Genomic DNA, 57,671 nt, shown 5'->3' with positions numbered 1-57,671 from the left:
CTCAGGTTCGCTGAATTGTCAAATTTCTGGTTCTTCCGGGAAGCAAAAGCGATATATATGGGATGTAGCAGAAGAAGGCGCTGCCATATTCATGTCCGAAACCGGTTGGGTAAGGTTTCAACTGCGCGAACGTACGCGTGCATTGAAATAAGTAGGGCAACTTCGAAATGCAAAAGAGGAGGACGAAGATGTTTAAAAGAGGTAAAGTCTTAAGCTTGTTCATGCTGTTCACATTATTAATCGCACTGGTCCCTGCAGGGAGCGCAAGCGCAGCAACCTGGAATCTGGCCTGGAGCGACGAGTTCGACGGATCTTCCCTCAATACGGGGAACTGGACAGCCGAGATTGGCACAGGCACCGGAGGCTGGGGCAACAATGAATTGCAATACTATACCAACCGTTCACAGAATCTGAAGGTGACCGGCGGCAATCTGGTTATTACTGCGCAGAAAGAATCCTATGAAGGCATGAACTATACCTCGGCGCGGATCAAGACGCAGGGGCTTAAGAATTTCACATACGGCAAAATCGAAGCCAGAATCAAGCTGCCGTCCGGCCAAGGCTTATGGCCTGCGTTCTGGATGCTCGGCTCCAATATCAACACCCCGCCCGGCTGGCCGGCCTGCGGTGAGATCGATATTATGGAGCGGGTAAACAATAACGCTGCCGTTAACGGCACGGTACACTGGGATGCAGGCGGCCACGCCGAATTCGGAAGGGTATCCGGTAATCTGGACTTCTCCCAATACCATATATACAGTGTGGAATGGGATTCGAAGTACATCAGATGGTTCGTGGACGGCAACCAGTTCAATGAATTCTATATTGAGAACGGAACCGGCAATACAGAGGAATTCCAGAAACCGTTCTTCCTGCTCTTGAACCTCGCGGTGGGCGGCAACTGGCCGGGCGCTCCGAATGCGTCCACCAGCTTCCCGGCACAGATGCTCGTGGATTATGTGCGGGTGTACCAGGAGGGCGCTCCTACAAGCGGCATTGTCAGCGGCGGGATCTACACTTTGATGAACAAGGCGAGCGGCAAGGTGCTGGATGTGACAGATGTCTCTACAGCAGACGGTGCCAAAATGCATCAGTGGACCAATTACACCGCCGCCAATCAGCAATTCAGAGTGGAGAGCACGGGAGACGGCTTCTACAAGCTTACGGCGATGCATAGCGGAAAATTGCTCGATGTGCCGAACGCTTCCACGGCCAGCGGAGTCCAGCTCCAGCAGGCGAATGACAACGGCAGCAACGCCCAGCGGTGGAAGATCGTCGATGTCGGCGGCGGGTATTACAAAGTGATCTCCAAGGCCAGCGGGCTGGCGATGGATGTATCGAATTCCTCGACAGCAGACGGTGCGGTCGTGCAGCAATGGACGGACAACGGTACCGATGCGCAAAAGTGGCAGTTCATCAAAATTAATTAGGGAGTGAGCTGGCGAAGCAGCGCTTAAGAAAAGGAGAAGCCCCGCAAGCCTGTCGGCTGGGCGGGGCTTCTTGCTGTATTCTATTTCTTTGAGAACAGCTCGATACTTTGCGTCTCCATAATTGGATTCCAAACTCGCGTTACCGGTAGGGTAAGCGGCTGCGGGTAATCTGCAGCTTGACTGTCAAAAGATAAACTCATCTCACCGGTTCCCGTACCATCTCTAGAGATCGAGGTGCCGCCAAAATTGACAAGTGGCGTTTCCCGATTGGTTCTATCATGCACCTGGCCGTCCGCATCGGTGAATTTGTCGGCCAGTCCTACGCCGATGTATTCCGCCTGTACTGCCCCTTGCGAATCAGTATAATAAAACAGTTCGGTCACTTTGCGCCGGAGCAGAATCTCTTCTGCTGTTGCATTATGCTCTTGTTTGGAGGTGACTATTTCCCAATCGTTGGTCGGTGCTTCAATCACTTGTTGTTTGTTCAGATCGACCACAAATTTCATACGGTCCGGCTCCAGAGCCGAGATGCCGGCAATCTTCAGCGTGGCAGAGTCCGGCTGGTTAAGCCCGGTATGCTTGAATACAAGCGTTGCCTGCGAGTGGTCTTTGTGCACTTCAGAATTATCGGCCGTGATTCTGCCCGGATAAACCAATTTCTCGGATTGACTCCCGGTTGTTGTAATCAGAACAGGATTCAGCAGGCTGAAAATCTGTTTGGTGTTCGCCTTGTCATACTCCAGATCGACATAAGTATTGAACGGAGTATACTGTACTTGGCGTACTTTGATCTGTTGACCGTCCACTGTAAGCGTGCGATTCACAGGGAGTGTGCGCACCTGGTCTTTGAATCCGTCCGGGTCAAGCTCAAACGATACCTCCAGGCTGGTCCGGTACTTGTTGCTGCTGGAAGTGAGCGCCTGGTCGGATGTTCCGGTGAGAATTAGAGTGAACTTCACCTCCTTGGAATCAGTGATGGCAGCCGGATAGTTAGTGGAATAAATAAAACGCTTGTCTTCACCGGGCTGAATTCTGGATTCGCCACTGTATACTAACTCCAGGGCTGCGCCCCGATGCGGATATGGAACCTCATAATCACCGAATTGAATTTTCGTATCCGCAGGAGTAACTTCTTTATCCGTACCGTTGTGTACATTGAAGAGGATATACACTTTACGGCCATCCGTGACAGCGCCATCCACATCCATGCGGTATCCATTGTTTGTTGCGCTTTGACGCACCGGCTTTACCAGATTTCGTTCCAGGATGCCGCCAACCAGCCGGTTTGTTAATGGCTGTTTGCGATAGTCTGCAAAATCATTCCAGCTTGTGGTGCTGGCCGTCTGCACTGAACCGCCGAGGACGGAACCGTCCGTACCTCCGGCTGGCAAGCCGAAGGATGAGACAATCACAAAAATGACTGCGGCCGCAGCTAATACGGCGCCGGCCCCATAGGAATAGAAACGCCGTTTGCTGCGTTTGTTCCCTTGCGCCATTCCACTGCGCATGGCTTTATAAATTTTCATTTCCTGAATCTCCTCTGCATGAAGCTGGACCTCCTGGGCGTCCTGTTTCAGGACACGCTCTTCTTTTTCTAACATTTCTGTCACCTCCTGTTTACTCACAGATATTTCCGCAACTGCATGAGTCCTTGACGCATCCAGGTTTTGATCGTGCCTTCGGGCTTATTCAGTACCTTGGCAATCTCGCCGGTCGTCATATCCTGGTAATATTTGAGCATCACTGCATGCCGGTATTTCGGCTTTAGCCGGCTCATGGCCCGCTCCAGATCGAGACGGTCGCTGCTCCTCATCTCCTGGGGCTCCTCCTCCAGCTTCTCTGTCAGCACCACACGTTTTTTACGCCTTAGCTCATCCATGCAGCAGTTGATGGTAATCCGGAGCAGCCATGGTGTGAAGGCCTGCTCATTCTTGAGCTGTTTGCGCTTCATCCAGGCCCGGCACGAGGCTTCTTGCACCGCTTCCAGGGCATCTGCTTCTGAGCGCAGATAGCTGTACGCGAGCGCATACAGTTTGCGGTGCTCACTTGCCAGCCGCTCATAGAACATCTCTTCATCCATCAGCGCCAGATCTGCTGTATTGGCTTTGTTCATTGTCTTCCCCCCATTCACCATCCCCTCTTCCTTGTGTGTTGGTCTATGGAAGAAGTCGTCCTCGAAATATGTTTTCATAAGTAAGACGGAGCAGACCGCAAAAACGATTGATTTTTATTAAAACATATATAAGTTAGGCCAACCAGTAGGAGGGAACAGCCAAGCGGCATAATTGTACTACTATAAATATCCAGATGTGTGTTACTGTTAATTGTAAGCGCTACGATTGTGGCGGAGAAGGGGAGGCGGTCGGTATGAGGGGTTCTCAAGGCTTCAGGCTGTATCTGTTTCTTATCATACTGTGTATAGTGCTGGGAGGTTGTTCACAGAACTCAGGCAAAGCGCCTGAAGAGGCGGCAGACAAGGTTGGGACGGTACCGCTGCAAAGCCCAGGCGTTCAGAATCTGGTTTTTCACAGTAAGGCCCTGGACCGGGAGATGCGGCTCAGTGTCTATCTTCCTACAGGGTACAATGCGTCTAAGCGTTATCCGGTGCTCTATTTCATCCATGGCTATGGCAGCAAAGAAACAGATATGTGGGGCGGGCTGGATATTCAGCAGAATGCAGAACGACTGATTGAGGCTGGTCAGATCGAGCCGCTCATTATCGTCGCTCCACAGATGGACAACAGCTATGGGCTGAATGCTGTAGCTAATCCGGGTAATCCCGCATCGCCAAGCGGTGAACGGTATGAGGATTATTTGGTCGAAGATGTTGTGAAGTATACAGATACGCATTTCAACACTCTGGCTGAGCGCGGTTCCCGCTATATTGGCGGCATCTCGATGGGCGGTTTTATCGGTCTGCATTCGGCGTTCTTGCATAGTGATGTCTACAGCAGGGTTGGCGGGCATAGCCCGGCGCTGTTCCTGGATGACTGGTCTCTTGCCGGAGGCGAGAACGGTCTGGTCCAGTTTCTCTATCCGACGGAGGCGCTGCGGCAGGAGCGTGATCCGCTTCTTTTGGCGCAGAACAGAGACTTATCGAACTTGAGTATCTACCTGGACTGCGGGGCGGAGGACAGCTACCGGTTCTATGAAGGCACGGAGCGGCTGTATACTCTGCTTAAGGGGAAGGGCGTGCCGGTGGAATATCATCTCAGAGCAGGGCAGCATGACGGGGACTATTGGAAGAGCCATATGGACGAATATTTGAGGTTCTATGCCGGGAGGACGAAGGAATCATGACGCTTACGCATTACAATTTGAATTTTGAAAAGCTGTGTGCTACATATAAGTTGGGCTTAGCTAACTACGCCTATGAACCAGCCCAAGGGAGATGAAGCCGAAGTGGACAAGAGTAAAGTAACCTATGAATCGGTTGACCAGTATATTGCGGACTTTGCGCCGGAGGTTCAGGAGCTTCTGCAGAGCTTGCGTAAGGTTATTTCGGAAGCTGCGCCGGAGGCAGTGGAGAAGATCAGCTACCAGATGCCGACCTGGTTCCTGCATAAGAATCTGGTGCATTTTGCCGCCTACAAGACGCACATCGGTTTCTATCCGGCACCCAGCGGGATCGAAGCCTTCAAGGAGGAGCTGGCGCAGTATAAAGGGGCTAAAGGGTCGGTACAGTTCCCCATCAAGGAGCCGCTCCCATACGATCTCATTACCAGAATCGTCAAATTCAGAGTGGAGGAGAATCAGCAGCAGGCCGCAGAGAAAGGGAAGAAGAAGTAAGCGGTTAGCCAGCAGCACGCAAACAAGCCCCGATCAGACATTAGGGCTTGGTGCGAAAAGAATTTAGTTGTATTTGGAACAGTTAAAAACCGGAGAAAAGGCGGATTTGCAGGGATAGCTGCAGTCTGTACAACTAAAAACATGGCTGAGCTACATTTTTCAATAAAACTGAATTTATAAGTGCAGAGAATACAACTAAGGCTTCCGTAGCTCAAATGAAGCTCGCTTTAGTTGTACAAACTACACTTAGCAAGTCGCAGCCTAGTCGCAAATCCTGTTACCGGAAGCATGAAGTGAATGCTGGACTACTCCCAGGGGCCTACAGCGCCTTATCATCTATGCTGTTCAGCCAGCCCTCAATCTCACCGATCACGGAGCCGATGCAGCCATCCTCGAACGGGGAGGTTAATCCGGCAAGCTTCACCAGCTCCGTGAAGGAGCGGCTGCCTCCGGCCTGGCAGAGCTTCAGATAATCCGGCCAGGCCGAGGTGAAGTCCTCGTTCGAGCGTTTCCAGAACTGGAAGGCGCAGAGCTGGGCCAGGGTATAGTCGATATAGTAGAACGGGGAGCGGAAGATATGGGCCTGCTTGTGCCAGAAGCCGCCTTGTTCCAGATAAGCATTGCCGTCATAATCACGGTGCGGCAGGTATTTCCGTTCAATGTCCCGCCAAGCCTGTTTGCGCTGCTGCGGCGTAGCTTCCGGATGCTCGTACACAAAATGCTGGAATTCATCGACTGATACGCCGTAAGGAATGAACTCCAGACTGTCCGCCAGATGGTTGAAGCGGTACTTGTCCGCCTCCTCCTTGAAGAACAGATCCATCCATGGCCAGGCGAAGAACTCCATACTCATCGAATGAATCTCAGCGGCTTCAGAGGTCGGGAACGCATATTCAGGGACCTCCATATTCCGGCTGGAATACACCTGGAACGCATGCCCTACCTCATGGGTCAGCACATCGATATCCCCGGCGGTTCCATTGAAATTGGAGAAAATAAACGGAGCACGGTAGTCGCTGAAGAAGGTGCAGTAGCCGCCGAATTCCTTGCCTTTTTTGCTGACCAGATCCATCAGCCCGTTCTCCTGCATGAAGGTGAAGAATTCACCCGTCTGCGGGGACATCTCCTGATACATCTTAGCACCATTCGCCACGATCCAGTCCGGGTCTCCCTTAGGGGTAGCGTTGCCGGAATTAAATTTAATGCCTTCATCATAAAATTTCAGGCCGTCCAGCTGAAGGCGTTCGCGCTGACGCTGCTTCAGCTTCCCCGCAACCGGCACGATATGCTCATGCACCTGCTTGCGGAAGCCCGCCACCATCTCAGCATTGTAATCGGTACGTCCCATCCGGTCATACCCGAGCTCCACGAAGCTCTTGTAGCCCAGCTTGGCAGCAATTCCTGCCCGGACCTTCACCAGCTCGTCATAGATCCGGTCGAATTCGGGTTCATGCTCTGCCATGAAGGCATTACGGGCCTCGAACACACCTTTGCGGACTTCACGGTCCGTGGAAGAATCGAACGGAATCAGCTGTGCCAGGGTGCGTTCTTCGCCCTGGAACATGATTTTGGCGGACGCGATCAATTGGGAATATTCGGAAGACAGCTTATTCTCCAGCTGCAGATCTTCAATGACTTCAGGGCTGAAGGTACGCAGTGAGATCTCGGCCAGGCTTAGGAGCTGTGTTCCCCATTCCTGCTCGAACTCGGCTCTGTACTTGGAGTTGACAAGGGCTCTGTAATAATCCGTGATGTACTCCTGGATCACCGGTCCGGTCTCGTCCATATAATCCTGCTCTGCCTTGTAGAATGCATCCTCCGTATTGATGGAGTGGCGGACACTCACGAGGGTCTCCATCGTATCGAAGCGGCTGCGCAGCTTATTGATGGCTGCCACGGCAGCCTTTTGCTCCTCCAGATTGCCTGTCTCCAGGTCCTTCAGCAGAGTGGTGAACTCTTGCTTGAATTGCTCCACATCCGGGCGTTTGTATACATATTCTGAGAATTTCATTTGCTGCATCGCATCCTTTCTTTACCATATAAATTCTATTATATAATCGGCGCGCGCAAAAAACTAATGTTCTTCCGGTAATATTTGATTATAGCTAAACGCTATACTCCTGGTACCGCGCACATCCGTTGTTGAACCGGTATGGAAATTATTTTAAGATAGAGTTAATCTGCACCAATTATTGAATCCCGGGAGGTGATGGCCATGTTTCGGATGAGTCAGTATGTGAACGGCACGCTCCATGCAAAGCCTGTGGAATAACTAAGGCGAAAGCTTGGCATGGAGCGGATGTATTCGCCTGAAGTATGTTTTAAGTGATACAGTTATTTACACAGGCTTTGCCCTTAAAAGATTAATATATTTTAAGGAGCGAGCCAGATATGCAATGTGTAAATGCAGCAAAGCTGTTGCCAGACCACCTGCTGAAGGAGATTCAGCAATATATTCAAGGGGAAGCCCTGTATATCCCGACCTGCAAGAGCAAGCGCAGAAAATGGGGCGAAAGCTCAGGGGCAGCCGATTACTATAAAGTCCGCAATGCTGAGATCCGTAGCCGCTTCCAAGAAGGTGCAGAGTTGGACCAATTGTGCGAGCAATACGGGTTATCTATCGACAGCATCCGTAAAATTGTATATTCCAAGAACCCGCAGAGCTGATCTGCGGGTTTTTCAGGCTTGGGGAGGCGGGGCTGATCTGACCGGAAAAGGGCGGGGCGGATGCAGTATATGGTCAAGTGTGCATCGGCAAAAATACAGCGTGTGATCAAGGGCATCGGCTAAACTGCTATGGCCAAGTGTTCAAAGCGGCTGCGGACTGAGATTCCGCTATTGTGGATTTACAGCGCCATAGTGACTTTTGGCGGATGACAATCCGCTATTGCTGCTCGAATCTCGACAATGAAGCTTCCCCTTTACAGTAGATTGGCCGTGAACCCGCAGTGAACCCGAAGCCGAACACAAGAAAAGCCGCCCCGATACAACGTATCCAGAGTCAGCACCAGATAAACGTTCTAATGAGGCGGCGTGTTCTTCACGACCTATACGGGTTATTATACCGTGCTTCACATTATAACCGTTACCTTATATTGCAGAAGAGCCAACGAAGGAATTGGACTTGGTTGGACCAGGTTGCACCTCCCAAACCTGCAGCTTGAACCCGCTAGAGTGCAGCTTGCGCAAAGGCTATTGTATAAGTCTTTTTACAAAAATATACTGTAGCTGTAGGGAGAGAAGGCAGGAGGCGGTGGCGGTGAAAATCACGATTGAGCAGGTTCCGGAGGGCGGTGAGCCTGAAATTATTCTCAGGTGCAATGACCCGGATGAAGGCTTGCTGGCGCTGATCTACTCGGTGAACGCAGGCGTAAAGAAGCTGATTGGTATGACCGGGCTACAGATGCACATCATCCATCCGCGTGACGTCTATTACTTCGAGGCGGTAGATCATAAGGTGTTCATCTACTGCCAGGAGAAGGTGTATGAGTCGAGGCTGAAGCTGTATGAGCTGGAGACGGAGTATGAGTCTGGTGATTTTTTCAGGGCCTCCAAATCCAGTATCCTGAATGTGGCCAAGATTGAGTCGCTCCGCCCGGTGCTCTACGGAAGATATGAGGCGCTGCTGCACAACGGTGAGAGGGTCTGCATCTCCCGACAATATGTCCCGGTACTCAAACGGAAGTTAGGGTTATAGCTATGCGGTCAAGACTCAAATAGGAGGGAAGCTCATGATTACAACCAGAAAGTATGTGTCTTTGTTCGTGAAGGATCTGCTGGTGGCTTGCGGGGGGCTGATGGTGCTTGCGGCGGTTGTGCTGGCTCTGAATGCTACGGAGATGATCCGGGGCTCGCTGCTGGTGCAGCTGTTCCTGGGGGCGGCGGCCTTTACCTGCTTCCGGTATGCGCTGGTGAATACGTATGAGGTAGATCCCAGAGTGCAGACGGTCAGCTTCTATCTCTGCTTCATTCTCGCTGATCTGCTGGTGATTCTCTGGCTGTGGCTGTTCGCGGACGGCCCGCTGATGGATAAGGGAGTGCTGGTGCCGTTCGTCATTGTCATTCTGGTGGTCAAAAGTATGGTGTACGCGATGATGCATATCGACGGGAGACGAGAAGCCAGGCAGCTTAATCGGAAGCTGAATGAGTATAAGCAGGGCGGGGATCAAGGAGACGAAGAGCTTTAGGAAGCGCTGGAGCTAGGGAGCATGAAAGCCATCTTGGAGGGGAAGCAGGCCGGGTGGCTTTTTGAGCATGAGAATATGAAAACTTAGGGATTTCTGTTACCTTTTGCAGGCTGGACCGTAATAAGCCAAATGCTATACATAATATTCCATGGAGATGATCTAATGCTGCTTCACAAGGTATCCCTGACAGAAATGATGAGCCGTATTCACGAACCCGGATATTCACCCGGAACTGTGCTTGACCCGTACCTTAAGCGTTACAGACAGCTTGAGCCGCATATCCATGCGTTTGTTCCTGAGGACCAGGTTGAAGGGCGTCTGGATTCGGAAAAAGCTTTGCTGCAAAGGATGTACAGCGCAGAAGAACGAAAACCAGGCCTCTTCGGCATTCCTGTAGCCATTAAGGACCTGCTGCATGTAGACGGCTTGCCGACCAGGGCGGGATCACAGCTATCCGCTGAATTGTTAACCGGTCCCCAGGGGTCTCTGGTCACTAAGCTGCGTGCCCTCGGGGCCGTGATTGGAGGCAAGACGGTGACCGAGGAATTTGCCTACAACGGGCCGATTGCTACGCGTAATCCGCATAACACCGCGCATACTCCCGGCGGTTCCAGTGCAGGCTCCGCCGCAGCGGTGGCTGCGGGGCTCTGTCCGCTGGCTGTGGGCACACAGACGCTGCGTTCGGTGATCGCTCCGGCGTCCTTTTGCGGAGTGGTCGGGTTCAAGCCCAGCTATGGCCGGGTTCCACTGGATGGGGTGCTGCTGTTCTCGCCGTCTTTTGACACGGTAGGGTTCTTCACGCAGAACTTGCCTGACATGGAGGCTGCGGCAGCCTTGCTTGTCCCAAATTGGCAGACCCGTCCCGCCGAAGTCTCCCGCAAGCCGGTTCTGGGTATCCCTAAGGGAGTCTATATGGAGCTGATGAGTGCGGAAGTCAAAGGGGTGTTCCAGGCTCAGATCTCAGGGCTTGAACAGCTTGGATATGAAGTCCATTATGTCCAAATGCCGTGGGAGGATGAACTTATCTACGGAAATGCCATGCTGCGCTTCATTGAGGGGGAGCTGGCACGGGAGCATGAACATAGATTCGCAGAGCATAGAGTAGAATACGGCGTTCCCGTGCAGGAAGCGATCCTCAGAGGACAGCAGATTCCCGAGGAGGAGCTGGAGCAGTACCGCGCCCGGCAACGGGAGCTGCGGCGTGAGCTGATGGAGCTTATGGAGCAGGAGGGAATCGACCTGTGGGTCTCTCCGGCCCAAGGGGGGACTGCACCGAAGATCGAGGAGCGGAATACGGGCTGGGCAGGGATGCCTGCGGTCTGGGGCTTCGCGGGAGTGCCCACGGTCAGTCTGCCTGCGGCAACGCTTGAAGGCATGCCGCTCGGCTTCCAGTGCATAGGAAAATATGGAGAAGACGAGCTGCTCTTAGCTTGGGCGCGCCAGCTATGGCCGCAGCTGGCTGAGGAGTAACCGCTCCCCGTCGGATAAGGAGCGGTTACCGTGCCGGTTATTTTGGGGTCTCCGCAAAGTAGCTGAATATCCTTCGAAGCTAAAGTCTCACTTGTGGGGTTTCTTGGGCGGGCAGCGCCGCTTCAGGAACCGTACGTCGATCTCCCCGCTGCCGGCGGTATTCGGCTTCAGGCGGAGAGGGAAGGCATTCCGCTTCAGCAGGAGCTTCACCTGGCGCGGTGTAAGGCAAGGACGGAGCTGTAGCAGCTGCGCGGCGGCACCGGACACGATGGGCGTGGAGATGCTGGTGCCAGACAGCTTGAAATACCGCTTGCCGACCTTATTGCGCGGCAATTCACGGACAAGCTGGGAGCCGGGGGCGCGCAGCGAGATCACTGAATCGCCGGGGGCGACCAGATCCGGCTTCACCCTGCCGCCGGGAGCGGGCCCGCGGCTGGAATAGACGGCGATCCGGTCATCCTTCTGCGTCAGCGTCCGCCGGTCATTGACGGCTCCGACGGTGATTGCGGAGGGGCTGATCCCGGGGGATTCAATGGTCCGGTGCCTGGGGCCGGCATTACCGGCGGCGATGACTACGGTGAGGCCGGCTTTGACGGCTTTTTCAACGGCCTGGACGAGAAGGTCATCCTTGATATGCGGGGCCACCGGTCCGCCGAAGGACATGGACAGGATACGCAGCTTCAGCTTTTTACGGTGGGTGATGCAGTATTCAATGGCCTTGATAATGGTGGAGTCATAGCCGTCCCCATACTTATCGAGCACCTTGATCCCGACAATTCCCGCTTCCGGCGCAGGTCCCCGGTACTTGCCCCGGCTGGACCAGCCGTTACCGGCGGCATCCCCGGTGATATGCGTGCCGTGTCCGTTGTCATCATACGGGCATTTCCGGTGATTGATATAGTCCTTGAACGCCAGAATGCGGTTCACCGGCCGGGTCAGATCGGGATGCGGATAGACTCCGGTATCGAGCACAGCGATGTTGATGCCTTTGCCGGTAAGCCCTCTTGAGCGTTTAACCGCTGTAGCGCCTATGGATGGAGTTGCAATGTTGAGCGTAGCCTTCTTAATGCCGTCCAGATAGACTTTATGGACTCCATTCCAGCGGCATACATGCTCCAGACATTTCAGGGATACCTGTGAAGCCACGGCCTGGTGCAGCCGCAGATGATGCTTGACCGGGAAGACATGCCGTCCCAGATGCTTCCTTAGTTCGCGGAGTCCCGCATGAGTAACCGGTTGTCTGAACTGTATGATCACCGGAATAGCAGCAGTTGAGGCAGCGGTGGAATAGGCTCTGCGGATCTTATGCTTCAGGGGACGGTTGAGCTTGGCAGCATGACGCCTGACCCATGATGGTTCACTCTTCATAATGTAATCACCTCTATGAAGCAGTGTATGCGGCCAGCTGCCTCGTGGGTACGAAACCATGAATGAGTACAGCGATACATTTATGTAAATAACAGGCAATAGCGCGTTTCGTCTGATCCTTCTCTTGCATTTACTACTGTATTCCAAGTAGAAAGTGGTGAAGTAAATGAAAGAATCAGAGAAGAAGGCATTGCTGGCAAAACGTCAACTGATGGCTAAAAAAGCAAGAGCAGCGGCGGTAGTAAGACCCAAGAGACGGCGGATCAGACAGGTGCTTAATAATTTCATCGTGCTTGCCGTGAACAATAACAATGTCCCTTACGAAACACAGGGCTGGACGGCTACACTGACCCGGAGCTCCGGCACTGTAATCACGGCACAATTCGATGAATTCGGCGTCGCTCAGTTTAATACGATCAGCACACTGACAACAGTCAGCTACACGCTCCGGATTATCGACGCGGATAATGTGCAGCGCACACAGAAGTTCGTCCCGTCGAACCGCGAGTTTTTTGTAGCACGCTTCTAAGTCACAACAGCGCGCCCGGATTCATTGAGGGCGCGCTGCTTTATGAGCATGTCTGAAATAATAGATGCTATAGAGAATCACCGGAATGATCAGGAAGTTGGCTGTATTTATGCGGGTCATCCGGTCCGTTAGATTTTTGGGGATGATAGGGTTTCATTACACGAACCCCTGAGTCTCACAAGCGTGATGAAGGAGAGGGAGATTGCGCTTTTTACATAGAGACTACGTCTGACTCCCCTTATATCAGCCAGCATATTATCGAGCCGCCACCCTGGAAATAACTTCACGAATGAAGATAAGCGCCTAACCATTTCCATCTTCTGTGGTGCCGCGCCAGTGGTATGGATGGCTTTGTGGGATTATTTTATGGATGCGTGTTAAATAATATTACATTTGTCAAGCTTCATGCGAAGAAAGCCTTAAAATATTGGCTAAATGTACAATCGCGTTCACCGAATTCAGCTCTTATGACAATAAACCTTCCATCAATATTTAAAAGCGGGGGCATACCCTATATAATATCGCCATAGATGTATATCAGGGATTGTGGAACAGGATACAAAGTGAGCGGCAGCCATGCGCTGAAGATGCTCCGGAAAGGTCTGAGGAATGATGAGCCTGAAAGCCTTGAATGAACGCGTGAACACGGATCTCTCTTACCTCGCCTATGGCGGCGCGGATTGGGTTCGCCCTGTGGAGCATGCCGAAGGCCATGTCTATGATGTCGTCATTGTGGGCGGGGGCCAGAGCGGGCTTGGTGCGGCTTTTGGCTTGCTGCGCGAACGGATCTCGAATCTGCTGATTATCGATGAGAATCGTGACGGGCTGGAGGGGCCTTGGGAGACCTATGCCCGGATGGTGACGCTGCGTACGCCCAAAGCTCTGACCTCGATTGATCTCGGCATCCCGTCGCTGACCTTCCGTTCCTGGTGGGAGGCTCAGCATGGGGCGGAGGCCTGGAGTGAGGTGGACAAAATCCCGCGCGGGCAGTGGATGGAGTATCTGCGCTGGTACCGGCAGGTTCTGAAGCTCCCGGTACGTAATGAGGTGCGGCTATTGCTGGTCGAGCCTGGTGACGATGGGATCTACCGTCTGCAGGTTACAGGAGCGGGTGCGCAGGCCGGAACACTGCTGGCACGTAAGGTGGTGCTGGCTACCGGCATTCAAGGAGGAGGACAGTGGCATGTTCCGCCGATGATTGCAGATCATCTGCCGGAGCACCTGTATGCCCATACCTCCCGGCAGATTGATTTCGCCGCCCTTCGCGGCAAGCGGGTGGGAATTCTCGGCGGCGGGGCGTCCGCCTTCGACAATGCGAATTATGCGCTTCAGGAGGGCGCGGCGGAGGCCCAGGTCTTCGTCCGCCGGGCGCAGCTTCCGGGGGTGAATCCGATCCGCCAGATGGAGGGCTCGGGCATGATTGAGCGGTTCCATACCCTGGCGGATGCGGACAAATATGCGGTCATCTCGCATTTCTTCCAGTATAATCAGCCGCCGACGAGCGATACCTTCCGCCGCGCAGCGGCATGGCCCGGCTTCCGGCTGCATCTCGGCTCGCCGTGGCTGAAGGTGGAGGCTTCAGGGGAGCAGGCGGTGGTGACTACGCCCGCCGGAGAGTTCAGCTTCGACTATCTAATCGTCAGCACGGGCCTGCTCAGCGATCCTGCCCTGCGGCCGGAGCTGCGGCAGGTGGAGCCTCATATTGCCCGCTGGAGCGACCGGTACACGGCGCCAGAGGGATCAGCGAATCCGCTGCTGGATGCGCACCCTTATCTTAGCCCCGGCTTTGCGCTTCAGAGCCGGGATGAAGCAGGCCGCAAGCTGCTGCATGGCTTATTCGTGTTCAACTATTCCGCTCTGGCCAGCTGCGGGTTATCGGCATCGGCTATCTCGGGACTGCGGAATGCGATTCCGAGACTGGTCAGCGGTGTGGCCGACCAGCTCTTCCAGGATGACCGGCAGCAGATCCTGCAGTCTTATTATGATTACGATGAGATTGAATTCACAGGCCCGTAAGACGGCGGGAAGAGGCTGTACCTGAGGCGGGCAACGACCTCTGGTGCAGCCTCTTGGCGTGCAGAGCGGTTAGATGGGCCAGTGCCTGAGAGCTGACTGGCAGCCGGGTCAGGCAGTAATTCTGGCGTATAGCGCGAAGAACAGGGCCAACTCGCCCATGATCAGGACATTCGGTACATCGACTACAAGATCCAGCACATAGAAGCAGGCCAGAATGAGGGTCAACAGTGCCAAGGGCTTCATTCCCAGCCGGTGCTGCTGATGCCTGTAGACCTGAAAGACCAGTGCTGTGGAAGCGAAATAGAGCAGCGCGGAGCCGAACAACAGATTCAGCATCTGCCCATAATGAAGCTGATCCAGGAACAATAGCTGGATTGACGCGGCAAGCATACATAGCGACAGATAAATGAACAGATGCCCGTAGATAATCGTCTGCCCGGCAGTCTGGATATGCATATCGACCTTCTTCTCCAGGTTGTCGTAATACTGCCACCATATGGCGATGATCAGTACAAAGGTGAGCGCAGCAAAGCCTACGGATTGACCGGTCCAGCTGCTGGATTGCAGCACGGCCAGAATGCTGACCACGGATTCGCCGAGCAGGATCAAGGCGAACAGGGAGAAGCGCTCCAGCAGATGATGGGTATTGGCGGGCGTCTTCACCAGAATCCTCCGTCCCGTCAGCGGGAGGATGATGTCCAGCATAATCCCGGCGTACAGTACCGCATACCGCAGCCAAGAATCGAAGAACAGGGAACAGGCCGAAATCGCAAGTCCAATCCAGAAGCGTGATCCCAGATAGCGGGCGGTGTTCCGCAAATGCCCGCTTTCTCTGGAATGGCTGTAATGATACTGGACCGCGGTCATGATCCGGAGCCCGAGGTAGCCAATCAGAAACGGCAGATAGTTGGCATCGAAATCTACGGACAGGCTGGCTGTCATAATTAATACGAAGAACAACTGGATAATAATAAATATCCGGTGCATCATCGTATCCTGGCCATATCGGTTAACGAAGAGCGTCTGGCCGACCCAGGCCCACCAGATCGGAATGAAGATCAGTACGAATTTGCCCAGTGTCTCAAGAGACAGGGTCTCGTGTTCTACATGCAGCAGCACATGGCTGGCCTTGGAGACCGCAGCGACAAACAGCAGATCGTAGAAGAGCTCCAGCCAGGTTACCTTTTTGATGATCATTACGTTAGTCCCCTTTGCTTGCCGAATGTTTGCCCGGAGCCGTCCGGTTTACAAGTATAATAATGGCTCTCTACAGAAGAAGGCAAGAATATCTGTGACAACTGGTGAGGTTGGCCTGGCGGCAATTGACCTGACGGACACACTCATTGATAATAAAGAGGTTCATATTCTTGAGAGAATGGGAGTAGAAGCATGTCATATCGTAATATGGAAGAATGTATTATTGACCTGGAGAAGCACGGGCATTTAATTCGCATACATGAAGAGGTGGACCCGCATCTGGAGATGGCGGCGATACATATGAAGGTCTATGAGGCAGGCGGTCCCGCTCTGCTCTTCGAGAAGGTCCGGGGCTCGAAGTACCGTGCGGTCTCGAATCTGTTCGGAACGATCGAGCGCAGCAAGTTCATCTTCCGTGACACGTGGGATTCATCGCAGGCGGTCATCGCCCTGCGCAGCAATCCCATGAAGGCGCTCAAGCAGCCCTTTAGATATATCGGGACAGGCCTTGCCGCCCGCAAAGCGCTGCCGATGAAGAAGGGCAGCGGCGTGCCGGCCGGATTCGAGGAGATTAGGATCTCCGATCTTCCGCAGATTAAGCACTGGCAGGGCGACGGAGGGGCGTTCGTCACGCTTCCGCAGGTGTACTCCGAAGATCCCGACAAGCCGGGCATTATGAACTCCAATCTGGGGATGTACCGTATCCAGCTTAGCGGCAACGAATATGAGCTGAATAAGGAAGTGGGCGTTCATTACCAGATTCACCGCGGCATCGGTATTCATCAGGCTCATGCGAACAGACGCGGCGAGCCGCTCAAGGTCAGCTGCTTCATCGGCGGTCCGCCTGCGCATACGCTATCGGCGGTGATGCCGCTGCCGGAGGGCTTGAGTGAAATGACCTTTGCCGGGCTGCTCTCGGGGCGTCATTTCCGCTATAGCTATGTAGACGGATTCTGCGTCAGCAGCGATGCCGACTTCGTAATTACCGGAGAGATTCATCCCGGGGAGACGAAGCCGGAGGGACCGTTCGGCGACCATCTGGGCTACTATAGCCTGACTCACCCGTTTCCGGTGATGAGAGTACACAAGGTTTACGCCAAAAAAGGGGCCATCTTTCCCTTCACGGTGGTCGGCCGTCCGCCGCAGGAGGACACTGCCTTCGGAGAGCTCATTCATGAGCTGACCGGCGGGGCGATCCGCTCGGAGATTCCCGGCGTGAAGGAGGTACACGCGATAGATGCTGCGGGTGTGCACCCGCTGCTGTTCGCGATCGGCAGTGAGCGGTATACCCCGTATCAGCAGCTTAAGCAGCCTGCAGAGCTGCTGACGATCAGCAACCGGATTCTCGGAACCGGCCAGCTCAGTCTGGCGAAATATCTGTTCATCACGGCAGAAGAGGACAAGCCGGTCAGCACGCATGATATCGCCGGGTTCCTGACCTACATCCTGGAGCGGATCAATCTGCGCCGCGATATTCACTTCCAGACGAACACAACGATCGATACGCTGGATTATTCCGGCACCGGGATCAACAGCGGAAGCAAGGTGGTCTTCGCAGCCGTAGGGGAACAGAAGCGGAGCTTGTGTACGGAGGTGCCTGAGGTTCTTCAGCGGGTAGACCAGGGCTGGGATCCGGCGGCAATGATTATGCCGGGGATAGTCGCCATGCAGGGACAGCCGTTCCGGGATTACGCCTCGGCGGCAGAGGAAATCTCCGGCCTGAGTGCTGCCATTGCAGCGCAGGGGGCGCTTGATTCCTGCCCGATGATTATTCTGTGCGATGACAGCAGCTTCATGTCAGAGTCGCTGAACAACTTCCTGTGGGCAACCTTCACGCGCAGCAATCCTTCCCATGATATTCATGGAGTGAACAGCACGGTGGAGCATAAGCACTGGGCCTGTGATAATGTGATTATTGACGCCCGGGTGAAGCCGCATCAGGCGCCGCCGTTAATTCCTGACCCTGAGGTGCAGAAGAGGATTGAGCGGGTATTTAGTGAAGGAGCAAGCTTGGGTGGACTGCGGCGGCCCTAGGAGTGAAGCAGCCATTCCATAGCCGCTGAAACCGCTGAAAAGAGGGGTTTGTATGGCTGAGCTTTTCGGAATGCTTTTCGAAGTTATGCTGGATCTCCTGCTCTACCGTAAGGACCGCAAGCGGAGGAGAGAACGAAGAAGACAGCGAAGAATGGAACGGAGAATGAAGAGGCAGGGGCGTCTGTAGACGCCCTGTCTTTCATTTGCCGGATGCTGTATATCTGGCGCATAAAAGTCATATTTTGATAAAATGACTTTTATGCGCTTTTTCTCGTGGTCGAAAAAATGTATGCGAAAAACCGAACACATGGGCTGGCACGAAGTCGCACGGGCTAAGTGTATGCGAAAAACCGAACTCAATGGAATGTGAAGCGCAGCTGCTCAGTTCTGGCTGCCAGGCCATGTGTAGGTCTTGATGATGTCTTGGCTGCCATCCATTCTGTGGATGTTGAAGCTCAACACATTGTCTTTACGCCCGGTGAAATAGATATAGTCCCCCGGGAACATGAAGTCGGGCTGCTCTACCTCGCGCTGGCGCTCCGCACTTAGCAGTTGCTTGTATAACAAAGTCTGCTTACCGGTAGCACGGTCAACAAGGGTCAGGAATGCTGTGTCTGTAGGGCGGACAAGCAGAACATCCGGGTAGACGGCTTCAACATTATAGTAGATATCCTTGGCTACAGTGGTGCCCAGCAGCTTCGGTATATCTACTGTCTCGCTGACCGCTCCGGTTCCATCCTCTATGAGCCTTAACGTATGGCCGTCATTGAATATCAGCTTGCCATCCGCCCGGACCGGGGCTGTGCCGAAGGAGGTATAAGTATCCGTATGCCCCTGGCGGATTACACTATTGTTCTTCAATAGATAGGTATAATACTCCATATGCACATGGGGTTCGCCATAGGAGTTAACGACTTGTAACAACGTTAGACCGGCAGGTGTGCGCTCGAAAGTAAAGTCTACTACATCCAGCTCTATGCCGAGAACAGCAAGCTTATGCTTAGTGTTCTGCTTCGTTGTCAGATACAGCTCGCCGCTGTCCAGCGACAACGAGTACACTCCGCCGTCGAACACTTCGGAATAACCGCGGTACATATGCAGACCGTTGGCCCGGATGGTGTTCGTGACGGCATCCCATCGTACAGCCCCCCCTTCAAGGGCTGCTACTACAAATTTGACAGGCACATACAACTGCTTATCGGCAACATAAGGTGTGCCTCCAAGGGAGACCTTCTTCCCGTCCAGTACGCCAGTGGATTGACCAAGCTTCATGCTGAAGCTTTTATTCCACCCGCTGAAGGTGGCAGTTTTGTCCGCATTATTCCACTTGATCTCAAGTCCCATAACTGTGACCAGGTTAGCCGGCATATAAGAGACCCCGTTCTTGATCTGTGCGATGCCTCCGGCCATTCCTGATATTCCGCTTACGCTGCTGTAGGTTAATTGGAGCTGCACGCCCGGGGCAGGCTTGGCCGAAGCCGGAACGGCTTCAGCTCCTCCGGTCAAGGCCAGTGCGAGTGCAGCGAGGACTAACATCCTCCAGGTAATCTTCATGTTCATCATCCTTTCTGCTTGTATGTTGCTGCTGAATCAGCCGTCCCCCGTCCCGTGACCCATAGGCTGAACTGCGGATTGTAAGGTAACCTCTGATACAGATTCATAACCCCCCAGGGGGTGAATAGCTATAACTGTCAAGCTACACGAAACTAGAAGCATAATCATTTTTCTTATCATTGGATTCTTGCACCTCTCCAATCAGAAGTCTGTATTGTTCTGTCTGTTCCTCAGTGGCCTGATGCCGGAATTGTTCAAACAGATTCACACATTTTATGATTATGCTGTCACTCTTTATTTTAGCAGAAGATTCCAGACCTTGGAGCAGGAAGCCCATTCCTTCCGGGCGGTGATTACGTAAATAATACTTGGCTAATTCCGCGAGAAAGGTAGAGTACTGGTCAGCCAGGATCTGCTGGTTGTGAAGCTCCCCGAAGGCCTTCAGATTGGTCCGGTAAGGGATATAGGAAGGGAACTGTTCAAGCACCTCATCGACATTCCAGGAGAAACGGTTGGCTGAGATCATAATATGGTACAGGGCTACAAAGATCTCACTGGCATGCGGAGCAATATAGGCCACATATTCAGGCAGTACTTCATAGTCGCCGGACATCATCCGGTAGAGAAGGGTATTGGCCGTCCCCCATTCCTGGAATTGGTCCAGGATGTGAAGGGTGTCGTCTCCTTTTTCGCGTATCCAGCTTCGATCCATATATAGAGCTACGTATTTCAGCGCCGATTCATAGTCCCGGAATTCTTCACACACACTTGCCCGCATCAGATGCGAATACAGCGCATAGAAGAAGACCGGCTTCTCCGGACATTTATCCTGGCGGTCCCTGCGCTGCGAGCGGTGCAGATGGTGGTAGCTGAGCATGGCAAGACGGTGCATCTCCTGGGCCAGCGCATCCACCTTGTCCCACTTGTGCAGCGAGTAATAGACATGCATCAGGGCTTTTAGTCCATCGAGCTGATCAGGCACCTCAAGCCGTTCAATATAACATTCGAATAAAAGAGCAGCCTGGAGGTTGAGTGTCTGGCTGTCTCCGAGGGTAATGCGGAACAAACGGTACTGGCAGAGGGCCAGCCGCTCCGAATGCTGATACTTCTCGCTTGCGCTGATATTCTTGTAGAGCACAGCCGCCGCCTGCCAGTGATGCTCCTGGAACAGGTCCTCGGCCACTTCAAAAAGCATCGGAGCGTAGATCAGGTTGTCCAGCAGATTTTTGACTACTAGCTCAATACAGTCCAGCCTCCCCAGCTCCGCCGAATTCAGGATGAAGGGGCGCAGCCGCCGCCAGGTTGGTGCCGAATATAAGAAGCACTCATCGACATACATGCTATAGAAATGATCCTCCGGCAATGACATGCCCCGGGTAATCAATTTCAGGTGGTTCATGGCAATCGGCTGCTGGCCGCTAAGGATACGGCTTAAGGTGCCGGAATTAACGCCGGACTGAATGGAGAACTGGTTAATGGACAAGTGCTGGGAATAGAGATAAGCCTCAAGATGACTCCTAATCGTTGTGAGAGGCTTCAAGGGATCACCGCCTGACTGAATTCCATATTTTGGATTATTGTATATGTGTATAATATAAGTCATTATTCCAATGGTCAATAGAGTGATGGGGAGAAACCGTGAACAATGGAAAAAAGCATTCCCGTAGTCCCGGGAACGCTTAGTCTTCATAGGCGGGCAGACAGCGGATCAGGCGGTGTAAATCCCTGCTGTATCCTTGATGCTGCAGTGCTCGATGACCTCTTCGTAATCCTTAATCAGTCTGTCAAAAATCTGCTCCCAGGAGCGCTGGAGAGCGTGGCGCCGCCCTTCACGGCCCATTGCGCTCCGCAGCAGATGCCCGGCTGCGGCAGTGCAGATCTGCTCTGCCATGGCTGCCGGACTGCGGGGGGCGAACAGCATGCCGGTGGCACCGGGTGCGACCAGCTCCCGCGTTCCGCCGGCATCTGCGGCGATCACGGGAAGCCCCGACGCCATGGCTTCAAGCACGACATTGCCGAAGGTCTCCGTGCAGGAGGGGAAGACGAACAAATCGGCGGAGGCGTATAGCTCTGCCAGCTCTTCGCCGTGCCTGGCACCGGTGAAGGTGACATTGTCCGGTGCCTGCGACTTCAGCTCAGGCAGCAGCGGCCCATCGCCGACAATCACCAGCTGAACGGTTGAACGCACGGACTCCGGCAGTAGCGGCATGGCTTTAAGGAGTGTGGTGAGATCTTTTTCGGGGGCAATCCGTCCGACATAGAGCATCATCAGTGCTGCACCCTTGCTGTAAAGTTTCCGCACTTCTTCGCTTCGTCTCTCTGGCGAGTAGAGGGTGCAGTCCACGCCTCTGGACCAAAGGCGCAGCTTGGTGAAGCCCTCCATGCGTAAGCTGGTTAGGGTCTCGCGGGAAGGGGCCAGGACGGCATCGCAGGACCGGTGATACCACTTCATGTATTTCCAGTAGAGCGGCAGGATTCTTCTCATTTTGTAGTATTCGAGGTAACGGTCGAAGTGGGTGTGATAGGAGGCGACATGGGGGAGCTGCTGCTTGCGGGCATACCGGAGACCGGTTAAGCCGATATTGAACGGGGTGGCGAGATGGAGCAGGTCGGGGGCGAAGGCAGCCAGTTCACTCTGCATGGAGGACATACCGGGCAGGGCCAGTCTGCACTCGGGATACAGGAAAAAGGGGATGCTGGCCACGGGTCTGACAGGATCGGGGTAGCTGCTCTCCGGGGCTGATTTTGGCGTGAACAGCAGATGTTCAATTCCCCGGCGGTGCAGATGGCCGGTCAGCCGGCCGAGTGTACGGGCAACGCCATTCGTCTGCGGAAGAAAAGTGTCCGTGAATAGAGCCAGACGCATCGGTATCCCTCCCAGTAATCTTGTTGCCTTGATCTTAACAACCAACTATTACTTGGAGATCAACCGCAGGTTAAACATCTCGCATGAAGCGGGGATTTTGCAGGGAGGGTCGGTGGGAACCCGGAGGAGTAAGGAGGGTAAGGGAGGAGTAGAAGGAGTAGGTAGGAGTAGGGAGGAGTAGGTAGGGTAAGGGAAGACTAGGGAAGACTAGGGAGGACCAAGGAGGAGGAGAGGGGAGTAGAGAGGACAAGGGGGCTAGGGCAACAAGGTTAAGGGAGGAGCGGAACGGGTATACATGAGGTATCAGGAATGAAGGAGGTATAAGGAGATGAGTAAAGATCTGCCGCCAGAGGTTCCGCCGAAGGTTGTCCCCGATGTAAAGCCGGATATCCTCCCGGAGCCGGTTGTGATCCCGCCGGAGATTGTACCGGAGAAGCATCCCGAAATCGTACCGCCGGAGCAGCCCGAGATTATTCCTCCAGCCCCGCCGGAGATTCTTCCGAATGCTGATCCACTGTAAGCTGGAATGCTGTCTGACAGAAGGATAATGTAAAGATTATGCTGAGCGCCCGGGGAACCGGGCTTTTTTGCGATTATAATAGGAAACTATAGTTTCCTGCTACTGTGGAGAAGTGAGTGTGAAACTGTAGATATGAGTTCTTGGAATGATTCTTAGAATGACTTTGATGCTGAATGTGACTGAAGGCTGAATGTATGTGAAAAACAGCATACATTGTGCTCGCAAGCAGGCAAATGGACCAAATGTATGTGAAAAACAGTATTCATTATGCTCGCAAGCAGGTATGTGCACCAAATGTATGTGAAAAATAGCATAGATTGATTCGCAAGCAGGCATATAAACCAAATGTATGGCAAAAATAGCATACATTGTGTTCACACGAAGGTAATATTACTCATGCTTTGTTCTGCGCAAAGTACCTGAGCAATTGTCGGAGCTAGAGCCGGCGGGATGAATGGATTTGCGGGTTATTGTATGGTTGTTTTTTGGGTTTATGGTTATTTTTAGCTGCTGCAGGGGAAGGAGGGGGCGTTCGGACAAGTAAGGAGTTACTGTAAAGCGAAATAGGTGGATTTTGTACACTTGTCTGTTGAACGAAGGCCCTCTGTTTGAACAACAGTTGGAGAAACAACACTTAATTCGCACATATCTTCCAAAGTAGCGAAAAGTAGCTGGAATAAATGTACAAAAACCACTTGCTGCCCGATATTTTTGAGAAACCGGCGAAATAAGATACGTTTTTCTACGTTTTTCCAATTGTTTGCGGCAGGCACCCGTCGCCTGTGATGGAGAAGGGTGCGTCGGTAAAATGGACAGGCCATATGTTTGCTGGGGAGCCGCTCCCGATGCCCAGTTTCTGCTCCCATCCCCAATTACAGTACCCATGCCTCCGTTCCTGGTTCCCTGTACCGTGCGCGTAACTGATACCAGCTACTCCTTCATGCATCTTTCTCTCGTTTCCCGTTCCCGCTCCACCGGACTCGCTCTCCATTCCCCGCCCCCGTTCCACCATGCCCGCTCTCCAATCTCCGCTCCCCCTCAACTCCCCGGCAGACTTGTCCAGATCGGATCGGCGTATTGGTTCTGCAGGTTCATGCTGCAATCCTTGCCGGTATCGTAGGAGCGGTTGCCCAGCACCTGTGCGAATTGCTCCAGCTTGCGAATTGCGGCAGTGGGGTCCTTGCTCTCCAGCCAATCAGCAAGCGCTCCGAGCACCGTCCTGCCTTCGGCAAGAGCCGCCTCCCACAGCTCCCACACCGATTCTGTGCGGACCTCAGAATAGAGCGCGGGATGCCGCCATTCGGAGTGCCGCTCATTCAGATAATCCAGCTGCTCCTCACGGGCGGTAAGCTTACGGGAGAACAGCAGGCGTGTCCGTCCCCAGGTGATAGCCTTCTTCCAGCCCTTCGGGTCATACAGGCAGCGCTGGGCCAGCACCATATCGCGGTAAGAGGTCTGCCAGATCTCCTCAGGCAACCGGGCCATCGCTTCCGGGTAATGCTTAAGGGCCGTAGTGTGTAGGATGCGGTGAACCGGACCGGGCAGACGGGAGCCGGCGTCGATCAGGGACCAGGCCGGGCTCTGCCACGTGTTAAGATTCCGCCGCCGGTTCATGAACAAGGTGTCCAGATCAATCTCGAACCGCTGATGATCGCGGTATTGATAGCCCGCTTTCCAGTTAATATAGGGATGGAGATTGCGGTCCAGCAGATGATGGGTGAGAAAGCCGAGGAAGTAGAGCCGGGCCTGTTCACCCTCCACTCCGCCGAGGTTCCGCGCCGACTCCCAGAAGTCTATAAGTACAGGCCCGCAGCTGCGCGAATGCATCAGATCCCCGAGATGCAGCGCCCCGGCATCCTTGCTCCAGGGGAGAAAGCTGTGATACAGCAGGATATCAGGACCCTGACAGCCAAGATGATAGAGGGGCTGCTCCAGCTGCTGAAGAAACGGAAGACGATGACTGAATTCTCCGGCCAGCTGCCGCCCGTACTCGATATGCATCCAGATATTAGGCATGATCGTTACCTCCTATGAGTTCTTGGGTCAGCCGCAACTAAACATATTTATATATTTTACCCCCTGTATGTAAAAAGAAAATCAGAAATGCCGCATAAAACAGCATGCATTCTTTTACAATTCTGTGAATGAACCCAATGTGAAAAAATAAAATATACAACGGCATAGATTAGCGCTATCCTAAGAAGACATGATCGGAGGCAGGGAGATGGATCAGCGGTTAACCTTCAACGAGGACGCGGCGAATTATGACAGGTGGAGGCCGGTCTACTGCGCAGAAGTATTCCAGGACATCATCGCTTACTCACACATCGGACCAGGCAAGCAGGCGATTGAGATCGGAATCGGTACGGGGCAGGCGACCAGGCCTGTGCTGGAGACTGGCTGTGAGCTGGCGGCGGTGGAGCTGGGCAGAAATCTGGCGGAGTACACACAGCTGAAATTCCGGGAGTACACAGGGTTCAAGGTGCATCATACATCGTTTGAGGATTTTGCAGCCCCGGCGGGAAGTAGCGATCTTATCTATTCAGGCACCGCCTTTCACTGGATTCCAGAGCAGACCGGCTATCCGAAAGTCTCGCAATTATTGAAAACTGGCGGAACCGTGGCTTTATTCTGGAACCGGCCGTTTGCCGCGCGTGCGGACGATGAATTACATCAGCAGCTCCAGCAGATATACCGGAAGTTCAGGCCCGGCAGTCCCCCGTTAATTGAGCACGATACGGCAAGGTACCATGCAGTCTCACAGCGTCTGGATACCTACGGATTCAGAGAGATTAAGCTGAAGCTGTATCATCTGACGAGAGCCTTCTCCTCAGCGGATTATATCGGCTTGCTCAATACCTATTCGGATCACAGAGGAATGCCTACTGCTGCGAGGTTGCTGTTAGAGGAAGAGATCAGAGCGGCGATCCTGAAAAGCGGGGATGTGCTGATGATTTATGACACGATAGACCTGCATTTGGCCAGAAAATAGCACAGCAAATAGCGGAAGCCAGGGATGAGATGTCCGGCTGCCGCTATTTGCTGTGCTCATACAAAACAATCGTATTCAGTCCATGCTGATCAGGTCACGGAATACACCGGGAAAAGAATCAGGGACCGCAATCGCACCCACGGTCTTCTCATAGAAAGGGACGGCGTCCGCCACCCAGCCGATAATGGCATAGCCATAACCGCTCTGGTGCATGGCAGACAGGCATTCCAGCAGCAGCGCCTTCCCGATGCCCAGCCCCCGGTAAGCCTCCAGCACCCCGGTCGGGCCGAAGAAGTTCTTCACCACGACATCATGGCAGGCGAAGCCGATCACCTCGCCCTGCTTCACCGCAATATAGCAGTGGACGGGCAGATGGGCGAAGGCCGTCTCGCATTCATTCCGCCAGCTCTCCGTGAAATGGCGGCCGACAAAATCCACAATCGCCTGCTTATCTCCGGTCATCGCCCGTTTGATGGCAATCCCTTCACCCCGCAGCCGCTCCAGCAGCGCTCCGTTATCCGGCAAATCGTATAGCTTCACAAGCATATCAGGCATTAAGGTTCCCCCGCTTTCTGTTCTATGAGCTCAAGATCGGTCATCATGGCTTGCAGATTGGCCTCGAATAGTTCAGGCCGGTAGAACCGGGAGCGTATGAACAGCTCCGCCATCTGCGGGACCAGCAGCTCGGCAAGCACGTTCTGCATTCTTAGCTTGGCCTGCCGGAGATCGCTGTAGCCGCTCCGGTATTTGTCCCGGAGGAAGGTCATCACTTCCTCGCTGCCCGGCGACATGGCTCCCCGGAAGAGGAAGGTAGGCAGCGGCGAGCGGCGCTGTGCCGGAAGCTCGTACTGGATCATGGCATCGATCAGCTCGGCGGTCAAGCGGTTCTTCTTCACCTCCGGCAGAAGCTGTGGAATCAACGCGTAATAGTCGGTTACCGCATAATCTGCCCATTCTTCCCCGCTCAGCCGGTCCGCAGGCAGGCCGTGGAACTGGTGCAGGAACCTTGTCAGGAAGGTCCCGGTCTCCGCCCCGGCATTCCAGCTCTGTTCCGCAGCGAAGACAGCCGGATAACGCGAGGTCTCGAACAAGCCGTAGGGGCTGCCTAACGAGAACGGGCACCCCCAGTTCGTATGAATAATGCCCTCCAGCTGCTCGGAGCGGGCGAGCTGAATCCAGTCCTGCACATTCTTGATCCGGTTATGAATCACCGGATAATTCTGGTCGCCGTTATCGTCCCAGCAGCGGACAGAGGAAGCGCCAAGGGTCTGGATGCCCGCATCCCGCAGCTTGTGGAGAATCTGCCGGGCATCCGCCTTCATCCGGTGCCCGCCGTAGATCCAGACGACCACGATCACACGCTTGTCCAGCGCCGCAATCTCCTCTGCCGTAGCCTGCATGATCATATCATGCCAGATCATCGGCTGCTTGCCGAGGCTGAGTGTCTTCTCCGCCAATTGATTGACGAAGCGGATGAACGAAGCCTCGGGGGTAAGCCCGGAGCGCTTGCAGTCCCCGCAGGTGCCAAGGGTCCAGACTTCGTCACAGCCGAGGTGAAGATAGCGGCTGTGCGGGTGGAGGGCCGCCACTTCTTCCAGAATCCCGGCCATCATCCCGAAGGAGCCGGCGCGGTGCGGGCACAGCTCGGACACGGTCTCCGGGACCTCACGCAGACCGATATAGGCCGGATGCTTCAGGATATATTCCAGATGCCCGAAGGATTGCTGCTTCGGAATGACGGTAATGAAGTGGTCCTGTGCCGTCTTGAGCAGCCGCCGGTGTTCTTCCTCCGTGAAGGCAAGCTCAGGATGGCGCAGGAAGGCCAGTTTCCGGAACGGCAGCTTGTCCTCATATTCGATAATCAGCGTATTGATCTTATAATCGGCCAGCTCTGCGATATACTCCAGCAGATGCTCATAGGTCGGATAGACGGTGCGCAGATCCAGATAATCGCTGCGCAGCCGCAGCTCCGCCCAGTCGGCAATCGTCACCGCAGGCACGGTACCGCCGCCGCTCTGAAGCAGCTGTTCCAGTGTCTTCAGCCCATAGAAGAGACCGGAGGCGCTAAGCGCATACAGCTCGATCCGGTCCTTATCGGTAATCAGCACGTAGCCGTCATGCCTGCCCTCGACCCGCCGGGCCAGCAGCGGGTTGAGCGGGGTACCCTCCGTGACCAGGGCGAATACACCGCTGCCGCCCTGAGCAGCATGCGCTGTTACCCCGGCGAATATCCGTTCAGCCGCCACCACTAGCCGGGCATCCTCCCCGGGGCACCATAACTGTACCGCCCAGCCGTGAAGCCCGGTGACCGGCTCCGGTCCACGGCTCTGCACCACCTGAGGCGCTGGAATCAGCTGGAGGCTCATAGCCAGCGTACCCGGCCCTTGAAGCGCTCAATGAAGCGGTTATTCCACTCGTCCCCGCCCGGGGCGTTGCCGCTGCGCCAGACCGGCACCTCGATCCCTTTTGCCCCGAGGCAGGCGGCAGTGGTCATCATCAGGGAATTCAGCAGAAAAGCGTTGGCGAAGGTAGAGGTGGAGCCCATCTTCGGTTCAATGCCGTCAATGTGAAGCGCAGCGTCACCAGGCTTGACCTTGCTGTCCAGAACATAATCGCAGAGCGCATACAGATTCTGTCCCGAAGGGTGGCGGGCAATATGATCCGCTGGCGTAGCCTCGGCATGGCCCACGGAGGTCACCGCAACCGTGATTACGCCCCGGCGGCGTGCTTCCAGAGCGGCATCGACACAGGCTGTGTTGATCCCGTACGCATTGGCGATAATCAGAATATCGCCTTGTTCGAGCCGGTTGTCTTCAATGACTAATGTGCCATAGCCGGGAGTGCGTTCAACCGCCATGGAGCGCAAGGCGCCATTCGAGATCATCGTGCCTTCATCTAAGATGGCGCTGATATGCATCAGTCCGCCGGCACGGAAGAAGACCTCGGTGGCATTCATATTGGAGTGTCCCCCCGGTCCGTAGAGATAGATCAGCCTGTCCTGCGCAATATGCTCCGCGAGCAGCTCCGCCACCTCCAGCAGCTTGTCCTGCGGCTCACTCCGTATCTCATTCAGCAGTTCGACAATAGTATCCATATAAGCGGACATAATATCTGACTTCACGTTCATCACTATCCCTCCTAAAAGTTTTGTAAGCATAGGCCCCCTGGGTCTCTTCGCAAAACTGGCATTGAAAGCATACACTTCAAGTTTTGTAAGCATAAGCTGGTGCTTGCCTAGAAGATAACAAAGCAGACTACCCGAGTAAATCAACTATTTTGCGCAATTCCGTACCGTTTTTGACTGATTTGGCCGGCAGGGTGTCATAGAGCGGCATCAGATGTAATTCTGTGAAAGAATCAGATCCCGGAGGTTCAGTACAATGAAACTGCACCGGCCGGTCGAGTTTGCTCCTAACGGACCTGAGAGACCCTATTCCCTGGAAAACGCCACTTTTTGCGGTTTAGCGGACTGAGTAGCCCTTATCCTCTCTCTATAAGATGTTTAAAGTAGAAATTCCAAGAATAAGGCCCCTGGGGTCCGTTCCCTTTCCCAAGTGGAGACTATCCTCCGCAATAAGCGCTCCTCAGTCCGTGATGCCGGGCCAAACGTTCTGATGGACAACTATCCGCAATAAGCGCGCCTCAGTCCGTGATGCCGGGTCAAACGTTCTGATGGACAACTCTCGTCTTCAGCAGGTAAAAATTTTTCCGAACGGGTCAGGATCGTGGCTTATGCACCTCGCCTTACCTTTCTATAATGAGAGATAAGATCACGCAAGAGGGGGGACAGAGCCATTGAAGACGTCAGTTGCCTTACCGCAGTCCCGTGAGAAACCAACCGCCGGCAGCAGAAAAAGAAAACGGCTGGAAGCCGGGATGGGGTACCTGTTCACCGGTCCCATGCTGCTGGGTGTGCTCATATTTACGCTAATTCCTATGCTATTCTCCTTCGTGCTCAGCTTCACCAAATGGTCGTTCGTCACCGGGTTTGACAAGATCCGGTTCAATGGCTTCGATAACTTCCGCCAGCTGTTCCAGGATGAGGTTTTCCTGAAGTCGCTGGGCAATAACTTCATTATGCTGCTGGCCGTACCGGCCGGAATGGGGATCGCGCTGGTCCTGGCGGTGATTATCACCAGTCATGTGTACGCGCCGGGGGCTTTTAAAGTTATCTACTTCATGCCCCAGATTTCCAGTGTCGTCGCGGTAGCGGTCGTGTGGCAGGTGCTCTTCCATCCTTCGTACGGTCCGGTCAACGGCTTCCTGTCAGCGCTCGGCGTGGACCATCCGCCCAAATGGCTGGCCGATCCGACCTATGCGCTTCCTTCGGTCATGCTGCTGATGATCTGGATCGATCTCGGGGTCTCGCTGATTATCTATATCGCCGGAATCAAGAATATTCCTGCCGATCTGTATGAAGCGGCGACGATTGACGGCGCCTCGAAGCTGGCCCAGTTCCGCTCGATCACCTTTCCGCTGCTGACGCCGACGACCTTTTTCCTGCTGGTGACCGGGATTATCGGCAATTTCAAATCCTTCGCTCTGGTCAAGGTGCTGACGGACGGCGGACCGGCCCATTCCACCTCTGTTGTCGTATATGACATGTACCAGACGGCCTTCGTCGATCTTCAGACCGGGTATGCTTCATCCATGGTTATGATTCTGTTCGTCATTGTGCTGGCCATTACCGGCTTGCAGTGGCTGGGGCAGCGCTATTGGGTCAATTACTAGATAAGGGAGGCATACACCTGTGAGAATGGGCAATCTTACCTTAGGAAAAGCCATCATCACCCTGATCATGGCGCTGCTGGGGATCGTGTTTTTGCTTCCTTTTATATGGATGCTGTCCGCTTCGCTTAAGCCGGAGGCCGATGTCTTCAAGTATCCGGTTGAATGGATTCCGCAGACCCTGCGGGCGTCCTTCAACTATCATTCCGTCTGGTTCGGCAAAGCCAACTTCACGCTCTATTACTGGAACTCGATCAAGGTCACGGCGCTCACCACGCTCCTGTCTGTGGGGGTGTCCAGCATGGCCGCCTACGGCTTCACCAAAATCCGCTTTCCCGGAAGAAATGCACTCTTCGTCCTTGTGCTGGCCACCTATATGATTCCTGCGGAAGCCACACTGGTGCCGCTGTTCATCATTTTCCGGTCGACGGGCCTGTACGATACGCATCTGGGCCTGATCCTGCTGGGCGGGTTCAGCGTGCTGGGCACCTTCCTGCTCCGCCAGTTCTTCGCTTCGCTCTCGAACGAATATATCGAATCGGCACAGATCGACGGTGCGGGCCATTTGCGCATCTTCACCTTCATTCTGTTCCCGCTGGTCCGGCCCGCGATTGCCACGTATGCGATTCTGCGGTTTATCTGGACCTGGAATGATTTTCAGACGCCGCTGGTCTTCCTGAACAGTAAGACGCTCTACACGCTACAGCTTGGCATGAATGCCTTCGCCGACCGCAACGGCGCCTTCTATTCGCTGATTATGGCGGCTTCGGTCTCGGCTATTGTCCCGCTGCTGATTGTGTTCATCCTCGGGCAGAAGCAGGTGATCGAAGGCATTTCCTTAGGGGGGGTGAAGGGGTGAAGGCTGGCAAGTTCCCGGAAGTTGCATAACCGGATGTAAACCACATTAGAAGGGGTGTTAGTGATGAAAAAGAATGTGTTCGCGCTGGTATGGATCGTCGTGCTTCTGGTAGCCTTGGCAGGCTGCGGCAATTCGGGCAACAATAGTGCATCTCCCACTTCTGGCAGCACGGCTGCACCGGAGGCGGGGGAGAGTGCTGCACCTTCCGCAGAGCCGGTAACGATCAAGGTTGCTAACTGGTCCCCTGCGGCGGATATGGAGCCTGTGCTGAAGGCCTATGAGGATTCACATCCGGGCGTCTCCCTGGAATATGTTGAGCTTGCCGACAACGGAGACTCTGTGGCTGGCATGAAAAAGCTGGATCTGCTCGTGGCTTCCGGCGAGAACCTGGATGTAGTGTTCATGCCCGGTGCCACCGACTATTCACAGCGTGCCGGACTCGGCCTGCTGGCTCCGCTGAATGACCTGATCAGCAAGGAAGGGATCACGCTGGCTGACGAATACACGATTGATCCGTCTGTGGACGGTAAGGTGTATGCCCTCCCGGATACGCTTGAGAATTATTTTGTCCTGCTGAACAAGGACAAGCTGGATGCGGCAGGGTTAGCCGTTCCCACAGAATGGAGCTGGGACGACTATCTTGATTACGCAGCCAAGCTGACCAGCGGCACTGGCCCGTCCAAGACCTTCGGCACCTATTTCCATACCTGGGCCATGTACTGGGAGCTGGGGATCATCAATCAGGAGAAGGACAACAATCTGGTCAATAACGGTATCGTGAATATCGACAGCGCGGGCATCCGCAAGTCTCTGGAGCTGCGCAATAAGGCTGAGGAATCCGGAGTAGCTGTGCCGTATGCCGACACCATCTCCCAGAAGCTTGCGTACCGCTCGGAGTTCTTCACCGGACATGCCGCGATGATCGTGACCGGCAACTGGATGATCGGTGAATCCGGCGGGTCAGAGGAGTTCCCGGCTACGTTCACCACCGCGTTCGCGCCGATGCCTTCGAACAGTGCAGGAGAACCGAGCGGAGTCAGTATTGCTAACGGCAACTATGTTGGGATTCTGGAAAAGTCGAAGCATCAGCAGGAAGCGTATGATTTCATCCGCTGGTACTCCACAGAGGGCGAGCAGATGCAGAATGTATACTCCGCCTGGAAGAAGCAGGATGTGGACCAGTTCATAGCAGGCGTCAAAACCAAGGCCATGAGCCCGGACAACATTGACGAAACCTCACTGGCCTATGTAATCAAGAATGCGAAGCCTGCTCCTTTAAGTGTGCCGCCGACCTATCAGGGCGAGCTGGAAACGGCCTTTACCAAGGAAACAGAGCTGTTCATCCTGAAGCAGCAGGACCTGGAGACTACGATCAAGAAGGCGCAGGCGGAGCTGCAGAAGATTGTGGATGCCAATAAGTAAAAATTGGCAGGGCTAAACGGCCGGATTTTACCTGAAATCCTGTGCTCTAATAGGCTACTGGAGGCGGAAAGCTGATATGATAGAAGCATAGACACGATAGTCTGATTGTGAAGGGGGATTGCCATTGCTGCCAAGAGGATGGAGACTCGGTTTTCGCAATAAGCTGCTCGTCGCTTCCCTGCTCTGTCTGCTGCTTCCCGCCTCTATTACCCTGTATATTTCCAATTCCTACACAGAGCATATCCTCCGCTCCCAGGTGATTCAGAATGAACGCCGTTCACTGGAGCAGGAGAGCCTGTACATCTCGAACCTCTTCAGCAATATGGTGCTGGTGGCGAATTATATCCAGTTCGATCCCGGCATCACCCTTATTCTCAAAGAAAACTGGCAGCGCAGCAAGCTGCACCAGCCTGATACAGCAAGACATATCCTGGACTTCAAAGAGGTGACCGACAAGCTGGTCAGCGTGACCTCCATGATGGAAAAAACATTCGTAACCGTCCTCACCTCGGACGGGCAATACTACTCCAACTATTCCTACGCCAAGCTCAATGTCGGCGCACTGCTTCAGCAGTCCTGGATGGAGGCTGCCCGCAAGAAGCCTGCCTTCGAGCTGTACTGGGCAGGCGTGATAGATAACTATATTCCGACCGCAGCCGCCGGCAGTCCGCAGGTGCTTACGATTGCCCGCAATCTCAAGCTGTCTTCCAGTTCAACCTATGCTACGGTGATGATCAGTATCGCCGAGAGCCGGATCAGCCAGATCTTGAGTGATAGCGGGAAGGGGCAGCAGACCCTGCTGATTGCACCGGATGGAACGGTTACTGCCGCCCGGGACAAGTCCCTGCTGGGCCAGCCGTTCTCACTTATGGCTGCCGTGAAGCCTGCGGCCGATTCCAGCTTCATCGATTACCGGGGCGAGCAGTATCTGCTCAGCAGTCTGGAGATCCCTTACGGCAATTACCGGATTGTCAGTCTGTCGCCCTACCGCGAGGCGGTCAGCCGGATTAGCGCGACGCACCGCTGGAGTTCGGCGGTGCAGGTGGTGTCGGGGGCTTTTTTCCTGCTGATTCTGGTGCTGCTGGTCAGGCAGTTCACGAAGCCGGTCATCCGGCTCGACCAGGTGGCGGCGCGGGTGGACCGCGGAGAGCTGGGTCTCCGTTCGGGAGTCCGGGGCTATGATGAGATCGGGCGGCTGGGCAAATCCTTCGACCATATGCTGGACCGGGTAGAGCGGATGGTTGTGCAAATCAAGGAAGAGCAGGCGCAGAAGCGCAAGGCGGAGCTGGCGATGCTGCAATCGCAGATCAATCCCCACTTCCTGTTCAACATCCTGAACTCGATCCGTCTGCGCATTATGATGCGGGGAGATGAAGAGAATGCCGAGCTGCTGTTCTCGCTCTCCCGGCTGCTCCGCATGACGATCCAGCAGCGGGATGAATACACCACGCTTCATGATGAGCTGCATATTGTCAGGAGCTATGTGGAGCTGCTGAATTTCCGCCAGTCCGAGGAGGTGGCGCTGGATACAGACTGTACCTCCGAGAGCCTCGGCATCCGTATCCCCCGCTTCCTGCTGCAGCCGGTCATTGAGAATGCCTATATTCATGGGCTGCGTCAGGCGGGCGGGCGTATTCTGATCCGAACGTGGACACAGGATCACCGGCTGTTCATTGAGATCGAAGACGACGGGCAGGGGATGGATGAGGACACCCTGAGCCGCCTGCGCGCCGGGCTAAGCTCCAAACCGCCGGGCAAGGAAGCTATGCCGCCAGGCAGGCTGGCCCACATCGGAATGTCCAATGTCTACGAGCGTCTGTATCTGACTTACGGATCAGCCTTCCAGATTACGACGGACAGCAGGCCCGGCGAGGGGACAACCTTCCGGTTCGTATTGCCCGGGCAGATTCCGGATCAGGCTAAGGAAAAGGAGCGTGGTAGGGATGTATAGCGTAATGCTGGTGGATGATGATCAGCCGGTACTGGATTTTCTGACGGCAATGATTCCCTGGGACGAGCTTGGATTCACGCTGCATTCAGCCTGCAAGAACGGTCTGATTGCTCTGGAGAAGGCCGGGGCGGACATGCCGGATATTGTAATTACAGACATTGGGATGCCGTATATGGATGGTCTGGAGCTGATCCGCGAGCTGAAGCTGCGAAGCGGGGAGGTGCGCGTGGTGGTGCTGTCCTGCATGGATGACTTCACCTATGCGCAGCAGGCGGTCAAGCTGATGGTGAGCGACTATATCCTCAAGGAGACGATGAGCAGAGAGCTGATTACCACCCTGCTCCGGGAGCTGGGCGGGGAGCTGCGCCGCAGGGACGAGGAGAAGGCTCAGACGCTGAAGTGGAAAAGCATGGCCGAGCATCAAAAGGGGCTGCTGAAGCAACGGGTGCTTACGCGGATCACGGCCCGGGAGCTGCCAGGCAGCGAGTGGCAGAGTGACGCTGCCGAGCTGGGCATTCAGCCTGAGCTCACAGCCCATGTCGCTGTGCTCTGCCGGATCAACGGTGACAGCGGGGAGGCTCCAGGGGAGGAGCTTGCGCGGATGGCCTTGGTGGCATCGGCGGCGGAGTCGGTGTACCAGGACAATAATGCCGCCCTATGTCTGCCCTACAGTGGCCGTGATTGTGTACTGGTATTCACCGGCGGTATGGGGAACGGGGCAGAGGCCGCACACATCTCTATGCTCGGCAGGCTACGCTCAGCCATTCAAGCCGTGCCGGGGGTGAGGGCGTCCTTTCAATACCTGTGTATCCCCCGGGGCAGCGGGCATTTCCGCGAGAGGGTGATAGAGCTGCTAACCCAAGGCCGGGAGTATGCCTTCTACTTGAAGCCGGGCGGGCTGGCCGGACTGAAGGAGCTTCCGCCGTTCACGGAGGAGGACCTGTTCACCCGTTACGCCGAAGCCGCGCACGAGATCCGCGAAGCCTTCCTGGAGGAATCAGCGGACAGGCTTGCGGAGCTGATCGCCAAATGGATGGACCATATCCGTCTGAAGCGTTATGCCCCGCGCCAGGTGAAGGAATGGATGCTCAAGCTGCTCTATGACAATCAGATGCGGCTGATGGCCCGCCAGCAGTTCCAGTCCACTTTTTCGCTGGAGCTGCTGCATGATACCCTGGCGGACATTGACGATATCGGCACGCTGGAGAGTTGGTCCCTGGCTTTCTTCTACGAACGGCTTCCTTATATCCGGGAGATGTACCAGGAGACCCGCCGGGATGAGATCAAGAAGGTGAAGCAGTATGTTGACCGTCACCTGAACCGTAAAATCACCCTGGAGGAGGTGGCGGAATATACGCATTTGAATTCGAGTTATTTCAGCCGTCTGTTCAAGAAGGAGACCGGAATGAGCTTCATCCACTACGTTACCCATATCAAAATGGAGCAGGCCAAGGAATGGCTGGACCAGTCTCCGCAAAGCGTAGAACAGGTCGCCGAGCGGCTCGGGTATGAGAATAAGAGCTATTTCACGAAGCTGTTCAAGCTGCATACTGGAGCTACGCCCGGAGAATTCCGGGGAGAGGAAGGCAGCCGTTCCGCACAACCCCCTGAAGCAAGGAGGCATTACCCATGCTGACTATCAAACCGATTCATACCGAGCTGTCGGGTGCTATGCTTGTCCGGGTATACCCAAACCGTGCACAGCTCGGAGCTGCTGCCGGACGTGAGGCGGCAGCAGCCATCCGGGCGCTGCTGGCCTCCAAAGCGCAGGTGCGGATCGTCTTCGCCGCCGCCCCTTCGCAGAACGAATTCCTTGCCGAGCTTGCCGCTGCGAAGGATCTGGACTGGAGCCGGATTACCGCATTCCATATGGATGAATACACTGGCCTGCCGGCAGACTCGCCGCAGAGCTTCGGCACCTTTCTCCGCAAGGCGCTCTTCGACAAGGTGCGTCCGGGAACGGTTCATTATCTGAATCCTGCCGCAGGTGCAGAAGCGGAATGCAAGCGTTATGGACGATTGCTGGCAGAGGCGCCTATCGATATAGTGTGCCTTGGCATCGGAGAGAACGGCCACTTGGCGTTCAATGATCCGCCGGTGGCTGATTTCGCTGATCCGCTTCCTGTGAAGCTGGTGATTCTGGATGATATCTGCCGGAGGCAGCAGGTGAATGACGGGTGTTTCGCCAGCTTGGACGAAGTGCCGCAGCAAGCCTTGACGCTGACGATTCCGGTGCTGCTGTCCGCGCAATGGCTGTTCTGCATGGTGCCGGGCGCTTCCAAGCGCGGTGCAGTGACCCGGACGCTGCATGAAGCAGTCTCTACAGCATGTCCGTCCACCATCTTGCGGGGGCATGGAGACTGCCGGATGTTCCTGGATACCGACTCGTTCGGGGCGGTCTTCTCATGAAGCTGGAGGCGCTGCATTACCGGACCGGCGAGCCGGTCCGGCTTACTGTGGAGGATGGCTTAATTGCTGCTATCGACCCGCTGGAGACGCGGCTGACGCTGGAGGAACGGGCCGAGCTGCCACTGGTGGCCCCGGGCCTTACGGATCTGCAGATCAACGGCTATGGCGGACATGATTTCAATCATCCGGCGCTTGGTGCAGAGGATGTCAAAAAGGCGGTCCGTGCGGTATGGCAGGAGGGCGTGACCGCCTGTTACCCTACGGTGATTACCGGCGCGCCGTATACCATCCTGGGAGCGATGCGGGCGATTGCCCGGGCCTGTGACGAGGATGCAGCCAGCGCGGCGACCATCAAGGGCATCCATCTGGAGGGGCCGTTCCTCTCGCCGGAGGACGGTCCGCGCGGGGCGCATGCCCTGGAGCATATCCGGCCGCCGGACGCGGCCCTGCTCGATCAGTGGCAGGCGGCGGCGGGCGGACGCATCTCTATTGTTACGCTGTCCCCCGAGTGGGAGGGGAGTGCGAAGTTCATCCGCCACTGCGTCCGGCAGGGAATCACCGTCTCCATCGGGCATACGTCAGCGGATGCCGCGCAGATTGCCGGGGCGGTAGCCGCCGGAGCGCGGCTGTCCACGCACCTGGGCAATGGCGCGCATGCTATGCTGCCGCGCCATCCGAACTACCTGTGGACCCAGCTCGCGGCAGATGAGCTGTGGTGCACATTGATCGCCGACGGCTTCCACCTCCCGGAGGAGGTGCTGAAGGTGGCGATGAAGGTCAAGGGCCAGCGGGCACTGCTGGTCAGCGATGCCGTTGCCCTGGCCGGGCTTGCGCCCGGCAGCTACGACACGCCGGTCGGCGGCCGTGTCGTGCTGACCCCGGCGGGCCGGCTGCATCTCGCCGGCGAGCCCGGGCTGCTGGCGGGCTCGGCGCAGATGCTGCTGCGCCACATCGCGCGCCTCAGCGCCGCGGGCCTGGCCGCGCTGCCGGACGCCTGGGACATGGCGTCCGTGCGCCCGGCAGGCTTCATGGCCCTGCCTGCGGCGGCGGGCCTGGCGGCCGGGGCACCGGCGGATCTGGCGCTGATCCGCCGCACCGGGCCGGGCGGCGCCGGGCTTGCGCTGGCGGCGCTGTGCCAGGCCGGCGGCTGGGTGTACCGCCGGGACTGAGCGGAGCGGCGGTACAGTGCGGCGGTACGGTGCGGGCAGGCCGCCGGTGACGGGGGCCTGTTATCCATGTGAATCGCACAAGTTAATCGATTACAGACGGCGGGAGCGGCAGTGGCTGGGTAAGTACATGGCTATGGCTATGGGCATGGTATGGGGATTGTATGGGGATGGTATGAGTATGAGTATGAGTATGAGTATGGCTGTTGCGCCCGCGTTTGCACCACGCCAGTAAAATTTGTAGTAAATGTATTCGGTTTTCCGCATACATTTTCTCCGTTAGTCTACGCGCAGTATAATTGTATTCAGTATTCCGCATACACCCGTACTATGTCCACACTAGCGTCAATGTTTGCACCAGTGCCTGGACCAGTAGCTGCCTCAGTAACTGCCTCAGTAACTGCCTCAGTAACTGCCTCAGTGACTGCCTCAGCATCACCCTATGTATCTGCATTAGTCTCACCCTCACCCTCACCCCTTGCCGCAGGGAACAGTTGGATTTTGGGCACTTGTTCAGAGGTGGGAGGGGCCCGCAGCGAGTCGTAGTTGGAAAAAAGGCACTTAATATGCTGGCATCAGAGCCATAGAGGGGGTTCACGCGAAAAATAAATGTCATAAATCCAACTAAGTTCCGCAAATGCTCCAAATGTTCTAGATTAAGATACGTTTTTCCAACTAATATGCATTAAGTAACCTCCATTAAGTAACCTCCGTCATGTAGAGCAAACCCCAGTTACTTTCATACCCATCAGATATCCCCACACATACCGCTTGCGCAAACCCTTCGGGAGCTGCATGCCCCAGCTTTCAGGGCAATTTGTCCGAAATCAAACTCACTCACAGAACTAGTAATCCAACTGATCTAATAATCCACCAGAACTACACTCCAACCAAACTAATAATCCAGCAGACGCCCGTTGTCATGCCATTGCCCGTACATTTTATTCACTCTGGTATTCTCGATGAATTTGTCCAATCTGCGTTCTAACAGCTCCGGCTGGCGGATGCAGCTCTGAATGGTGTCGATCCGCACCCGCTGATACAGCGCCGGGAAGGCCAGGAAATGCCGGTACACCTGCTCGTCCGCCTTCAATCGCTGTACAATCACGGGATCAATTCGAAAAGCTTCTACATCCATATCGGGCAGGCATCGCCGTCCCTCATCGCGCATCAGGCCCAGCTTGTCCAGCCTTCGCACGCGCTCCTTATTCAGCTCGGTCCATGAACTGCGCTTGCTGCGCGGGGATAGTCTCTGCGCTAGCTTGGAGTCAGCCGCCGCCTTCTTCACCCCGTCAATCCAGCCGCAGCACAGCGCTTCTTCCACGGCATCCAGATACAGTATCGTCTCCGGGAGCGGTTTGAGACTGACCTCTACCCAGCAAGAGCCCTCCGTGGTACTGTTCGCCATCAGCCAATCTCTTAATTCTTCTCTCGATGTAGCTTCAAGCCTATTTTCAATGCTCATAATTACACTTCAGTCCCTTCTGACGTTTGCCCTTTGCTCTCTTGCTGATACAAATCCTGCATATTATACAACTTCTCCCTCATTAAACTAATCCTAATCTGAAAATATTGCACAAAAGGCAGCATTCCCTCTTCTCTAAGGGGCTTGGCGGCGATATTCCTGCAATTTGTGCAACAATATTTAAGTTTACCCTGTTATCGATGAACCAGGGTTGCAATTTGTGCAACAACTTGGCCTGCCGCTGCTGCCATACCTTGTCTCTCTGACACCCACCCAATTGCCCCGTGCAAATAAGCCGCGTTCCCATCCAATAGTCCTACTATTTCCTTGAATTCTGCACATTTGTTAACAGTTTCGCAACAGATTCTTTACGCTGCGCATACATAACTTAGGAGGACAATTAATATCCGGCTTTTACAATTAGAGAGTATTAGCAGAATATACCTATTGCAAAATCAGGCTAGATATGAAGGGATGATACTTTTGAAGGGGAATCCGCTGCACTTTTCGATGAAATGGAAGCTGATCTTGAGTTTCTCGGCGATTACACTTATTTTTCTGGGTGTGGCCCTGTACCAGGGACATAAAATCAAGCAGGTCGAGCTATCCATGGAACGGCAGAAGAGCGAAATGGAGAATAGAATTACGGTCTCAACCATCACCCAGCAGCTGCAGGAGCTGAACCGCGCAGAGACTTCCTTGGCGGAATCCAGTGACCTGGAGCAGGCCGAACCGTTGCAGGAGAAGCAACAGCAGCTGTCTGCGGAGCTGGGGAAGGTGGATTTTAAGCAGGGTACGCCTGCTTCTGCCAGTTATAAGCTACTGTCTTCACAAGTAAAAGAATATGGCGCTCTTACAAAGGAACTGGTAACGACGATGTCGGACGAGACCCTTGACCCGCTGAGTGTGCTGGAGACCATTGATGGTATACATACAAAAGCGCTTGCCCTGAATCAGGACATGCTGAAGACTAACGGTGAGCTGTATACCGCTGCCGCTGCCAATGCCGATCAGGCCCAGGGAGTCTCCTTCGCTCTGCTGGATGATACGGTATCCATCGTGATGTACGCTGCGATTGCAGTCTCCCTGTTCATGCTGGTGCTCGCCTGGCTGCTGATCCGCTCGTTCCTGTCGCCGGTGCGCAAGCTTCAGGCGGCGCTCAGGCAGATCGCGGAGGGCGATCTGCGGCAGCAGATTAACTCCCCGTACAATGACGAGCTGGGACAGCTGAGCCATCATTTCGACCATATGGTCGGCAGGGTACAGGGGATGCTGCGGCAGACCTTGTCTGCAGCAGGCTCGCTTGCTGATTACGCGCAGTCTTTTGAGGAGTCTTCGGTGGTTACAGCGCATACGAACCAGAATATTGTCAGAACCATACAGGAGATTTCGCTTGGGGCGGACCAGCAGGCCAGCCAGTCGGAGCAGAGCACACAGCTCCTGGAGGAGCTGGCCTGCGGAGTTCAGGAGATTACTGACTATACCGATGTAATGCTGACTACAAGTGAAGCCGCTAACCGGAACAGACAGCTGGGTTCGGATACCGTTACGGCGCTGCGCCTCAGCTCCCGGAAGTCTCAGGAATCCATTGGCAAGGTGTATGGGGCGCTGGACAAGCTGGTGAACCAGTCCAAGGATATCTCACGCATTACCCATTCGATCACCGAAATCTCGAAGCAGACGAATATACTCTCGCTGAACGCCGCGATTGAGGCGGCCAGGGCCGGAGCAGCAGGTAAAGGCTTCGCCGTTATTGCCGATGAAGTGCGGCAGTTGTCTGTGCAGACGAATAATTCCTCGGTGCATATCAGCAAAATTATTCAGGAGCTTGGGGCCTGTATGGCGGATTTCCAGGGACATATGATGGAGACCCGGGACAGCCTGGAGCAGCAGGACCATCAGGTGGAGCAGACCCTGGCTTCCTTCGCCGCTATCGACGAATCGATTACAGGCATCAGCACACAAATCGGGCAAATTCACAATAAGGTGGAACAGACCCGTACTCTCAATTCTCGGCTTGCCGAATCTGTACATTCTGTTGCGGCTGTAGCTGAGCAGACGGCGGCCGGAGTTCAGGAGGTTAACGCTTCCAGCACCCAGCAGGATCAGGCCATCGGGGACATTGCCAGACAGGCCGGGGAGATTAATGAAATCTCGCAGCGGCTGTTCCGGGAGATCAATGTGTTCAAAATACCGGAGGCTGCTGAGGCCAAATTGGAGCAGGGGTCAGAGTCTGTTCCAGCCCCAGGTTCAAATTCAACCGCAGATTCGGATGCAGTTCCAAGCTCAAAGCATGCAGCGGATAAAGCGGTTCGCGGGATAGTGCAGGTATACGAAGAGCAGCCGATAGCGAAGACAAAAGAGAACATCCCGCCCAAGCCACAGCAGGAGATGCATACGAATCTGACGGATCAGCCGGAAAAAAAGGCAGAAGCCGGAATTCACCGGCCCCTGCCTGCGGGAATACCGGTGCAGGATAAGCCTGCGCCCGGCCTGAATACGCTTGTTAACGAACCGGAGAAAGAGATCTCCAAAGAGCTGGAGGAGGAGCTACTGGTCCTGGCGAAGTGTGCGGGTCAGCGAAGAGACCAGCTCCGGGAACCACTCTGATAAGGACAGGAAGCTGAAGCCCGCACTGCGGGCTTTTGCTGTATCCATGAACCAGGAGGCACCGATGCCAAAAGGCGATTGGTCTGCTTCCGCCGCCTCATTCTGGACGACAGCCGTCCTTCCGGTAATCTGTTCGATGATGGAGATGACGCTGCCAATGGGGAGAGTGCCGTCCGAGCAGGCGTTCACCGGCCCCGTGACAGCTGAGCCCTCCCGGCCCAGCCAATGCAGGAAAGCAGCCGCTTCATCCGAACGGATGAACGAAATCTCTGCCTGCGGATTAGGGATGCCAATGGGCCTTCCCGCCAGAACATGCTCGATGTGAAAATGCAACCGGCGCGTATAATCATCCGTGCCCAGTACAATCGGAAAACGTACCGCAGCCACCGGGAAATCCGCTGTCTGAAGCAGAATCGCTTCGGCTTGCCTTTTGCCTTCCTGGTAACTGACATCCGCTTTCCCGCCAGCCTTCAGCGGATAATGCCAAGGATCGAAGTCCGTTTCAGCCAGCGCCTCCGGCTGCGGATCATACACGGATAAGCTGGAAGTCAGGATATACCGCTTGGCCCGCCCCGCCCAGATCCGCACAGCTGCCGCCGCCTCATCCGGCGTGTAGCAAATGTTATCGTAGACGATATCCCATACAGTCCCCCCGACAGCCTGCTCAAGCGCAGCTTCATCCGTCCGGTCCACAGCCAGCCGGGCAACACGCTCTCCGAAGGTATCCTCAGTTAGACCCCGGGTGAGAATGGTGACCTCACTGTCCTGGTCCTGGAGCAGCAGCTCCACCAGTCTTTTACCGAAAAATCTCGTCCCTCCAAGCACAAGCACCTTCTTCATGGGATCATCCTCCTAAGTTATAGTCAGAGCAGAGCCGCTGCTCCATTCATCCCTATTATGCAGCCATCCGAAGTCCGCCATATGCAGGCGCTCCATGGGTATAGGCGTATCTTGCGTTGTCTGTATACACGGAATGCACGGACTGAACTGTATACGTGCTTACAGCAGCCGTTACCATCCCGGCGTTCTCCTGGCGGAGCAGCTCCAGCAATACTGGAATCTGCCCTTGCTCATAGGCCTCAGCCAGCGCCCGCAGATAACCCCGGTAATCGGCATCCTGCGGAAGCGCGGGACCTTCATGCTGGATCAGCTCCTCCCGGACCTTGCTCAAGGCTTGGCGTGCACGGTGCAGCGCCGCTTTGACTGCTCCTTCCGTGGTTGCCAGGAGTCCGGCGGACTCGGCGGCAGAATACCCCAGCACATCGCGGAGAACCCAGGCGGTCCGCTGCGGCGGCGAGAGATGGGCAAGCAGCGCCTGAAAGGTCAGCTCCAGCCCGGACAGCTCCTCCAGAGTTGCCGCCGCAGAAGCCGGATCTGATGCTGCCCCAGACCGTTCCATGGCACGGATGAGCGACCCCCGGCGGCGGGAAGCGTCAATCCAGGTATTCTTGGCAATCCGCAGCAGCAGGGCTTCGGGATTGGGGCTGATGGTGAATTTGCGGTAGCCGAGCGCTTTGGCCCAGGTCTCCTGCGCCAGATCGTCGGCGTCGAAGCGGGAGCGGGTGAGCGACAGGCAGTAGTGCTGCAGTGCTTTTCCCAGCTCCTGAAGATGTCTTGTATCCATAGCTATCGTATCCGGTGTCCGGTGATGTTCAAGAATCGTCATAGTAGCCCTCTCCTTCGATGGGTTGCGTTGCTTCTATTATATAAACGAACAGTGCATTGTAAAAGATACGCACCCCCGCTATTTCCGCACCTCTTCCGCTTTCCGTATCTTTTCGCGCAGGCAACCCGTTTACATGGTATTCACACTAAAACAGATTAGAGGAGGCATACCAGAATGAGTGTAATACCCTATGTGATAGAACAGACAGCCCAAGGAGAGCGGTCCTATGATATTTATTCCAGGCTGCTGAAGGACCGGATTGTATTCGTGGGTGCGGCAATTGATGACGGGCTGGCTAATAGCATTATTGCGCAGCTGCTGTTCCTCGCGGCCGATGAGCCGGAGAAGGATATTCAGATGTTCATTAACAGCCCGGGAGGTTCGACTACCGCAGGCTTTGGTATTTATGATACGATGCAGGTAATTAAACCTCAAGTCAACACGATCTGCACCGGTTTTGCTGCTTCGTTCGCTTCTCTGCTGCTGTTGTCAGGCGCTACCGGTAAACGGTCGGCCCTGCCGAACAGCGAGATTATGATCCATCAGCCGCATGGCGGGGTGCAAGGGCAGGCGAGTGATATTGCCATCAGCGCCAGACGTATTCTTCAGATCCGCAAGAAGATTGTCGGGATCACCGCGCAGCGGACCGGCCAGCCGCCGGAGAAGGTGGAGAAGGATATGGACCGGGATTACTTCATGTCGGCTGAGGAGGCACTGGAATACGGAATTATTGACACCATCATCACCCATTTGTGAGACGAAGGAGAGGAAGAGCATGCTGGAAGCGCTGAAGGGACAGGAAGTCACGATTCATTTTTTGGATGGTACAAGTGTCAGGGGAGGCGTACTGGAGGAGCTGGATGAGCGGTTCGTGAAATACAGTACGGAGTATCAGACCCTCTACATTCCCATAACCTCCATCCGGGCGGTAGATGTGCAGACCAAGGAGCGCAAGCGTCCGCGCGTCGGCTTCGGGCAATAACCGGGGGCTGCCTATAAAAGCGTACAAAACCCCGTCATCTCTGCTCAGAACGAGCGGATATAACGGGGTTTTCTTCGAATGATTCGTAGAGCACGCATATGGTCGCGTACGGTCCGAATGTATGTGAAAAACAGCATACATTGTGGCGGTGCGCAGGCGCATGGCCCGAATGTATGCCAAAAACAGCATACATTGCGGTGGCACGCAGGCGCATGGCCTGAATGTATGCCAAAAACAGCATACATTGCGGCGGTACGCAGGCGCACGGCCCGAATGTATGTTAAAAACAGCATACACTGTGGTGGCACGCAGGTATATGGCCCGAATGTATGCGGAAAACAGCATACATTGCGGTGGCACGCGGCGCACGGCCCAAATGTATGCGAAAAACAGCATACATTTTGTTAGCGCGAAGGAAGTCCTATCCATCCGTTAATTATCCTGCTATTTCTCGCTGAAACGAACCGTCCTTAAATAGGACGGTTCGTTTCCACTTATGCCGTAAGTTCTGGCCGCCTTATGGGCACAAGTTCCGCGCTTATAAGGATAGTGAGAAGGCAGGCTCCAGTCGGTGAACTCCCTTCGGGGAGTATCCTAGGGCGGAGCTTAACCCGCACAGATCAGCCAGCAGATAAATGATGCTTAGCCACATTTCCGTGCCTTGCAGGCCGGTCTCCTGCTGCCGGGACAGCTGAAAGGCGAAGCCGCGTCCGGGAACCCAGAAGGGCAGTACTTCGCCGAGCAGCTTCTCCGCCCAGGCGCGGATCTCCGTCTGGCGGTAATCACTCTGCTTCCGGCAGAGCCAGAGCGGGTGGACGACATCCAGCACGTTGCAGGCATTCAGTACATCCAGGTGGAAGAAGCGGCGGTCCCGGCTGTGAGCCAGCACGGTATCGATGCTGCGCTCCGGGTACGGCAGGGGCAGGCCGAACTGGGCATAGGTAGCGCGGGTAAGCCGGTAAAAGCCGTTCACCGGCTGCAGCCAGCCCTCCTCCGCAGTAGGCAGACCCCACAGCCCAGAGTCGCGGCGGCAATGCGTGGCCAGCCAGCCGAACAGATCATCCGGGCGCCTGCCGGAGCCGAAGGATTTCAGATTGTGATACAGGCCGGTAGCATAGCAGTCGATCCAATCGCCGGCGCCCCAGGCATTCTCCACCCATGGCAGACTATTAAGCTGCCGATACAGTGTAGCGGTATCCATATTCCCGGCCACGGCTACAGGATAGGGCAGAGCAGAACCTAACACCTCTAGCGCGTAGCCTACAGCGAGAAGATGATAACGCGAGAGATGATCGGTTAACAGCTCCGGCTGATCCTCCGGCCCGGGCGGTGACCACGGATCGGGCAATAATCCGGTCCAGCTGTCCTGGAACTGGTGTAAGGTGGCGATCAGCTCCCCCTTCGTCCAGCCGGGCGGCAGACTGCCGAACATGGCAGCAATCTCCACAGCATCGCAGTACGCTCTTATGGTCCGCCCCGCTCCCGGCCGGTCACGGAACAGCTTCTCTCCCTCTAACGTTTCGGAGTAGAACGCAAGCACGGGAGTTAGCTGCTCCTGCACCTGCTTGCTGAAATTCGCGAGCTGCTCATACAGGCTTATAGGAGCAGGCTCCGCTCCGCCAAGCGGCGGTACCCCGCTGCCCGTTCCCGCTCCTTCAAGCTTAGCGGTATCTGTCTGGTATTGAGCAGACGTCGGTCCCTGCGCATTCGCTACATGCTCTGCATATTCGCCAGCGTGCTCTTTCATCTCTATTGCTGCACCCTTCTTATGAACTTCTGGCACTGTCTCCCTAGCCAGACGGCTGCGGATCAGCCTGGCCGGATTGCCGCCGACAATGCTGTACGCCGGTACATCGCGGGTCACGATGGCCCCCGCCGCAACAATGCTGTGCGAGCCGATCCGCACTCCGTCAAGAATCACGGCATTCGCCCCGATCCACACATCGTCTTCTATAACGATGCCCTTAACAGTCAAAGGCTGGCGGAAGACCGGAACATCCGTCACAGCATAGCCGTGATTGAAGCCGTATAGACTTGCATGGGAAGCGATCCGCACGCCATTACCCATGGTAATATCGCCTGAGAGTACGCTATAGCTGTTAATAGAGCAGTCGCTGCCTGTGACCAGCCGTGTGCTGCGGACAATCGCACCTCCTGCGATGTAGCTCCGGTCGCCGAGGGTCAGCTGATCCGGCAGCACGATGGCTTGCGGCGAGACGAAGCAGGCTTCACCGAAGGTGCATGGATAATCGGCAGCAAGCTGCTGCTGGTGCCGTTTCTGCTGAAGCTGTTCCTGTTCTGACAGGCCAATCCAAGGCATGTAATCCAGGGCTTGTACTGAGGGGGATTGTGGTTCAGGCATCCTGCATCTCTCCTTCATCATTCCAGTGGTTAATGCCCTAAGTGTAGCAATGAATGTTGGGGAGGGGCATGGTATAATGAACAGAATTGGCATGTCAAAAACGCTTCAGAAATGACAGGCCGGGAAACGGAGGAGCTATACATGGAGGAGATTCCGCAGAATCTGGTGCTGGACATCCACTGGATTCATGACAAGACGACCTTCCCGCACTGGAGGGATATCCGTCAGAATATACATGTGCACAGCCTGTACTGGATTCAGGAGGGAGAGGGGGTATTTAGAACAGACACAGAGGAGCACCCGGTGTCGCCGGACATGCTGTTCTATCTGAGGCCGGGACTGCCCATGGAGATGAGCAGCGGAGGCGGGGAGCCTTTGCGCATCACCATGATCCTGCTCTCGCTGTATACGTTATCGCCTTCAGCGGACAATCAGGGGAGGGTAGAGCCGCTTCATGAACTGCCCTTGCCGTTCCGCCTGAAGCCCGGGAGGGAGCCGGGCAGAGCGCTGGGTCAGCTCTTCCGCCAGATTGCCGGCGATTTTGTTCCTGGCAGTCCCGGAAGCCAGCTTAAGACTCAGGCGCTGCTCTATGAGCTTTTGTACGAATTATTTCAGGCTAAGGAGAGCGGCCATCCTGACCGGGGGCAGGGATACGAATTATTCTTACGGATGAAGGAGGAGCTGGAGCGCCGCTACAGTGAACCCTTGCAGATCCATGAGCTGGCGGTGCGCTACGGGATATCCCCCTCGTATGTGCGCAGTCTTTTTCAGCAATATCTGCACAAGAGTCCCAAGGGGTATTTAAGTGAGATCCGCTATGAGCATGCGAAGAAGCAGCTGATGTACACCAGGCTAACCCTGAAGGAGATTGCGGGCGCCTGCGGATACAGCGATGAGTTTCATTTCAGCAAAGCCTTCAAGCAGCTCAGCGGACAGCCGCCGTCTGCGATGAGGTCTGGTTAATCCTGCAACGCTCAGGTATGACAGAGGTATGGGAAAGACAGGGTTACGCATAATAAACGAATGGACCGGATCAGATCACTTAACATTGGGCGACCTTTACACTTATCAGTTAACGGCAGCGAAAAACGGGTAAGTTATTATAATGTGCCTCATTTGCACTTTTATCCGGCTGGCCTTGCTTAAATTTGAAATAAAAATGTTGAACAACACCGCCGTTGTGATATAATTGTCCGGTTGGCCTGATGCACTGAAATATGGACGGAGCCCTAAGCTGGTTTTCAATTTATTAAGGTTAAAAGCGAAGGAAAACGAAGGATTTCAGTGTAATGAAGTGAATTACAGAGTATTAATGTAGAAAACTGCAGATTTTACACGGAAGATCACAGTTTTTGTCGGATTTTATTGATTTATTGAGAAAGTTTCTGTATAATCAGCGTTGTTGATTTTTCATAGGATGTAGCCTGTTCCAGAGCAGCAAGGCTAATAACTAATAACTTAAGCATAATTAGGGGGTTATTAATTTGGGAAAAGCGTTAATTATTGGCGCTGGCGGTGTAGCGAGCGTTGTTGTTCATAAATGCTGCCAGAACCCGGATGTATTCGAGGAGATTTGCATTGCCAGCCGTACGGTGTCGAAGTGCGATGCGCTCAAAGAGAAGCTGGACGGGGGCCTGACCAAGATTTCTACGGCCAAGCTGGATGCTGACAACACGGAAGAAGTCATTGAGCTGATCAAGAGCTTCCAGCCGGATGTCGTGATTAATGTGGCTCTTCCTTACCAGGATCTGACGATCATGGATGCCTGCCTGGCTACCGGAGTGCACTATGTGGATACAGCGAACTACGAACCGCAGGATACTGCGAAGTTTGAATATTCCTGGCAATGGGCTTACAAGGAAAGATTCGAGAAGGCCGGAATTACAGCGCTGCTCGGCAGCGGCTTCGATCCTGGCGTAACCGGTGTATTTACGGCTTATGCGCAGAAGCATTATTTTGACGAGATTCATACGATTGATATTGTGGATGCGAACGCAGGCGACCACGGTTATCCGTTTGCGACCAACTTCAATCCTGAGATTAATATCCGCGAGATTACTGCGAACGGACGTTACTTCGAGAATGGCGAGTGGATTGAGACAGCGCCGCTGTCCGAGAAGAAAGTATACGATCTCCCGGAGATCGGCCCGAAGGATATCTACCTTTTGTACCATGAAGAGTTAGAATCGCTGGCTGTTAACATTCCTGGCGTGAAGAAGATCCGCTTCTGGATGACCTTCTCGCAGAACTATCTGACCCACCTGAAGGTGCTTGAGAATGTCGGCATGACTTCTATTGAGCCTATTAATTATGAAGGTAAAGAGATTATTCCTTTGCAGTTCCTGAAGGCCATTCTGCCTGACCCGGCTTCCCTGGGACCAAGAACCAAAGGAAAAACCAATATCGGCTGTATCATTCAAGGAACCAAAGACGGCCAGCCTAAGACCTATTATGTCTACAATGTCTGCGATCATGAAGAGTGCTATAGAGAGGTTGGCTCACAGGCCATTTCCTACACTACCGGCGTTCCTGCGATGATTGGGGCAATGATGATTATCAAAGGCATCTGGAACAAACCGGGCGTACACAATATCGAAGAGTTCGATCCAGATCCGTTCATGGATGCTCTTAACAAACACGGCCTGCCTTGGCAAGAAGATTTCTCGCCGACGCTGCTGGATTAAGGCGCATGGCCATGAAGAACAAGGACATCGATATTGATATCAGCAATCTGCCGTCCCCGGCGTATCTGGTGGATGAACGGCTGCTGACGAAGAACCTGAAGACCCTTAATTATGTGCAGGAGAAGAGCGGAGCCAAGATTCTTCTTGCGCAAAAAGGCTTCTCCATGCACGCTATGTACCCACTGGTCGGCAAATACCTGCATGGCGTAACCTCCAGCTCCCTGTTCGAGGCCCGGCTGGGCTTCGAGGAGATGGGCAAAGAGGTGCATGTCTATGCACCCGCTTATGTCGACCGCGAGTTTGATGAGCTGCTTCGCTATAGCGATCATATGGTTTTCAACTCTTTTGATCAATGGAGCCGCTTCAAGCAGCGAGTGCAGAACGCGCCGAAGCAGATCAGCTGCGGCATCCGCGTCAATCCGGAGTATTCCGAGATTGAAGTGCCGCTGTACGATCCTTGCTACAACTTCTCCCGTATGGGCGTAACCCTGCCGAACTTCCGGCCGGACGAGCTGGACGGCATTGACGGCCTTCATTTCCACACGATGTGTGAACAGAACTCGGACACGCTGGAGCGTACGCTTAAGGTTGTGGAAGAGAAATTCGGCCAGTACCTGCACGGGATGAAATGGCTGAACTTCGGCGGCGGGCATCATATTACACGTCCTGACTATGATCTCGACACCTTAATCAAGTGCATTCTGCACATGAAAGAGACCTACAACGTGGAGATCTACCTGGAGCCGGGAGAGGCTGTTGCCCTGAACACCGGCTATCTGGTTGCGACGGTACTCGACACCATGCATAACGGCATGGATATCGCGATTATCGATACTTCGGCTGAATGCCATATGCCGGATGTGCTGGCGATGCCTTACCGCCCTGGCATCATCGGTGCCGGAGAACCGGGCGAATTCGCCCACACCTACCGGCTTGGCGGCATGACCTGCTTGGCAGGCGATATTATCGGCGATTATTCCTTCCCGGAACCGCTGAAATACGGCGATAAGCTGATCTTCACCGACATGGCGCATTACTCCATGGTGAAGAACCATATGTTCAACGGCGTCAACCTCCCGGCCATTGCTTCCTATAATGAAGCAGAAGGCCTCAAGGTGATCCGCGAGTTCGAATACAGTGACTTCAGCGGACGGTTGTCTTAATCGGGTAGATGATAATAATAGAAGCGCCCCTTCAGCTTTGGCTGAGGGGGCGCTTTTTGGGTGGGGGATGGAAGGGGCGGCTTGCTAACGGACAGTCTGCGATATTGCCAATTGTCGCTCCGCTCCCCGCCGCTGGAAATCCTGCAAAAAATGCAACATTACTGCCCCCGATCCGTCCATCTGCCTGAAATCCTGCACAAAATGCAACAATAGGCTGGTCTGACCCGACAAACCGCGGGAAATCCTGCAATAATTGCAACAATCCCTACCTTTACTCCTGAGCCAGCCAGAAATCCTGCATTTTGTGCAACATTTGGATTTTATGCCGAGCCTCTGCTTTCCTTGTATATTTGCACTAGCAAAAAAAGCTGACAGACTATTTCCCATCATAGATGAGAATAGCCTGTTAGCTTCAGCTTGTAACTAAGCGAAGAATATTATTCTTTCCATCCTATTACTTCAAGCTTATCGCAATTCTGCCCTCCTGCGGCAGCCAATCGACCTTAGCACCAAGCTGTTCGCTGATGAAGCGCAGCGGCAGGTAGACGGAGCCGTTAACGACAAACGGCTTATTGGCCAGAGTTACACTTTTACCATTTGCGGTTGTCGCTCTGGTCACGGTGTTGATTACAATAGTTAGCAGGGATGGGTAAGCAGCGGTGCCGGTAATGTTTGCAAATTTGTCCATAGAATATTACTGAATATAGACGCTGCACAGGTACGGAAAGTTTCTTTGAAAATTAACCGTTGCTGACGGCGCTCCTGTGGTACAATAATTTAGTCTGTTTTTTGGAATTGTCCGTACTTGAGGAGGAAATCAGCGTTAATGAAACATGCACCCTTTATAGCCGTGGAAGGCCCGATTGGAGCCGGTAAAACCACCCTCGCCACGATGCTCGCCACCGAACTGCAGCTTCCGGTCATTAAAGAAATTGTCGACGAGAATCCGTTTTTGGACAAGTTCTATCAGAATATGGACGACTGGAGCTTCCAGCTTGAGATGTTCTTCCTCTGCAACCGGTTCAAGCAGCTGGAAGACACGACTGTGCAGTACATAGATCAAGGGAAGCCGGTCATTTCGGATTATCATATCTATAAGAATCTGATCTTCGGGGAACGGACGCTGAAGGGAGCGAAACGGGACAAATACCGGGAGATCTATCATATTCTGACCGATGATTTCCCCAAACCGAACATCATTCTGTATATCCGGGCGGATCTGGATACGCTGTTGGCCCGGATTGCCAAGCGCGCGCGTACCTTCGAAGAGATCATTGCCCCTGCCTACCTCCAGCAGTTAATTGAGGATTATGACGATGCGATGGCCTCACTGGCCCGCCGCGAACCGTCCACCGTAATCGTTACCATCGACGGAAATCAGGTGGATTTCGTAGCAAATCCCGAAGATTTCAACACCATCGCAAAGCAAGTAAAGGAGCTTATGAAATGAACAGTTACAACATCCCAGAAAACGCAATTATCACGGTTGCCGGTACCGTAGGCGTCGGCAAGTCGACGCTGACCGCAGCACTCGCGCAGCGCCTGAATTTCCAGACCTCGCTGGAGCAGGTGGATCATAACCCGTATTTGGAGAAATTCTATCACGATTTCGAGCGGTGGAGCTTCCATCTGCAGATCTATTTCCTGGCGGAACGCTTCAAGGAGCAAAAGAAAATGTTCGAGCTGGGCGGCGGATTCGTGCAGGACCGTTCGATTTATGAGGATACCGGAATTTTCGCAAAAATGCACGCCGACCAAGGGACCATGTCCCCGACAGATTACGCAACCTACACCAGCCTCTACGAGGCTATGGTGATGACGCCATACTTCCCGCATCCCGATGTGCTGATCTATATTGAAGGCAGCCTGCCTTCGATCCTGACCCGCATCAATGAGCGCGGACGCGAGATGGAGATCCAGACTGATGTCTCCTACTGGGAGCATATGCACGGCCGCTATTCCCAGTGGATCAATGAATTCAGCGCCTGCCCGGTGCTGCGGCTGAATATTGACGAGTACGATGTGCATGATCCCGCTTCGGTGTCTGCTATCCTGGAGCAGGTAGGGCGGACAATCGGACAGCAGGCAGCGAAGGCATAAAGAGGATGATATACGAAAAAGAGCGTTTCACAGCCGATAGAGACTGTGGAACGCTCTTTTTCGTTTGGACGAACGTTTAGTTCGAATGATCTACACAATAATAAGCTGTCTACGGTCAAATTTTGCTATCTGTTGGTCCGCGTAATAATTCGCATTTGCACCTTAATTTGGGTAATAGGGCCTGTTTCAAATCACCTGCCATTGGATTAATTAAAAACAGAAGGAAATATTACCAATTGAGAAAAGCTAAATCAAATGAAGTTAATACATAATGAATACGGTCAGAATGACAGGAACAGCAAGAAAAGGAGCGAAGGGAACGGAGCCTGGAAGGTTGTGTCCAGCTGTCCGCTTGAGCAGCAATACCAGAGCACATAACATACAAGCCGCACCGAACAGGACCAGATTCAGGAGTCCTCCCAGCCATACCCCTGCAGCCGAGATCAGCTTAATATCTCCTGCTCCTATCGAACGGGAGTGCCTGCGCAAGAGAAGAAGGGGGGCGGCAGGAAGAAGTAAGCCGCTCAGGGAGTTCAGAAGAGAGCCGTACAGAATCATATGAAGAATACCCGTTCCCAGAATTAAGGCTGCCAGCAGGTTGGGAATCCTGCGCCGGCGGATATCACTTAGACTGCATAAGGTCAGTAGTAGCATAAGGCTGGATAACAATAGGAGTTTCATATAGGGACACCGCCTCGGATTCTGTGTGCTGTGCTGGGTTTTGTGATATGCACTATTAGTCGTTTTATGGAAAATGTTCTCATGATGTGTCGCCCTGTGTCAAGGCTGTCAGCCCGGGTGGCTTGCCAGGCAAAATTACAATGAAAGAGGATTGAGGATGAGGGTACTTCTACTCGCAGGTACAGCTCACGGGTACATCACTGCCCATATCGCTGATCCGTGGACAACTATGAATGAAGGAGGCCTGCGGGTCCGGGAGACAGCCGGATACTTGCAGAATCTTACGATTCCCGGGCCGGACGCTATTGTGATTACAGACGAAGGATTGCCGGACGGACTGGCTGCTGACATGGCGTATATTCATACTCTGCTAGAGCATCTATCCCAGACCCGGGAAGGCACTCCGGTAATTATATTCACGAGAGACCCGGGTCAGAGAGAAGCTTGGTCATCACTTGCAAGACAATATGCGAAGCTCAGTGTTCATGAATATTATACACCCAGGCTGCCGGCCTCAGTGCTGAAGCAGGCTTTAGCACAGCTTGGAGATCGTCAGAGGAATAAGGGGCGGGGATCAGGCAGCCAGGATATACGCTCTACGCAAGGCAGCGGGAATGAATCAGGTGAGCTGAAGGGCAAGAAGCGTTCTTTTCTGGACCGGTTCCGTTCCAAAGGTAAGGATGCCGAAGCGATCCAGTCCACTGACCCGCTCTCCCGGGAGCTGGCGAACATTAGCCGGGGGATGAGCCGGGTCGTGGCGGTGACCGGACACCGGGGCAGCGGGCTGACGAGCACCGCGGTCAATCTGGCGGCAGAAGCTGCCAAGCGCGGGCTGAACACGATCCTTGTCGATATGGACGCTGAATACAGAGGGCTTAACCTCTATTTCAGCGGCTTCGATGAACAGGCGCGCAAGGATGAGCATCTGGGGAGCTCCTTGATCCGGATGCTGGCGAAGCCGCAGGAATACAGGACCAATGCTTTTCCTGTCCAAGGAAATCTATGGATCACTACACTCAGCTACGGGTTCCAGGACCAGCGGGCCATTCAGCAATTCTATACCAGCGAGAAGCTGGCCGGGTTGTTATCGGCACTGCGGAATAACTTCAACCTTGTGGTGCTCGATCTCCCGCTGGATGCCATGCGGCAGATGGAGAGTGCGCTCATTCATATGGATACCTTCGCGCTGTGTGTGCCTAACAACCTGTATTCAGTATTAAGCACCCTGCGGAATATTGAATTAGTGCTTACAAGGGATTCTGCCGCCTATCTGAATGCCAAGACCAAAGTGATTGTCACCCGCTATAATCACAGCTTTCGCTTTCACGGTGACCTGTTTACCCCGGAGAAGGTCGCAGAGCTCCTTGGCTCGGGCCTGAGTGACAGCTTCCGGTTCGAACCGGCACTGGCCGGATACGTGCCCGCCAGTGCCGAATTTGACCAGCAAATCGAAAGGGATATCCCGATTGTGAACAGCGGGCCGGAGTTCGAGCGGGCGTTCGGCACCATACTTCTTAGATTAATGGAGGGTTCGGGGTAGATGGATATTAGAGGTGTAAAAAATGTGGCTCCCAACCGGAATCTGCTGAAACGAATGGGTGCAGTGCTGTTCAGTCTGACCGTCATTGCCGTCTCATACATAGTCATTACCAATGCCAGCCAGGATGCCCGTGATACGGTAGAGGTGCTGCGGCTGACTCAGAAGGGGGGGCTGCCCGCCTTTACGGTGCTGACAGACAAGCAAGTGGAGACCTATAACATTATCCGCACAGAGTATACACCGGATATGGTATCAGCGGACAAGCTCCCTGACGTACTGGGCAAGTTCACGAAGTATTATATGCGCGACAATAGTGTCCTGTATGAGGATCAGCTGCTGGATGAGAAGCCGGTCAAGAATGAATGGCTGTATAAGCTGGGTGAGAAGCAGGAAGTCCTCACCCTGCCTTACAACTTCCTTGAGGCTGGCGGAGACATTCTGATGCCTGGAGACCGTGTCCGTATCCGTGTATCTTACAATGTGGAAGAAGCAGTGGCTTCTGGCGCAGGAGGCAATCCCAATGCCGTATTCAACCCTTCACAGTCCTCCGTCACGAAGACCGATATTCTGTTCGACAGTATTGTCATCAAGGATATGCTCAACGCGAGCAGCCATTCGATCTATGAGGTATACAAGGAAGTGCTGAAGCTGAGCGAGGATAAACGGCAGGAGGTCATGCGCAGCGACGATTTCCTGAAGAACATTCAGCCCAAGGCTCTGCTGCTGGAAGGCTCAGGTGAGGAGATTAACAAGTATGCCAAATACAAAAGCCTGGACAGCAAAAGCTTTCTGATTACGATGCTCAGCAGAAGCGGCAGCACGGTAATTATGGATGAGCTGCCTACACTGCAAAATGAGGTGGAATCATGGATCGAAAAGAAGTAAAGAAGCTGGAGAGCATCTTCCGCAAGATATCCTCCAAGGAGCTGGTCGGAGCCGAGTTCCGGGACAGCCCGCTAATCTATAGCGTTATTGGCTTCTTGCCGGCCTGTGAGGGTACAGATCAGGCCATGCTGATCGGCAATTTAGGCTATCTGCTGGCACAACAGGGCTTCAATACCTGTATCGTGGATTTTAAAGTGTTCAATCCGAATCTCTATTATCTGTTTGGTGTTGACCCTCCCGCCAGAGGAAAAGGGCTGATCCGGGTGCTCAAAAGCGATAAAGCGGATATGCGTGAGGATATTGCTCCTACCTCTGAGGAGAACCTGTATCTGCTCTCTCCCAGTCCCTATGATCTGCTGGAGGAATACTTCGAATTTGGTTTCGCGCATATTGAACAGGTATTAGCCACACTTAAGGGGATGTTCGATATTGTCCTGCTCGACATCCCATATAATCCCCCACTCGAATTCTGCACGGGGGCGATGAAGCATTGCCATATTGGATATTTCACAGCAGCCGAGCGGATCGAGGCTCCGGGCAATATGACCAAGCTTCTGGACTTCGCCGCCTCCATCGGCATCAGCACAGCCAAGTTCACCAGTGTCATTATGATGAACCTGCATGAGATCGGGCTGGACTATAAGGTGTTCAAGCAGATGGGCTTTCAGATCGCAGCAGCACTGCCCTTCGTGAAGGCTGCAGCGGCATACACCCAAGACGGCAAGCTCTACGTTAAAGATCATCCGCTGCAAAATAAGGCATTTATGAAGGAAATGAACCGTCTGAGGGATGCCATCATTAATCAGTGAAGGAGGCCTGAGCCTTGCTAACCCGGGCAAAAGTAAGCGAAATGCAGCAGAAGTTCTCGCACCACAGCATTCAAGCGGAAGATATGGATGCACTCAAAAATAAATACACAACGATCAGCTTCGAGGAAGCGCTGGAATTGTGCCAGAAATACATTAGCAAGGCAGCAACGAATGCCTTCCGCCGGGAGAGAGACCCGGTCCGCAAACGGGAAATGACCCAAGGCTATATTATGGAGT

Annotated in this window: 50 protein-coding genes (1 of these 50 only partly in view); 32 read left to right on the top strand and 18 right to left on the bottom strand. The window is 54.3% G+C overall.

Going from position 1 to position 57,671, the window contains the following annotated elements; all coding sequences use genetic code 11:
* Nucleotides 1–188: 188 nt before the first annotated feature.
* The gene (locus NSU18_RS09270) at nt 189–1,430 is read left to right on the top strand and encodes an RICIN domain-containing protein (protein WP_341020257.1); all 1,242 of its coding nucleotides are present in this window, start codon (nt 189–191) and stop codon (nt 1,428–1,430) included.
* 80 nt (nt 1,431–1,510) lie between these two features.
* On the opposite strand, the gene NSU18_RS09265 is transcribed toward NSU18_RS09270, so the two are convergent.
* Complete coding sequence (locus NSU18_RS09265) at nt 1,511–3,031, bottom strand: DUF4179 domain-containing protein (protein ID WP_341020259.1); 1,521 nt, start codon at nt 3,029–3,031, stop codon at nt 1,511–1,513.
* Nucleotides 3,032–3,051: 20 nt separating this feature from the next.
* The gene (locus NSU18_RS09260) at nt 3,052–3,543 is read right to left on the bottom strand and encodes a sigma-70 family RNA polymerase sigma factor (protein WP_341020261.1); all 492 of its coding nucleotides are present in this window, start codon (nt 3,541–3,543) and stop codon (nt 3,052–3,054) included.
* A 254-nt stretch (nt 3,544–3,797) separates the two neighbouring features.
* Here NSU18_RS09260 and NSU18_RS09255 point away from each other — a divergent pair, with 254 nt between their 5' ends.
* Nucleotides 3,798–4,730: an alpha/beta hydrolase gene (locus NSU18_RS09255; RefSeq protein WP_341020263.1), complete on the top strand. Its 933-nt coding sequence runs from the start codon at nt 3,798–3,800 to the stop codon at nt 4,728–4,730.
* Nucleotides 4,731–4,802: 72 nt separating this feature from the next.
* The gene (locus NSU18_RS09250) at nt 4,803–5,219 is read left to right on the top strand and encodes an iron chaperone (protein ID WP_341020264.1); all 417 of its coding nucleotides are present in this window, start codon (nt 4,803–4,805) and stop codon (nt 5,217–5,219) included.
* Nucleotides 5,220–5,538: 319 nt separating this feature from the next.
* On the opposite strand, the gene NSU18_RS09245 is transcribed toward NSU18_RS09250, so the two are convergent.
* On the bottom strand, nt 5,539–7,230 hold the full coding sequence (locus tag NSU18_RS09245) for a M3 family oligoendopeptidase (protein ID WP_341020265.1): 1,692 nt from the start codon (nt 7,228–7,230) through the stop codon (nt 5,539–5,541).
* Between the two features lie 380 nt (nt 7,231–7,610).
* On the opposite strand from NSU18_RS09245, the gene NSU18_RS09240 reads away from it, so the two are divergent.
* The 4 genes from NSU18_RS09240 (at nt 7,611) to NSU18_RS09225 (ending at nt 10,876) form a co-directional block, all read left to right on the top strand.
* Nucleotides 7,611–7,886: a CD3324 family protein gene (locus NSU18_RS09240; protein WP_341020266.1), complete on the top strand. Its 276-nt coding sequence runs from the start codon at nt 7,611–7,613 to the stop codon at nt 7,884–7,886.
* A gap of 592 nt (nt 7,887–8,478) precedes the next feature.
* A complete protein-coding gene (locus tag NSU18_RS09235) occupies nt 8,479–8,916 on the top strand; it encodes a LytTR family DNA-binding domain-containing protein (RefSeq protein ID WP_341020267.1) in 438 nt (145 codons plus the stop codon).
* A gap of 34 nt (nt 8,917–8,950) precedes the next feature.
* Nucleotides 8,951–9,406 (top strand): hypothetical protein, encoded by a 456-nt coding sequence (locus tag NSU18_RS09230; protein WP_341020268.1) that lies wholly within the window; start codon nt 8,951–8,953, stop codon nt 9,404–9,406.
* Nucleotides 9,407–9,568: 162 nt separating this feature from the next.
* Entirely contained in the window at nt 9,569–10,876 is a 1,308-nt protein-coding gene (locus NSU18_RS09225; protein WP_341020269.1) for an amidase, read from the top strand.
* 87 nt (nt 10,877–10,963) lie between these two features.
* On the opposite strand, the gene NSU18_RS09220 is transcribed toward NSU18_RS09225, so the two are convergent.
* Nucleotides 10,964–12,244, bottom strand: coding sequence for a S8 family peptidase (locus NSU18_RS09220; protein ID WP_341020271.1), 1,281 nt, complete (start codon nt 12,242–12,244; stop codon nt 10,964–10,966).
* Nucleotides 12,245–12,410: 166 nt separating this feature from the next.
* Between NSU18_RS09220 and NSU18_RS09215 the strand changes: the two genes are divergently transcribed.
* Nucleotides 12,411–12,773, top strand: coding sequence for a hypothetical protein (locus tag NSU18_RS09215; protein ID WP_051478024.1), 363 nt, complete (start codon nt 12,411–12,413; stop codon nt 12,771–12,773).
* A 612-nt stretch (nt 12,774–13,385) separates the two neighbouring features.
* Nucleotides 13,386–14,789, top strand: coding sequence for an NAD(P)/FAD-dependent oxidoreductase (locus NSU18_RS09210; protein WP_341023212.1), 1,404 nt, complete (start codon nt 13,386–13,388; stop codon nt 14,787–14,789).
* Nucleotides 14,790–14,897: 108 nt separating this feature from the next.
* Here the strand turns inward: NSU18_RS09210 and NSU18_RS09205 are convergent, their stop codons facing one another.
* On the bottom strand, nt 14,898–15,986 hold the full coding sequence (locus tag NSU18_RS09205) for a low temperature requirement protein A (protein ID WP_341020272.1): 1,089 nt from the start codon (nt 15,984–15,986) through the stop codon (nt 14,898–14,900).
* A gap of 192 nt (nt 15,987–16,178) precedes the next feature.
* On the opposite strand from NSU18_RS09205, the gene NSU18_RS09200 reads away from it, so the two are divergent.
* On the top strand, nt 16,179–18,020 hold the full coding sequence (locus NSU18_RS09200) for a UbiD family decarboxylase (RefSeq protein ID WP_341020273.1): 1,842 nt from the start codon (nt 16,179–16,181) through the stop codon (nt 18,018–18,020).
* 52 nt (nt 18,021–18,072) lie between these two features.
* On the top strand, nt 18,073–18,207 hold the full coding sequence (locus tag NSU18_RS09195) for a hypothetical protein (RefSeq protein ID WP_341020275.1): 135 nt from the start codon (nt 18,073–18,075) through the stop codon (nt 18,205–18,207).
* Nucleotides 18,208–18,401: 194 nt separating this feature from the next.
* On the opposite strand, the gene NSU18_RS09190 is transcribed toward NSU18_RS09195, so the two are convergent.
* The 3 genes from NSU18_RS09190 to NSU18_RS09180 all read right to left on the bottom strand — a co-directional run bounded on the left by NSU18_RS09190 (nt 18,402) and on the right by NSU18_RS09180 (nt 22,440).
* Nucleotides 18,402–19,556 carry a copper amine oxidase N-terminal domain-containing protein gene (locus NSU18_RS09190; protein ID WP_341020276.1) on the bottom strand — a complete coding sequence of 385 codons (1,155 nt, stop codon included), beginning with the start codon at nt 19,554–19,556 and terminating at the stop codon, nt 18,402–18,404.
* A 160-nt stretch (nt 19,557–19,716) separates the two neighbouring features.
* Complete coding sequence (locus tag NSU18_RS09185; RefSeq protein WP_341020278.1) at nt 19,717–21,114, bottom strand: transcriptional regulator; 1,398 nt, start codon at nt 21,112–21,114, stop codon at nt 19,717–19,719.
* 168 nt (nt 21,115–21,282) lie between these two features.
* The gene (locus NSU18_RS09180) at nt 21,283–22,440 is read right to left on the bottom strand and encodes a glycosyltransferase family 4 protein (protein WP_341148839.1); all 1,158 of its coding nucleotides are present in this window, start codon (nt 22,438–22,440) and stop codon (nt 21,283–21,285) included.
* 328 nt (nt 22,441–22,768) lie between these two features.
* Between NSU18_RS09180 and NSU18_RS09175 the strand changes: the two genes are divergently transcribed.
* Nucleotides 22,769–22,960, top strand: a complete 192-nt coding sequence (locus NSU18_RS09175) for a hypothetical protein (RefSeq protein WP_341020282.1) — start codon at nt 22,769–22,771, stop codon at nt 22,958–22,960.
* A gap of 1,038 nt (nt 22,961–23,998) precedes the next feature.
* Here the strand turns inward: NSU18_RS09175 and NSU18_RS09170 are convergent.
* Nucleotides 23,999–24,976 carry a zinc dependent phospholipase C family protein gene (locus NSU18_RS09170; protein ID WP_341148838.1) on the bottom strand — a complete coding sequence of 326 codons (978 nt, stop codon included), beginning with the start codon at nt 24,974–24,976 and terminating at the stop codon, nt 23,999–24,001.
* Between the two features lie 208 nt (nt 24,977–25,184).
* Between NSU18_RS09170 and NSU18_RS09165 the strand changes: the two genes are divergently transcribed.
* Nucleotides 25,185–25,952: a class I SAM-dependent methyltransferase gene (locus NSU18_RS09165; protein ID WP_341148837.1), complete on the top strand. Its 768-nt coding sequence runs from the start codon at nt 25,185–25,187 to the stop codon at nt 25,950–25,952.
* 75 nt (nt 25,953–26,027) lie between these two features.
* Here NSU18_RS09165 and NSU18_RS09160 read toward each other — a convergent pair whose 3' ends face one another.
* From NSU18_RS09160 to NSU18_RS09150, 3 genes are read right to left on the bottom strand one after another with little or no spacing between them, the layout of a single operon-like run.
* Nucleotides 26,028–26,507, bottom strand: a complete 480-nt coding sequence (locus NSU18_RS09160) for a GNAT family N-acetyltransferase (protein WP_341020289.1) — start codon at nt 26,505–26,507, stop codon at nt 26,028–26,030.
* The gene (locus NSU18_RS09155) at nt 26,507–28,318 is read right to left on the bottom strand and encodes a glycoside hydrolase family 20 zincin-like fold domain-containing protein (protein WP_341148836.1); all 1,812 of its coding nucleotides are present in this window, start codon (nt 28,316–28,318) and stop codon (nt 26,507–26,509) included. The genes NSU18_RS09160 and NSU18_RS09155 overlap by 1 nt, the downstream gene beginning before the upstream one ends.
* Nucleotides 28,315–29,079: an SIS domain-containing protein gene (locus NSU18_RS09150; RefSeq protein WP_341148835.1), complete on the bottom strand. Its 765-nt coding sequence runs from the start codon at nt 29,077–29,079 to the stop codon at nt 28,315–28,317. The genes NSU18_RS09155 and NSU18_RS09150 overlap by 4 nt, the downstream gene beginning before the upstream one ends.
* 668 nt (nt 29,080–29,747) lie before the next feature.
* On the opposite strand from NSU18_RS09150, the gene NSU18_RS09145 reads away from it, so the two are divergent.
* The 7 genes from NSU18_RS09145 (at nt 29,748) to NSU18_RS09115 (ending at nt 38,490) form a co-directional block, all read left to right on the top strand.
* Complete coding sequence (locus tag NSU18_RS09145) at nt 29,748–30,683, top strand: carbohydrate ABC transporter permease (RefSeq protein ID WP_341020295.1); 936 nt, start codon at nt 29,748–29,750, stop codon at nt 30,681–30,683.
* A gap of 25 nt (nt 30,684–30,708) precedes the next feature.
* On the top strand, nt 30,709–31,539 hold the full coding sequence (locus tag NSU18_RS09140) for a carbohydrate ABC transporter permease (RefSeq protein WP_341023213.1): 831 nt from the start codon (nt 30,709–30,711) through the stop codon (nt 31,537–31,539).
* Between the two features lie 63 nt (nt 31,540–31,602).
* Entirely contained in the window at nt 31,603–32,961 is a 1,359-nt protein-coding gene (locus NSU18_RS09135) for an ABC transporter substrate-binding protein (RefSeq protein ID WP_341148834.1), read from the top strand.
* Between the two features lie 124 nt (nt 32,962–33,085).
* The gene (locus tag NSU18_RS09130) at nt 33,086–34,912 is read left to right on the top strand and encodes a cache domain-containing sensor histidine kinase (protein WP_341148833.1); all 1,827 of its coding nucleotides are present in this window, start codon (nt 33,086–33,088) and stop codon (nt 34,910–34,912) included.
* Entirely contained in the window at nt 34,905–36,548 is a 1,644-nt protein-coding gene (locus tag NSU18_RS09125; protein ID WP_341148832.1) for a response regulator transcription factor, read from the top strand. The genes NSU18_RS09130 and NSU18_RS09125 overlap by 8 nt, the downstream gene beginning before the upstream one ends.
* Nucleotides 36,542–37,321 carry a glucosamine-6-phosphate deaminase gene (locus NSU18_RS09120; protein ID WP_341020301.1) on the top strand — a complete coding sequence of 260 codons (780 nt, stop codon included), beginning with the start codon at nt 36,542–36,544 and terminating at the stop codon, nt 37,319–37,321. Before NSU18_RS09125 ends, NSU18_RS09120 begins: the two co-directional genes overlap by 7 nt.
* The gene (locus NSU18_RS09115) at nt 37,318–38,490 is read left to right on the top strand and encodes an N-acetylglucosamine-6-phosphate deacetylase (protein ID WP_341020303.1); all 1,173 of its coding nucleotides are present in this window, start codon (nt 37,318–37,320) and stop codon (nt 38,488–38,490) included. Before NSU18_RS09120 ends, NSU18_RS09115 begins: the two co-directional genes overlap by 4 nt.
* Nucleotides 38,491–39,382: 892 nt before the next feature.
* Here the strand turns inward: NSU18_RS09115 and NSU18_RS09110 are convergent.
* The gene (locus NSU18_RS09110) at nt 39,383–39,952 is read right to left on the bottom strand and encodes a YdeI/OmpD-associated family protein (RefSeq protein ID WP_341148831.1); all 570 of its coding nucleotides are present in this window, start codon (nt 39,950–39,952) and stop codon (nt 39,383–39,385) included.
* A gap of 510 nt (nt 39,953–40,462) precedes the next feature.
* Here NSU18_RS09110 and NSU18_RS09105 point away from each other — a divergent pair.
* Nucleotides 40,463–42,562 (top strand): methyl-accepting chemotaxis protein, encoded by a 2,100-nt coding sequence (locus tag NSU18_RS09105; protein ID WP_341020306.1) that lies wholly within the window; start codon nt 40,463–40,465, stop codon nt 42,560–42,562.
* Here the strand turns inward: NSU18_RS09105 and NSU18_RS09100 are convergent.
* Together NSU18_RS09100 and NSU18_RS09095 are read right to left on the bottom strand one after the other, a co-directional pair.
* Entirely contained in the window at nt 42,503–43,402 is a 900-nt protein-coding gene (locus NSU18_RS09100; protein ID WP_341020309.1) for an NAD-dependent epimerase/dehydratase family protein, read from the bottom strand. The two genes, NSU18_RS09105 and NSU18_RS09100, sit on opposite strands and share 60 nt — an antisense overlap.
* 55 nt (nt 43,403–43,457) lie before the next feature.
* Nucleotides 43,458–44,228, bottom strand: a complete 771-nt coding sequence (locus tag NSU18_RS09095; protein WP_341148830.1) for an RNA polymerase sigma factor — start codon at nt 44,226–44,228, stop codon at nt 43,458–43,460.
* 174 nt (nt 44,229–44,402) lie between these two features.
* Between NSU18_RS09095 and NSU18_RS09090 the strand changes: the two genes are divergently transcribed.
* On the top strand, nt 44,403–44,984 hold the full coding sequence (locus NSU18_RS09090) for an ATP-dependent Clp protease proteolytic subunit (RefSeq protein WP_341020312.1): 582 nt from the start codon (nt 44,403–44,405) through the stop codon (nt 44,982–44,984).
* 19 nt (nt 44,985–45,003) lie between these two features.
* The gene (locus NSU18_RS09085) at nt 45,004–45,210 is read left to right on the top strand and encodes a hypothetical protein (RefSeq protein ID WP_341020313.1); all 207 of its coding nucleotides are present in this window, start codon (nt 45,004–45,006) and stop codon (nt 45,208–45,210) included.
* 538 nt (nt 45,211–45,748) lie between these two features.
* Here the strand turns inward: NSU18_RS09085 and NSU18_RS09080 are convergent.
* Nucleotides 45,749–47,572, bottom strand: coding sequence for an acyltransferase (locus tag NSU18_RS09080; protein WP_341148829.1), 1,824 nt, complete (start codon nt 47,570–47,572; stop codon nt 45,749–45,751).
* 111 nt (nt 47,573–47,683) lie between these two features.
* Here NSU18_RS09080 and NSU18_RS09075 point away from each other — a divergent pair, with 111 nt between their 5' ends.
* From NSU18_RS09075 to nspC, 3 genes are all read left to right on the top strand, one after another.
* A complete protein-coding gene (locus NSU18_RS09075) occupies nt 47,684–48,535 on the top strand; it encodes an AraC family transcriptional regulator (protein ID WP_341020316.1) in 852 nt (283 codons plus the stop codon).
* Nucleotides 48,536–49,056: 521 nt separating this feature from the next.
* Nucleotides 49,057–50,256, top strand: coding sequence for a saccharopine dehydrogenase family protein (locus tag NSU18_RS09070; RefSeq protein WP_036702452.1), 1,200 nt, complete (start codon nt 49,057–49,059; stop codon nt 50,254–50,256).
* A 26-nt stretch (nt 50,257–50,282) separates the two neighbouring features.
* Nucleotides 50,283–51,419 (top strand): carboxynorspermidine decarboxylase, encoded by a 1,137-nt coding sequence (gene nspC, locus NSU18_RS09065; protein WP_341151012.1) that lies wholly within the window; start codon nt 50,283–50,285, stop codon nt 51,417–51,419.
* 454 nt (nt 51,420–51,873) lie between these two features.
* On the opposite strand, the gene NSU18_RS09060 is transcribed toward nspC, so the two are convergent.
* The gene (locus NSU18_RS09060; RefSeq protein ID WP_341148828.1) at nt 51,874–52,107 is read right to left on the bottom strand and encodes a copper amine oxidase N-terminal domain-containing protein; all 234 of its coding nucleotides are present in this window, start codon (nt 52,105–52,107) and stop codon (nt 51,874–51,876) included.
* Nucleotides 52,108–52,245: 138 nt separating this feature from the next.
* On the opposite strand from NSU18_RS09060, the gene NSU18_RS09055 reads away from it, so the two are divergent.
* Both NSU18_RS09055 and NSU18_RS09050 read left to right on the top strand, forming a co-directional pair.
* Entirely contained in the window at nt 52,246–52,869 is a 624-nt protein-coding gene (locus NSU18_RS09055; protein WP_341020321.1) for a deoxynucleoside kinase, read from the top strand.
* On the top strand, nt 52,866–53,519 hold the full coding sequence (locus tag NSU18_RS09050) for a deoxynucleoside kinase (protein ID WP_341020322.1): 654 nt from the start codon (nt 52,866–52,868) through the stop codon (nt 53,517–53,519). Before NSU18_RS09055 ends, NSU18_RS09050 begins: the two co-directional genes overlap by 4 nt.
* A 261-nt stretch (nt 53,520–53,780) precedes the next feature.
* On the opposite strand, the gene NSU18_RS09045 is transcribed toward NSU18_RS09050, so the two are convergent.
* Entirely contained in the window at nt 53,781–54,200 is a 420-nt protein-coding gene (locus NSU18_RS09045; RefSeq protein ID WP_341020323.1) for a prepilin peptidase, read from the bottom strand.
* A gap of 157 nt (nt 54,201–54,357) precedes the next feature.
* On the opposite strand from NSU18_RS09045, the gene NSU18_RS09040 reads away from it, so the two are divergent.
* The 4 genes in view from NSU18_RS09040 to NSU18_RS09025 are tightly spaced (at most 14 nt apart) and all read left to right on the top strand, a layout consistent with a single transcriptional unit that may run on beyond the window.
* Nucleotides 54,358–55,740 (top strand): hypothetical protein, encoded by a 1,383-nt coding sequence (locus tag NSU18_RS09040; protein WP_341148827.1) that lies wholly within the window; start codon nt 54,358–54,360, stop codon nt 55,738–55,740.
* On the top strand, nt 55,741–56,625 hold the full coding sequence (locus NSU18_RS09035) for a hypothetical protein (protein ID WP_341020325.1): 885 nt from the start codon (nt 55,741–55,743) through the stop codon (nt 56,623–56,625).
* Nucleotides 56,607–57,434, top strand: coding sequence for a hypothetical protein (locus NSU18_RS09030; protein WP_341020326.1), 828 nt, complete (start codon nt 56,607–56,609; stop codon nt 57,432–57,434). The genes NSU18_RS09035 and NSU18_RS09030 overlap by 19 nt, the downstream gene beginning before the upstream one ends.
* Nucleotides 57,435–57,448: 14 nt before the next feature.
* Nucleotides 57,449–57,671 carry the start of an ATPase, T2SS/T4P/T4SS family gene (locus NSU18_RS09025; protein ID WP_341148826.1) on the top strand. 1,244 nt of this gene lie beyond the right edge of the window, so only the first 223 of its 1,467 coding nucleotides appear in the window; the start codon lies at nt 57,449–57,451; its stop codon lies off the right edge, out of view.

The sequence above is a fragment of the Paenibacillus sp. FSL H8-0048 genome, assembly GCF_038002825.1.
GTDB lineage: Bacteria > Bacillota > Bacilli > Paenibacillales > Paenibacillaceae > Paenibacillus_AQ.
Note: the sequence above shows the minus strand (reverse complement) of the source record. Positions and strands in the feature narration are given on the sequence as shown.

Coding starts and splice junctions, on each gene's coding strand:
- NSU18_RS09150 (WP_341148835.1), bottom strand. CDS start 29,079: ATGAACGTGAAGTCAGATATTATGTCCGCTTATATGGATACTATTGTC.
- NSU18_RS09245 (WP_341020265.1), bottom strand. CDS start 7,230: ATGAAATTCTCAGAATATGTATACAAACGCCCGGATGTGGAGCAATTC.
- NSU18_RS09140 (WP_341023213.1), top strand. CDS start 30,709: ATGGGCAATCTTACCTTAGGAAAAGCCATCATCACCCTGATCATGGCG.
- NSU18_RS09085 (WP_341020313.1), top strand. CDS start 45,004: ATGCTGGAAGCGCTGAAGGGACAGGAAGTCACGATTCATTTTTTGGAT.
- NSU18_RS09175 (WP_341020282.1), top strand. CDS start 22,769: ATGAGTAAAGATCTGCCGCCAGAGGTTCCGCCGAAGGTTGTCCCCGAT.
- NSU18_RS09075 (WP_341020316.1), top strand. CDS start 47,684: ATGACAGGCCGGGAAACGGAGGAGCTATACATGGAGGAGATTCCGCAG.
- NSU18_RS09120 (WP_341020301.1), top strand. CDS start 36,542: ATGCTGACTATCAAACCGATTCATACCGAGCTGTCGGGTGCTATGCTT.
- NSU18_RS09060 (WP_341148828.1), bottom strand. CDS start 52,107: ATGGACAAATTTGCAAACATTACCGGCACCGCTGCTTACCCATCCCTG.
- NSU18_RS09190 (WP_341020276.1), bottom strand. CDS start 19,556: ATGTTAGTCCTCGCTGCACTCGCACTGGCCTTGACCGGAGGAGCTGAA.
- NSU18_RS09050 (WP_341020322.1), top strand. CDS start 52,866: ATGAACAGTTACAACATCCCAGAAAACGCAATTATCACGGTTGCCGGT.
- NSU18_RS09035 (WP_341020325.1), top strand. CDS start 55,741: ATGGATATTAGAGGTGTAAAAAATGTGGCTCCCAACCGGAATCTGCTG.
- NSU18_RS09040 (WP_341148827.1), top strand. CDS start 54,358: ATGAGGGTACTTCTACTCGCAGGTACAGCTCACGGGTACATCACTGCC.
- NSU18_RS09090 (WP_341020312.1), top strand. CDS start 44,403: ATGAGTGTAATACCCTATGTGATAGAACAGACAGCCCAAGGAGAGCGG.
- NSU18_RS09220 (WP_341020271.1), bottom strand. CDS start 12,244: ATGAAGAGTGAACCATCATGGGTCAGGCGTCATGCTGCCAAGCTCAAC.
- NSU18_RS09125 (WP_341148832.1), top strand. CDS start 34,905: ATGTATAGCGTAATGCTGGTGGATGATGATCAGCCGGTACTGGATTTT.
- NSU18_RS09080 (WP_341148829.1), bottom strand. CDS start 47,572: ATGCCTGAACCACAATCCCCCTCAGTACAAGCCCTGGATTACATGCCT.
- NSU18_RS09115 (WP_341020303.1), top strand. CDS start 37,318: ATGAAGCTGGAGGCGCTGCATTACCGGACCGGCGAGCCGGTCCGGCTT.
- NSU18_RS09270 (WP_341020257.1), top strand. CDS start 189: ATGTTTAAAAGAGGTAAAGTCTTAAGCTTGTTCATGCTGTTCACATTA.
- NSU18_RS09260 (WP_341020261.1), bottom strand. CDS start 3,543: ATGAACAAAGCCAATACAGCAGATCTGGCGCTGATGGATGAAGAGATG.
- NSU18_RS09215 (WP_051478024.1), top strand. CDS start 12,411: ATGAAAGAATCAGAGAAGAAGGCATTGCTGGCAAAACGTCAACTGATG.
- NSU18_RS09250 (WP_341020264.1), top strand. CDS start 4,803: ATGAACCAGCCCAAGGGAGATGAAGCCGAAGTGGACAAGAGTAAAGTA.
- NSU18_RS09165 (WP_341148837.1), top strand. CDS start 25,185: ATGGATCAGCGGTTAACCTTCAACGAGGACGCGGCGAATTATGACAGG.
- NSU18_RS09225 (WP_341020269.1), top strand. CDS start 9,569: ATGCTGCTTCACAAGGTATCCCTGACAGAAATGATGAGCCGTATTCAC.
- NSU18_RS09255 (WP_341020263.1), top strand. CDS start 3,798: ATGAGGGGTTCTCAAGGCTTCAGGCTGTATCTGTTTCTTATCATACTG.
- NSU18_RS09135 (WP_341148834.1), top strand. CDS start 31,603: ATGAAAAAGAATGTGTTCGCGCTGGTATGGATCGTCGTGCTTCTGGTA.
- NSU18_RS09265 (WP_341020259.1), bottom strand. CDS start 3,031: ATGTTAGAAAAAGAAGAGCGTGTCCTGAAACAGGACGCCCAGGAGGTC.
- NSU18_RS09240 (WP_341020266.1), top strand. CDS start 7,611: ATGCAATGTGTAAATGCAGCAAAGCTGTTGCCAGACCACCTGCTGAAG.
- NSU18_RS09095 (WP_341148830.1), bottom strand. CDS start 44,228: ATGACGATTCTTGAACATCACCGGACACCGGATACGATAGCTATGGAT.
- NSU18_RS09045 (WP_341020323.1), bottom strand. CDS start 54,200: ATGAAACTCCTATTGTTATCCAGCCTTATGCTACTACTGACCTTATGC.
- NSU18_RS09160 (WP_341020289.1), bottom strand. CDS start 26,507: ATGCCTGATATGCTTGTGAAGCTATACGATTTGCCGGATAACGGAGCG.
- NSU18_RS09055 (WP_341020321.1), top strand. CDS start 52,246: ATGAAACATGCACCCTTTATAGCCGTGGAAGGCCCGATTGGAGCCGGT.
- NSU18_RS09205 (WP_341020272.1), bottom strand. CDS start 15,986: ATGATCATCAAAAAGGTAACCTGGCTGGAGCTCTTCTACGATCTGCTG.
- NSU18_RS09030 (WP_341020326.1), top strand. CDS start 56,607: ATGGATCGAAAAGAAGTAAAGAAGCTGGAGAGCATCTTCCGCAAGATA.
- NSU18_RS09180 (WP_341148839.1), bottom strand. CDS start 22,440: ATGCGTCTGGCTCTATTCACGGACACTTTTCTTCCGCAGACGAATGGC.
- NSU18_RS09210 (WP_341023212.1), top strand. CDS start 13,386: ATGAGCCTGAAAGCCTTGAATGAACGCGTGAACACGGATCTCTCTTAC.
- NSU18_RS09100 (WP_341020309.1), bottom strand. CDS start 43,402: ATGAAGAAGGTGCTTGTGCTTGGAGGGACGAGATTTTTCGGTAAAAGA.
- NSU18_RS09195 (WP_341020275.1), top strand. CDS start 18,073: ATGGCTGAGCTTTTCGGAATGCTTTTCGAAGTTATGCTGGATCTCCTG.
- NSU18_RS09170 (WP_341148838.1), bottom strand. CDS start 24,976: ATGCCTAATATCTGGATGCATATCGAGTACGGGCGGCAGCTGGCCGGA.
- NSU18_RS09105 (WP_341020306.1), top strand. CDS start 40,463: ATGAAATGGAAGCTGATCTTGAGTTTCTCGGCGATTACACTTATTTTT.
- NSU18_RS09200 (WP_341020273.1), top strand. CDS start 16,179: ATGTCATATCGTAATATGGAAGAATGTATTATTGACCTGGAGAAGCAC.
- NSU18_RS09230 (WP_341020268.1), top strand. CDS start 8,951: ATGATTACAACCAGAAAGTATGTGTCTTTGTTCGTGAAGGATCTGCTG.
- NSU18_RS09155 (WP_341148836.1), bottom strand. CDS start 28,318: ATGAGCCTCCAGCTGATTCCAGCGCCTCAGGTGGTGCAGAGCCGTGGA.
- NSU18_RS09110 (WP_341148831.1), bottom strand. CDS start 39,952: ATGAGCATTGAAAATAGGCTTGAAGCTACATCGAGAGAAGAATTAAGA.